We start from the raw sequence: 55,908 nt of genomic DNA, 5'->3' as shown, positions 1-55,908 counted from the left end.
TCAATAGTAAGGATGCTTGTAGATGAGTCGCGTCCTTTCGCTATGCTTTTTATTGCTAGCTGGAATCATTGGATTTCTGCATCTGGATGGTCGTCCTGCTTGGGCGCCATTTGCAGAGTTAGCGCCGATTGTGATTGAAGAGTCGATAGAGCAAGAAAAATCTTCTAAAACTCAACAGCCCAGCAAACCTAACATTGCTGCGCCAATGGCGACGTGGTTACCGGACACTGGTGCTGCTTCTGTGCACGCAGCATCTCTTATTGCCATGAAGGATGGAGCGATCAGGGCATTTTGGTTTGCTGGTAGTCGTGAGGGCGCTTCCGATGTTGTCATTAATAGTGCCGTCTACGATCCGCAAGCGGCAAATTGGAGTGCACCCACGATTGTGATTGATCGGCTTGGTGCGCAAAGTGGTCTCTCACGCTATATCGCTAAGCTGGGTAATCCAGTTCCCAGCAGAATGGCAGATGGCCGGATGCAATTATTCTTTGTGACGGTATCGATCGGAGGATGGGCTGGTAGCTCAATCTCCACCATGATTTCTGATGACGAGGGACTTACTTGGGGTCGTCCCCACCGCTTGATTAGTTCTCCCCTTTTCAATTTGAGTACTTTAGTGAAGTCTCCAGCATTGCCGTTCGCCGATGGACGTCTGGGTTTACCTGCATACCATGAATGGATTGGACGCTTTGGTGAGTTTTTAAGAATAGAAGCCACGCAAGTCATTGATAAACGCCGCATGAGTTCTGGGCGCGGTGCAATTCAGCCGGTGGTATTTGTGAAGGATCCACAAACGGCTACCGCACTGTTTCGTCAAACCCGAAGTTCTGAGTTAGCTAAGCAAATACCGGTGAGTCAAACATTGGATGCTGGACAAACATGGCAGGGCTCTGACGATTTATTGATTGCAAATCCAAACTCTGCAGTGGCTGGTCTGACATTGAATAATGGAATACGTTTATTAGCACTGAATAATATTGAGGCTGGGCGTTATCGCTTGGTTTTATTGATGAAGTACGCACAATCAGATCAATGGCAAGTAGTGCGAGTGCTAGAAGATGAGGAGGCTTTACCAAATGAACAGCGTAAAGAATTTTCTTACCCCTATTTAATTAGTGCTAATGGTAATGACGCTCATTTAGCCTACACCTGGGACCGCAAAAAAATCCGGCATCTCTACTTTTCTTCCGCATGGCTAATGCAAGCCTACGAGCAGCTGTTACAGACATCATCGGATGCTCAACCTAAACAGGGGAAACCATGATTGATTGGATGCAAAACCTTGCTCTGATTGAAATGGCCATCACTTGTGGAGTCATCGTGACTTGGCTTGTGCAGTCTTACTCCGATAAAACATTTTCATTTTTAGTTAAATGGTTCATGGTTGCGCTAGTAGCGAATATCTTTTTCTGGCCATTGGGCTTAGGAATGCAATTACCACTCGCAGCCTATGTGCGTGCTGTCACAGGTGACTTGAGTATTGTGCTGACTTTATTACTCTGGAGCTCAGTATTATTGCCGAGTCGCCCAGCACCGATAAGTTTTAAATTGGCAATCGTATTTATCTCATTCATGTTCTATCCGCTAGCCTTGGGCCTCGGTATGATTGACCCCTATGCATGGGGTTATAGTTCTCTTAGATTATTGATAGGAGTTTTAGTGTTAGCCTTAATCTGCGGACTTGCAGGCTGGACCAAAGGAGTGTGGATCATCGCCCTTGCAGTTCTTGCATGGGCAGGGCATTGGCACGAATCCACTAATCTATGGGATTATGTTTTAGATCCATTGTTAGCGATCTGGGCAGTAATTGCTTTAGTCAATACTATGCAGCGCAAACGTCGCGATAAGGCTAGGTCTGGTTACTTGTTTAGAGCAGGTTAAGGTTTGATTGAAGGCTGAGAGTTATTCTTGCTTGATAGGGGAGTTAGTATGAATTTGGTAGCACAATCAAAATTGAGTTTGCGGCAATCCTTGGGATGGAGCCTAGTAATACTGCTTGGCATCAGTGGCTGCGCTAATCACTACAACCCATATCAGCAGTACGCGTATCCACAGTCTTACATGCAAATCGATTCCTATACAGGGACGCCGCTCATCCTATCGAATGCACAAATCGAATCCTTAGTATCTCCCATTGCACTCTATCCTGATTCACTGCTCTCGCTGATGTTGCTCGCTTCAACTTATCCCTTAGAAGTGGCTGAAGCCTATAACTGGAAAAACAGCAATGCCAGTCTTTCAGGAGTTGCTTTACAAAATGCCTTAAGGACTCAGTCATGGAACGATAGTGTGAAATCATTGATGTCCTTTCCGCAGGCTTTTAATATGATGGGTAGTCAGTTGCAGTGGACGCAAAATTTAGGCAATGCCTACAAGCTACAAGCAACTGACACGATGAAGGCAATTCAGTCACTCAGAAAGCGTGCCATACAGGCAGGCACTTTAAAAAGTTCTCCACAGATGACGGTAACTACGGATGCCAGTAATAATATTCTGATTGGACCAAGTAGCCCCCAGATAGTTTATGTTCCTACCTATAGTCCTAATACAGTTTATGGCGCTTGGCCTTATCCTGACTACCCACCATATCCAGCATATAACCCTGCTTGGGGGCCGATGGCTTTTGGTTTAGGTTTAGCTGTAGGAGATGCATTCTGGGCGACACCAGCTTGGTCTAATGGAACAATCAACTCTACTAATGTGAATACCAATCCATCACGCGGATTGATTGGTCCAAGCAATGTACAAAATCAACAAAGATTGCTCAATGATTGGAGGAGTAACGCCACTCCTCAAGATCGGCAAGATGTTCGCAATGCCGCACAGCGTGCGGATAGTACTTTTCAACGGGATGCTACTCCACAAGAACGTGCGCAGGCCGATCGTATGAATCAAGAAGCACGCAATGCTTATCAGCAAGATCGGGCAAATCCAAATGCTTATCGCGAAGCTGCTCAAGAAAATGCATTCCGAGAGCAGGCCCGTTTTGATGGCGGTCAAGATCGATTGAATACGGGCCGCATGGGTGGTGGAGGCGGATTTGGCGGCGGCCACATGGGCGGGTTTAGACGTTAATTTATTGAAAGCATTCCTATGAATATATTGAAGAAGGCTTTACTGTTTGCAGCTTGTTTTTGTTGTTGCCAACAGTTAGTGCTAGCACAGGCTAATATGCCTGCGAATGACGCCTCGACTGCTGCGTTGGTGGAGCTATGTAAAAACCAAAATGATCAAGATGCTCAAAATTTTTGTTTTGGCTTTGGTGAAGGTGTGTTTCAAGCCTACTTAGTCAGTCGACCTAGCAATGCCAAGCCAAGTATTTGCTTTCCGCAACAAGGCGGCTCTCGTGAGGCCATCTTGCAAGAATTTTTAAAGTGGAATCGAGCCAATCCTCAATACAATTCTGAGAAAGCAGCTAAAACACTCGTGCGGTTTTTTGCGCAGAGCTATCCATGTAAGCAGTAAGTTGTTAAAGGTGCTAAATTAGTCCTCATATTTTAGGAGTTAGACATGACATTGAATACCAAGACATTACTGCTTGCAATATTTTCCTTATCAATCTCAGCTGCGGCCAATGCTCAGTCTGGTGAAAATACTTATAAGCAGGCATGCGTGAGCTGTCATGGCGCCGGTGTGCTTAATGCCCCTAAGTTTGGTGATAAAGCCAAGTGGGCCCCTTTGATTGCAGAAGGACAAGTGACCCTGACGGCACATGCTTATGTTGGGGTGAGGTCAATGCCACCCAAAGGTGGCAATCCTAATTTGACAGTTGAGGCCTTCTCAGATGCCTTGGTTTATATGGTGAATAACTCCGGCGGTAAATGGACCTCACCCGATGCCAAGACGGTTGCGGCTATTAATAAAGAAATTGAAACACGCAAAGCCGGCTTAAACAAAAAGCAATAGTTTTAATCTGCTTTGATGTTGGCGTCTTTAATAACTTTCTCCCACATCGTTAATTCTCGATGGATACGCTTGGCAGAATCTGCTGGAGTTAAGTAGTTCACATAGACGCCAGCAGCAAGCATACGCTCTTGAACATCTGGGCGCTGCAAGATCACTTTGAGATCGGCATTGAGTTTATCAATGATGGGTTTTGGAGTGCCAGCTGGCGCCAGAATTCCAAACATGCTGACAACATCAAAGTTAGGCATACCAGTAGCTTCAGTCACTGTGGGAACGTCTGGTAGTTGGCTAATCCGTTTTGAAGTGGTGACTGCCAATGCCCGTAACTTACCCGCTTGAATGAATTGCAAGGCTGCTGGAACAGTCTCTGACATACTCAGCACTTGTCCGCCAACCAAATCCGTCATTGCTGGGCCGCTACCTTTATAAGGGACGTGGAGTAGATCAAGGCCTAATTGAGCGCGGAACATTTCCATCGCCAGGCGTTGTGGTGCGCCTGCACCTGATGAAGCAAAGGTCAGCTTACCAGGATTGGCTTTGGCATACGTAATGAACTCCTTCATATTGTTCACAGGCACTGAAGGGTTCACAACAAAGACGAGTGGCACTACGCCCACAACACCGACTGGGGTGAAGTCTTTTTCTAAGTTGTATTTAATACCATCTTTGTTTAAGCCCGTATTAATTGCATGAGAAGTTAGAGCAGCCAAGAGGAGGGTATAGCCATCTGCTGGAGACTTGGCCACCATATCAGCACCAATGTTGCCGCTATCGCCTGAGCGATTATCAGGAACTACTTGCTGATTAAGTGATTTAGATAGCTCTTGAGCCGTGATGCGGCCAATCACATCAGTTGCTCCTCCGGGTGGGAAGGGAATGACCATGCGAACCTGCTTGTCCGGGTAATTCTTGATGGCTGCATTGCTTTGGGCATAGGTATTGCCCAATAGAGTCGATAGGCAAAGGGCTAAAAAGAGTATTTTTTTCATAACTTGTCTCAAATTCCGTTTTATATGAATGGTGATGCCTTTTGCCTATTATCTACAGATATCCAATTCCTGCCGTAGATCGATCTATTTGCTATGAAGCTAATTACAATGAAGCCATGAACTTTCAAGCCCATGAAATTGAGACCATTGGTTACTGCGCAGCATTCTTGACCACCTTCGCTTTTTTACCCCAGGCGATTCACTCTTGGCGAACGCGCAACCTCTCGGGGGTCTCATTGGGGATGTACTCATTATTTACTGCTGGGGTAGGTCTATGGCTTATCTATGGCCTGATCATCGAAAAGTGGCCTTTGATATTGGCTAACGCCATTACCTTTGCCTTAGCTCTTGGCATCCTATTATTGAAATTGCGTCATACTTCCAAAGATCCAAAATAAATTACCCAAGCATTGCCTGTCAAAGAAAGCTTAGTCATGAGTTCCAATTACGTTATCGAACCACCAGTAGTGACATCCTTGCCAGTCACTGGCGATACCCGTCGCTTTGCTGTCAATCGTATTTATTGTGTAGGTCGTAACTATGCTGATCATGCGCGCGAGATGGGTCATGATCCAGATCGTGAGCCGCCATTCTTTTTCATGAAGCCAGCCAATTCTATTGTGACCGATGGTAAAGATATGGCCTATCCGCATTTATCAAACGATGTCCATCATGAAATTGAAATGGTAGTTGCCATTGGTAAGGGTGGCGCCAATATTGCTGCAGATAAAGCACTCGATCACGTCTATGGTTATGGTGTCGGATTGGATATGACGCGACGCGATCTTCAAGGTGAGGCTAAAAAGATGGGGCGCCCCTGGGATACTGGTAAGGCATTTGATCAATCTGCCCCTTGCGGTGAAATTACCCCAGTTGCGAAATGTGGCCATCCTAGCGCTGGTGCAGTGAAGTTATTAGTCAATGGTGAAGTGCGCCAAGAGGGCGATCTCAATCAGTTGATTTGGAATGTGCCAGATACGATTGCTTATCTATCTACTTTATTTACTTTGGAACCTGGTGATCTTATTTACTCAGGAACGCCTGCTGGAGTAGGTCCCGTAAAGCAGGGCGATGTTCTTGAAGGTAGCGTGCAGGGTTTGATTAATTTAAAGACAAAGATCGTTTAATGAAGATGAGACCTTTACTAAAAGCGGTATTAATAATTGCATTGCCCGTCCTTGTGGTTGCCTGCGCTAGTCCTGAAAAAACCAGCTCAGAAAAACCCATTACGCCAGCTCCAGTTGTGAGCTTATATAGCAATGCCTCGCCCCTTGATTTGCGCTTGAGTACTTGGCCTTATCCATACCCCCTGAAAGAATTTAAAACCAGCTTGCAAGGTCAGCCTGCAAGCATGATGTACATGGATGTGCCTGCAGTAGGCAAGCAGAAGGGGGCAGTTTTGCTCTTTCATGGCAAGAACTTTTCGAGTGATTACTGGGCGCCGACCATTGCTGGCTTAACGCAAGCAGGTTATCGTGTGATTGCGCCAGACCAGATCGGTTTTGGTAAGTCATCCAAACCCGATGTGGCTTATCACTTTGATGACTTAGCTGCCAATACGCAGGCATTACTCAAGTCGCTGAAAGTGAATCAAGTCTCGGTCATTGCGAACTCTATGGGCGGTATGGTTGGCGTTCGATTCGCGCGCCTTTATCCAAAGACAGTACAAAAGCTTGTTCTTGAAAATCCATTAGGTCTTGAGGACTACAGTAAGGATGTGCCTCCCCAGCAAAATGAGACCTTATTAAAGCTCGAGATGGCACAAACAGAAACGAGTTATCGTAATTTTCTGAAGAGCTATTTTCCTAATTGGCAGCCAGCATACGAGCAGTTTGTCGAGATCTATGTGCGCATCCAAAAAGGGCCAGACTATCCTGCCTATGCTAGAACCTCTGTTCTCACTTATCAAATGATTGCTGAAAAGCCAGTGGTCAATGACTTGCCGCAATTAAAGATGCCTGTCTTATTGGTGATTGGTCAACAAGACCGTACGGTATTTGGTCGCCGTTTTGCACCACCAGAGGCTGTGAAGTCTCTAGGGAACTTTCCGGAGTTAGGTCGTAAAGCACAGGCTGCTATTCCGAATGCTAAGTTAGTGCCAATCGACAATGTGGGACATGTTCCTCATTTGGAAGTGCCAGATCTCTTTGTGAAAACCGTTGTTGAGTTTTTAAACGCTAAAAGCTAACTACTTGCCTGTCCATTTAGGCGGGCGACCCTCGAGGAAGGCATTTACGCCTTCCCGAAAATCGTGACTGTTATAAGTCTCGCGCATGAGATCAGTGCAATTAGGAAGATTATTGCGCAGTAGGCGAGCAATACTCAATTTGCTGGCCTTTTGTGTAATGGGTGCTAGCACTGCCATTTTCTTCGCTAGAGCATCAGCAGCTTCAGTAATCTCTGAGGCATTCACGATTTGATAGAGAAAGCCAGACTCTAGCAAAGTGGGTGCCTTGATGAGCTCTGCAGTGAGTAACATTTTCTTAACCATCGGAATACCCAGATGAGCGCTGATCCATGCAAGGTTGCTTGGTGAAAGACAATTGCCCAAAGTCCTTGCAACCGGAATACCAAAGCGTGCATCCGGTGTAGAGATACGAAAATCACAAGCAGTAGCCATCAGTAAACCGCTGCCAACTGCTAAGCCTTCAATAAGCGCAATCGTTGGCATGGGCAGTTCTTGCAAAGAAGCAAAGATGCGATCTACATCCACCTCATACGCCTCATCTTTTTGCAGGCCTACAAATTGCTCAATATCACTACCAGAGACAAATGCTTTATCACCTGCGCCTCGAAAAATCACTACTCGAATATCCGGATTTTTTGCCAAACTATCACAAATCGTTTTGAGTTCCTCATACATCGGCCATGTCATGGCGTTACGCGCTGCAGGATTATTAAAAGTGATCCGTGCGATGTAGTCATCGATTGATAGATCTAAGCAGGGGGGTGTAGATAGAGTACTCATGTGAACATTCTAAACAAAGACCCTCCATAAACCCTGTAATTACCGAGTTTACTTATGAGAATTGCTGCCTGCGCTAGAATTCTTCTATGTACATGTTCCTCGCATTTCTGACAGCCTTTATCGGACTCATCCTAGTCTGGTTTGAGAAACGTCTTGCGGGCCTCGCAATGTTAGCTATTACCCTAGCTATTTTGATGGCGTGGTTCCATTTCCACGCTAATAGTCATTTGAATATTAGCCTGTGAGCAAGTATTCATTTCCCTCTCTAGCCGCCCTTGGCAACCAGTTAGCCTTATTGGCGATTGTTGGCATGCTTTCTTATGCTTTTGTTGATCAAATCTATTTAGGCGAGCTCCCCTGTCCATTGTGTTTAATGCAAAGAATTGGCTTTGTCATTATTGGCTGTGCGCTTGTACTGAATATTCGCTGTGGCGCACACTCTTCACATTATGGTTGGGGCATTATTGGCGGCCTAGTAGGAATGATGGTTTCTTTGCGTCAAGTCTTTTTGCATATTGCACCCGGTGATACGGGATATGGCACTACCTTTTTAGAGTTGCATTTTTATACTTGGGCCTTTGTAGCTTTCCTTGCTTTATTAGCGGGACAGGCCATTTTATTAATGCTGCCTAACCGAGATGTTCGTTCACGTTCTGGGTTTGCAAATGTGATCGTCATACTTTTTATATTATTAGTCTTTGCCAATTTGGTTTCCACTTTGCTGGAGTGCGGTCTTGGCCCATGTCCAGATGATCCTGTTGCCTATACAGGTTGGATTTGGTTGCGTAACTATATTGGTTTTTAGTACTCCTACTGACTTAGATCTCATTAATACATGATGCATGTTTGTAGAGTGGCTAAAGGCCTCATCATTAGTCTTGCCTTGTTAGGTGCATTGAGTCTCCAAGCGCAAGCGAATGATCCATGGCCTAATCATCCCATTCGCATTGTCGTTAGCTTTACTCCTGGTGGCGCTCCCGATATTTTGGCTCGCGTTCTTGCAGAACATTGGCAACAAAACTTAGGGGTTCCTGTGCTGGTTGAAAATCGCCCGGGTAGTGGCGGTAATATTGGCGCCGATATTGTTGCTAAGAGCGAACCTGATGGTTATACGCTACTGATTGGTACCGTTGGCATACACACTATCAATGGTGCTTTGTATGACAAGATGTCTTTTGATCCAGTGAGGGATTTCACACCCATTAGTTTTTTGGCAAGCACCCCAAATGTATTGGTGGTGAATAAGCAATTGGGCGTCACCAATTTGCACGACCTGATAGAACTGGCTAAAGCTAATCCAAATGAATTAACTTTTGGTTCCTCTGGGATCGGGACCTCATTACATATGTCTGGCGAACTCTTTAAGGACATGGCGGGTGTGCAGATAAGGCATATTCCTTACAAAGGGCGCGCACAATCTCTGCCTGATTTATTAAGCGGACGCATTTCGATGCTCTTTGACAATCTCTCCTCATCACTACCCCTGATCAAGGCAGGAGAGGTGCAGGCTCTTGGAGTCACTACGCTAAAGCGCTCACCTGCAGCGCCAGAGATTCCGACCTTAGCCGAACAGGGATTGAAAGGATTTGAGGCAACTTCTTGGTTTTCATTGATGGCCCCAGCCAATTTGCCGCCCAGTATTCAGATGCGTCTCAATCGTCTGTGCAAACAGGCCTTAAATAATCCAGAGGTCAAAGCCCACTTGATGGCAAGCGGCCTAGAACCAGCTCCTGGAAGCCCACAAAACCTTTCCCGATTGATTGCTGCAGAAGCAAATAAATGGGGTAGAGTAATTGTGAAATCGGGTGCAAAATTAGAGTAAGAAATACCTCATTTTTATGTCAGCTTGAAGCTGCCTGGGGCGTTATAGGAAGTAGAAGGTAATAAAAGTATTCACTTGGGACAAATAGACCAATTAGAGGGGTCGATCATGAAACAAAATACAAAACAGATCGCTTTATGGATTGCTCTAGCAGGCTTACTCAGCTTGAGTCCGGTAGCAGCCAATGCCGGTAATGTGGGTTGGAATGTCAGTGTAGGCGGTGGTGGATACGGCGGCGGCTATGGTGGCGGATACCGATACGGTGGTGGATGGCGTCCAGCAGCCTATGGCCCAGGTTGGGGTAATGGCTATGGCTATGGTGGTGGTGCTTGGCGCGGTAATTGGGCCGGCGCCGGCTACTATGGTGGCTATCCTGCTGCTTACTATGCTCCTCCAGTAGCTTATGCCCCGCCAGTAGTTGCCTATATTGCACCTCCTCAACCCTTGGTCTTAGCTGCTCAGCCTCAACCAGCAGTTTGGTACTTCTGCGAAGCGACGAATAATTATTTTCCTTATGTTCAAGAGTGCCCAAGCGGATGGCAAACCCAGGCTGCTACCCCTCCAACCAGCGGTGTAGCGCCAAAGAGGCCTCAGTATTGAAGGCATTTAAAATGCCTTCTTGGACTTTGAGAGTAAAAAGAATTTTTTAAAGGTTTGAAATGAAACGATTGACTGTATTAGTCGTAATGGGTTTTTCAGCAGTGGCCTCATTAACTGCGTGTGTATCTGCTCCAACAGGGCCAACAGTTGCGGTGATGCCGCGTGAAGGCAAACCGTTTGATTTATTTCAACAAGAAGATTTGTATTGCCGTAACTTTGCCGCAAATTCTACAAAAGACACTAGTGATGCTGCATTAAAAGAGGGTGCGACTAGTGCTGCGATAGGCGCTGCTTTAGGCGCTGTTGCTGGCGCTGTTATTCAAGGCGGCAATCATGCTAACGTGGGTACTGGCGCTGGAGTCGGTTTATTAGGCGGCGCTGCAATGGGGGCTATGAATTCTTCTGGCAAGCAAAATCAAGCGCAGGCTCAATACAATATCGCTTATCAGCAGTGTATGTATTCCAAAGGGAACCAAGTACCGAGTATTCGTTAAGCGATCAGCTAATCTATTTAGCTTAACTACACCTCAATGGGCGGATGCGTTTTTTCAAAGCGCGCCGCCGTTTTTCTAAAGAGATAGAGTAGCAAGCAAGCAGCTAAACCTAGGCTGATGCTATTGCCAGCCCAAAATCCATTGGCACCTTGTAAGAATGTGGGCGTATTACCCAGCACATTAAATCCTAGTAAATAACCACCACCTAAACCAACGCCCCACAAAGAGCCTGCATAAATAACCATGGGCCAAAAGGCAACGCGGTATGCTCGCAAAATAAATGCTGCCGTTACTTGTAGGGCATCAAAGATTTGGTACAAAGCAATAAATAAAAATAGCGGAATAGAGAAGACCTTCACGGCCTCTGGTGGATCGTAGAGGTCTAATAGGTGTAGACGTAATACCCAAACGCCAATACCAATCCCAATACAAAGAACGGTAGTAAAAAATACCGATGACCAGCCAATTTCTTCAGCGCGCTCTGGTTTATTAGCACCAATAGATTGCGATACCAAAGTCATCGTGGCAATGGAGAGTGAGAGTGGGACCATATAAATCACAGTACCCATATTGGCAACAATTTGATGACCAGCCAATGCGGTAGTGCCAAGACGTGCGATAAATAAAGACATGAAGGTAAAAGAAGTGACTTCAATCAGGTAGCTAAAACCGATTGGAGTACCAAGTTTAAGTAAAGTCCAAATGCGATGCCAGTCCGGCGCACTAAAACGAGTAAAGATTTTAAAAGGGCGATAGAAGCGATCGATTAATACGAAACCAAGTGTAATGATTAACCAAAACCAGCTGATGATGACGGTAGCTACTGCACATCCTGGCCCACCCATGCCTTCGATACCAAAGCCGCCATAAATGAATAGTAAGTTGAGCGGAAACTTTAATCCCAATCCAATCAATTGCACGACCGTGATCACTGCCGGGCGCGAGACGGCGTTATGCAGTGCCATCAGGACCCGCATGCCCATACTCGCAGGTAAGCCAATGGCCAAAATATTCAGATATAAACGCGCTTTACCTTCAATGTCGGTAGTGACGCGTGAGATAGCTAGTAGATAGTCAGCGTTTAAGAGTACAAGACAACCCAATACTGTCAGGCCTAAAGCAAGCCAAGTAGCTTGACGAACTTCCTCACCAATCTCATCAAGACGCTTCGCACCAAAGAGTTGGCCAGCAATCGGGGCTAGCGCCGAGACGACACCGGTTAAACCAACATAAATACTGATGAAGATCGCAGAGGCCATCGCTAGTGCTGCAAGATCTTCTTCCGAGTAGCGGGCTGTCATGGCTGTATCGAGAACACCAAAGGCAATCACTGCTAATTGACCAATCAGTAATGGTCCAGCTAATTTGAGCAGGGCAGGAATATCCTCGCGCAGGCGCGATAACTTAAAGTGCAGCACGCCTTATTCCGGAATAACTTCGTATAGACGGAGCCTTTCATCTCGATCAGATGGGCGACGATCTTCCCATAGGAGCGTGAGCTTTTTGTTGTTTAGGCGTGCATAGGCTGATGCTTCAGATTGGCTGTGTGTGAGCAACCAAGGGCAGGTAGGATCATCTCGCAAATTCAGTTTCGTGAAATAGCTAAAAGAAGCAAGCTGTGCATAACCTAGGTTACTGGTATCGATACAGCCCTCACTTGGAATCACTTGTGCTAAACGTGCTGATACATAGCGATAGGTTTTAGCGTAATTGATCGATGGTAGCCAGAGTGTCATTAACAATACCCACATCAAGGTGGTGCCTGATGCGGAAATGATGAGACAGCGCCAAATTTCTTTTGGAGCACGTGAGGTTCTCCAGCGAACAATGGCTAACCACAGACCAGTAATAACCACGGCGACGATAAATCCGAGCGGGTCAAATTGACCTTCAAAGCCTGGTAAATACCGCGCTACGTTATCTGCAATTTGTTCTGGATAGCCACTGACTTTAGCTAACCAGATAACCCAGATTGCTAAGGCAATCACGGTAAAGCTAAACATCGCAAACCAGTCAATAAAGCTAATGACACTACGCTTTAAAATCGGCAAGCTAAAGGCCGCAATAATAGATAAGCTCGGAATCAAAATCATTAAGTCATGCTCATTTGCTTGACTGCGGAACAAGACGTAAATAAAGCAGCCAATAAATAAGCTTAGTGGAATACAAAGATGCGGTGCGCGCCAGGCTCCAGATTCTTTAATGCGCCCCCAGTGGATTAAGGCGATCATTGCTAATGGCCATACTGGCCAAGCGTATGCCCAAAAGTTCACACTTAAAAATTCGAGGGATTCAAGAGAAGGAAATAAACGCATCTCAGGTGTATTACGCCAACCTTCTTGAGCAACATGACGCCACTCTGGGCTAATGTCGGCGAGATACCAAAGTGCTGGCCAACTGAGAACACCTACGATGCCAAAGAAGGTGCTGGTAATGGTCCAGCGATAACGCAACCTAGCATTGCTAGCGATTACAGCAATGATGGTAGAAGCAATCACCAGCAAACTTAAGGTGAGATTGCTTGAGAGAGAAACAATTGTTACCCCTAAGCCAGTCCAAAGGCCCCCTTGCCATGGTTTATCTAGACCACGCACCGTACCGTACAGCACAATACTGATCCCCATCAATTGGGCCATCATCGGTGTTGTTTCATGGGCGCGCTGCGCAAGACCAACACAAGCTAAGAAGATTAAGAGCGCACCATCAGCCAAAGTCATACCATAGCTCTTGAGATCAGGTTGGCCACCGACAGCTAGAGCAATGGGTTGCACTTCACGACGACGACCTAAAAGATAGGTGGCATACCAAATCGCAATGGCAGCAGTAAAAAAACAAATTGCTGAATACAAGCGCGCAGCATTAGCAGCGCCAATCCAAGGACCGAAGACTTCAATCAGGCTAGCACCCATCCAATAGGGTAGTGGTGCTCCTAAGGAGATATCGCGGCCCGCTAAATGGGGAACAACCCAATCTAATGAGTCACCACGAAAGAGGGTCCACATTCCACCAAAGCCAATCGCGTCTTCATTTTTCCAGGGATCACGAAAGAAGAGACCTGAAAAACCATACACCAATGTCAACGCAAAAATAATGATGCGTGGAATGGATTTGGTGGCGGCGGCGGTAAGTTTAACCATGCGTAACTATTTGCAAAATCAATAAAAAAGGCAGCAAACGCTGCCTTGATTATCTCGCAGAGAACCCTGCAAAAGAGAAAGGAATTTAAGCCTTCTTCTTAGCAGGCTTTTCAGCAGCTTTAGCTTCTGCAGCAGCAGCTTTTTTCTCAGCTGTTTTAGCAGCGCCATCACCAGTAGCTTTAGCAACTGCTTTGCTACCGAATTTCTGACGGAATTTCTCAACACGACCAGCTGTATCCATGATTTTCTGGGTGCCGGTGTAGAAAGGGTGTGATTCAGATGAAGTCTCGATCTTGGCCAATGGATATTCATTGCCATCTTCCCACTTGATTTTCTCTTTAGTGGACATCGTGGAGCGAGTCTTGAAGCTGAAGTTATTAGAAACGTCTACAAAGACGATTTCACGATATTCGGGGTGAATGCCAGGTTTCATTTTGAGTCCTATTAGCGGGTAGCCGTTTGGGTTAAATCTAAATTCTTAACCTAAATACTTTCCCAAGTTAAAAGCAGTAAAGGCGAAATTATGCCATGAAATCAACAACAAAGCGCTGTTTTGCTAAGCAAAAAGGGCCTAAAACAGCCGTCTTTGCCCCAATTCTTACTTTAAAGCACCCGCAAGGGCGCCTTCATTAGCCTCCGCGACGCATTAGGTCGAAGAATTCACCGTTGTTTTTGGTCGATTTGAGCTTATCCACAATGAAGTTCATCGCCTCGATATCGTCCATATCGGCCAGCAATTTGCGCAAGACCCAGATCTTTTGGAGGTTTTCAGCTTTCACCAGCAACTCCTCGCGGCGGGTGCCAGACTTATTGAGGTTGATAGATGGGTAAACACGACGCTCAGCCAAGCGACGCTCAAGGTGTACTTCCATATTGCCAGTACCTTTGAACTCCTCATAAATGAGATCGTCCATGCGGCTACCCGTTTCAATCAGGGCAGTAGCGATGATGGTTAAAGAACCACCTTCTTCAATATTACGTGCTGCACCGAAAAAGCGTTTTGGACGCTGTAAGGCATTTGCATCCACACCGCCAGAAAGTACTTTTCCTGATGAAGGAATCACAGTGTTGTAGGCACGTGCAAGACGGGTAATGGAGTCAAGCAAGATGATCACATCTTTACCCATCTCTACTAAGCGTTTTGCTTTTTCAATCACCATCTCGGCAACTTGAACGTGGCGCACTGCAGGCTCATCAAAAGTAGAGGCAACGACTTCACCGCGAACGGAGCGCTGCATTTCAGTAACTTCTTCAGGACGTTCATCTACTAAAAGAACAATCAAGATTGCATCAGGGTTATTGGCGGAGATTGCATGCGCAATGTGCTGCATCATTACCGTCTTACCAGATTTTGGTGAGGACACAATCAAGCCCCGTTGGCCAAAGCCGATTGGGGAGATCATGTCGATAATACGACCGGTGAGGTTCTCTTCAGCCTTGATATCACGCTCAAGCGAGATCACGCGGTTCGGGTGTAATGGCGTTAGGTTCTCGAACATGATGCGGTTCTTGAGCGCCTCGGGAGGCAGACCATTGATCTTGTCAACTTTGACTAAAGCAAAATAACGCTCACCATCTTTCGGTGTGCGCACTTCACCTTCAACGCTATCACCAGTATGGAGGTTAAAGCGGCGGATCTGTGCAGGGGAGATATAGATATCATCTGGAGAAGCCATGTAAGAGGCTTCAGGAGAGCGTAAGAAGCCAAAGCCATCAGGCAATACCTCTAAGGTGCCATCACCAAAAACCATTTCACCGGCTTTAGCGCGTTTCTTCAAAATGGCAAACATTAATTCTTGTTTGCGCATCCGTTGGGTATTTTCAATCTCCAGGCTAGCTGCCATTTCAAGCAGAGCGGAAACGTGGAGGACTTTGAGTTCAGTTAATTGCATGTGGTTCTCGGGTGTTAATAAAGGGGGAAAAGATTTATGTGTTTTGAGGTATGACTGTCCTGATGAAAATCAGACAGATTTGGACAAACAGAATTGTGGAGTTTTGCTAAAAGAAAGGGGAGGTAAATTGCTAGAAATCGGAGCACTGATTAGTGCGTTTGGGTAATACTACACTAAAAATGGGGTGTGACAAGCATTTGAAGCGGGAAAAACCACAGGCTCACCTAGTGAACCCGTGGTGAACGACTATTTACAGATGACTATCAATAAAAGCAGTCAACTGAGATTTAGCCAAAGCGCCTACTTTTTGAGCGGCAACAGTGCCGTTCTTAAAGAGGATTAGCGTAGGAATGCCACGAATATTGAACTGGGCAGGAACACCTTGGTTCTCATCCACATTCATTTTGGCAATCTGTATTTTGTCGCCATATTCACCGGAAAGCTCTTCCAGGATTGGGCCAATCATTTTGCAAGGGCCGCACCATTCAGCCCAGAAGTCGAGCAAAACAGGTTTATCGGATTTGAGGACGTCTTGTTCGAAAGAGGCGTCAGTTACATATTTAATGCCGGCACTCATGAAAATTCCTTATTTAGACTTATTTAGCGAGTTATTTAATTATGGTCTTACAACGCTTATATTAGCAATAAGCCAAAGATTGTGCCGAAAATTCAAAATAAGCCCTAAAACGAGAGTCGATCAAAGTTAGTAATGTCAGAAGCATTTCCCACTATTTCTAAGCAAGAGCAGCTCTATACATGGGCTGTTGCGCCTAATGCCGACGCGCTGAAAGTGTTGGCAGAGGGAATTTGGAATTGTGCGTTGCAAACAAATCAACGCCCCTTAGTGGTGCTGAGTACGGCAGGCCCACTAATTGGTCTGAGAGCGGCACTCGAAAAAGCGCGTCCAAATGACCTAACCAATCCAATAGCTTTCTTACCGCAAGTCATTAGTTTTACAGATTGGCTAGAGGCAGCACCAAACGCTTGGAAGTTTCCAAAAAAGCAATCAGACTTAGAGCGTTGGTTGGGTGTGTATGCAACCTTGCGTGAACATCCTGAATTGCAAGCGCGTTTTAAAGCAGAAAATGAGGCAGGTGCCTGGGGTTTAGCTCAAGCCATCATCGAGGCGTGTGACACTTTATCTAAAGCCGTGCTACCTCAATTGCAAAAGCAAATTTATGCGCAGCTTGAGGCAGTAAATGACAAACCAATTCAGATTGGTCAAACATGGATTGATCAAGTCACCATCTTTTTAGATAAGCTCATTAACGAAGTCTATGCACCACTATCTCGAAAGGTAGTTGACCAAGAAGCGAGTGTACTGCTGACATTTTGGCGGTTCATTACTAGCGCAAGTGACCCAGTATTTCGTGAACAACTGGCGATGGCATCGCATCTAGAGGCTATTGAGCAAGCTAAAAAGTATCATCAAGAGCGACCACTGATCTGGGTTGAAACTGCAGATCCTAAGCCTATTGATAAAGAAATCATCAATACTTTCCTTAGTCAGTGCGCCCGTCATACCTCAGTCATTGAGATCAGTATGGATTGGCGACAGGTCGGTCTTTGGGCTGAAGCGGTAGGCGGCGATGAGGCAGAGAATCAAGCATTAGAAAATATTCACAATAGCCATCCTGAAAACTGGCAATTGATCGGCGTTAAGCGATTTGAAGAGCTGGCATGGTTAACTGCAAAAACCATTGAGCAATATTTGATGGCCGATAAAAAGCAAATTGCGTTAGTGGCGCAAGATCGTTTAGTAGCGAGAAGGGTGCGAGCATTGCTAACTCGCTTAGGACCATCTTTAAAGATTCAAGACGATACTGGTTGGAAGCTCTCGACCACGCGTGCAGCGGCTGCATTTCATAGTTGGCTAGAGCTGATTCGATCTCCGAAGGATGGGCCTAGTGCAAAAACGCTTTTAGAGTTTTTGCAAAATCCATTTATTGTCATCAACAATCCCCAGTGGCTTAATTGTGATCCTGAGTTATGCGCGGGCCTGATTGCTGAGCTTGAAGATATTTTGATTGCGAGTAAAGCAGAGTCTGGTTGGAAAACCTTTCATTTGGCTATTGAAGGGGCTACTGCAAACGCTCAGAAAAGATCATCAGCACTACCAAGCCCAAGTTTATTTAAGCTCTTACAATTTTTAAGAGAGCGGCACTATGAATGGCAAAACTTAAAAGTAGATTGCCACCAAGCCTATACCTTATTGCAGAAGAATCTTGAGGCTACAGGAATGGCGAAGATGCTCGCTCAAGACTCGGCTGGTAAGCAGTTATTAGAGGTCATTAAATCGTTCGATCTACATGCTTCTCCGCATCAACAGGTGAGGATGCGTTTGAGTGAGTGGCTCAGTCTTCTCAAGACGGTGATTGAGGGCGCAAGCTATCAGGAAGAGGGTAAAGAGGCGCTGGCGACATTAAGCATTCTGCCATTAAGCTCAACTCGCCTGAGAAAATTTGATGCGGTGGTCATGGTCGGTTGTGATGAGCAGCAATTGCCTGCTTATGCTGAGCCCCCTTTATTTTTCTCAGATGCTCTGAATCAGCTTTTAAAAACGTCGACGATTGCATTGCAATTTCAACAGCAGGCGCGTGATTTATCACAATTGCTTGCTTCAACTGATACCGTAGATTTTCTCTGGCAAAGCAATAGCAAAAGCGGTGAGCCTTTGCGGCCATCAGCCTGGATTCAGCGTTTACAAACCGTACTCAAGTGGAAACCACTTCAAGTGAAGCCTTCCCAGCAAGAAATTCAAACCCATCCCATATCAAGATCAGTTGCTCATCTTGAAGATGATCTGCCAATGCCCTTATCGATGAGCCCGAGTGCTTATAAGGCATTGAGAGATTGCCCATATCGCTATTACGTTCGCAGTTTATTGGGTTTGCGAAAAATCAAAGGATTTGATGAAGGTTTTGATGCGTCTTTAGCGGGCCAAACGCTACACGCCATTCTCAAAATCTTTTATCACGCATTAAAAACAGAAGCGCATAACCATCCCGAACTCAATATGAATCAGCAGTTACGACGCGATTGGATGGAAAAGCGTCTATCAATGATCTCGGAGCAAGAGTTTAAAGATTTAATAGAAGGTGACGCTAGAGTGATGGGCACCTTACGGGATTGGCAAAAGCAAATTCCTAGTTTTATCAGTTGGCAATTACAACGTGAGCAGCAGGGATGGGAATATTTTGATGGTGAAGCGAAAGTTGGATTTGATTTGCCCATCATGAGCCCTGATGGCGAGCTTCGCCAAATTCGTATTGAAGGTTATGCAGATCGCTTTGATGTGCACACTGCAAATCCTCAATTGGCCTCTGTTATTGATTACAAACATCAAAACTATAAAAAGGTGCAAGACCGAGCAGAACATATTTTGGATGATCCGCAATTACTCATTTATGCGCGAGCCGCGAATGAAGGACCAGAAAATCACAAAATAGTAGGGCATCAAGTGCAAGAAGCGGAATGGGTTTCTCTCAAAGCGGATGTTGGTAAAGATGCGCAAAATGCGCCGCGTGCTCAAGAGGTCAGTCCATTTCCTGAGTTAATGCTGAAATTTACTGAGCAGATTACGCAAGATCTGGAAGGTTTATGGTCCAAAAAGCCGATGGAGGCGTTTGCTCCAGATGGCGTTTGTCGGTATTGCGAGGCACGTGGTCTTTGTCGCAAGGGGGTATGGTGAGTAAGACTACAGATCTCAACCCTGTAAAAATGTCCGATGGCGTCCCAGTCGCTGAGTTTTCAAAAAAACTGGCTTGCGATCCACAGCACTCGGTTGTGGTTTCTGCTTGTGCGGGCAGTGGGAAGACTTGGTTATTGGTGGCGCGCATGGTGCGTTTATTACTTGATGATGTAAAGCCTCAGCAAATCCTCGCCTTAACATTTACCCGCAAAGCTGCTCAAGAGATGCGCGATCGCTTATATGCTTTGTTGCAAGAATTTTCTACTGCTGATGATGCGGTAGTGACGAATGCCTTAATTGAGAGAGGTTTAGACGCATCTCAAATGGGTGTTTATTTACCTAAAGCGAAAGCGCTCTACATACAAGTGTTAGCAAATCCACAGCCCATCGTGATTGACACATTTCATGGGTGGTTTGGAAAGTTATTAGGGGCAGCGCCAGTATCTTTGGGAATCCAGCCAGGATTTACCTTGCGAGAGGACGCCAAGCGCTTACAAGAAGAGTGCCTACAAGATTGGTGGGGCGGAATGAGTGCCGATCTTAAGGCTCAATATGATGTTTTATTAAAACATTTAGGCTCCTACAATGCTCTGCACTTGCTGATGGGCAAAGGCAGTCTTCTAAAGCAAAGAGGAGCTTGGACGTTTTTTGCCAAAGCATGCAGGGAAAAGAATATTAGCCCTGTACATCTTCTTCAGAATGCACTTCCTAAATTCAAAGATCCCAACCCACTGCTCGCTTTATGGAATGCGCCAGAGGCGCTAAAGAACTTGGAGTTTGTGGCATATTGCTTTGAGCATAGTGGTACTCAAGATCAGGGACTACTAGAGTATTTATTGCCTGCTATTGCTTGTAAAAAGCGTGGTGGCGATGTCATGGATGTAGTACAAATATTTCAGAGTACCTTTTTAACAAAAGATTCTCCGCCCACCTATCGCACGTGGAATGATCGGTTGGTTGGCGCCTTAAAAACCTTTTTAAAGCAAGAGGGCCTGGCTGCACGTTGTGATGAATACCTCAATATCAAAAAAGAGTGGGGTCAGGCATATGAACAATATATTGCCTGGCAAGCAGAGCAAGATATCTATGCCATTAATCAAGCCTGGTTTACATTAAATGAGTCCATGATGGCGCATGCTGAAGATCGAAAAGACAGTATGCGGGTCCGCGATTTTGATGATTTAGAAATTGGTGTCAGTCTTTTGATGACTGACTCTACCCATGCTGCTTATCTACAGTCGCGCCTAGATGCACGGTACACACAAATTTTGGTAGATGAATTTCAAGATACCAATCCTTTGCAATGGCAGATATTGCGTTCCTGGTTAGACGGCTATGGAAATAGTCTTGAGAGGCCCAAGGTTTTTATTGTTGGCGATCCTAAGCAATCTATTTATCGTTTTCGCCGTGCCGACCCCCGTTTATTTGTGAGTGCTAAACAGTTTTTGCATTCAATGTGGAAAGCGATCTACATGGAGCAAGGTGTCACACGCCGCAATGCACCCCAAATTAATGACACCGTCAATAAAATTTTTATGAGCCCCCAGATTCCTGCTGACTATCCCTATTCAGAGCAAGATACCTGCTGGAAAGCCTCCGATGTAAATAGGCCTACTCAAGAATATGCACAGCAAGGTGAGGCGCATCTGTTGGCATTAGTGCCTTATGAGGCTAAGAGTAATGAGTTGCGTTCGGGTAGTGCATTTGATAGTGCCATTATTGATCCCTATGAAACGGTCAATGTGGCGCAGCGTCACGCCGAGGGTTTAGAGGTAGGTAAGTTGATTACCCATTTAATTGCTACCCGCAAAGTAGCTGATAAGGATGGCGATCAAGACATCTGGCGCGATGCTAGAGCAAGCGATTTTTTACTGTTAGTAAAGCGCCGTCAATATTTACCGCAGTATGAGAGAGCGTTACGAGATATGGGTCTGGTTTATGACAGCTCCCGCTTGGGCGGACTCTTAAATACCTTAGAGGTGGATGACCTTATTGCGCTATTAAGTGTGCTGGTGACACCACGCCATGATTTGCTATTGGCGCAAGTGCTCAGAAGCCCGATTTTTGGCTTTACTGAAGCACAGATGCAAAAACTGGCTATCGCCAAAACACCAGATGCATACCGGTCTTGGTGGGATGCTTTGCAAGATAGCGCAGATACCAATCTACAAAGGGCGGCTCGATATTTAAAGCACTGGCATGTATTGAGTGAGCGCCTACCGGTACATGATTTGCTTGATCGAATGTATCAAGAGGGCAATATACGCATGCGTTATGCCGCGGTTTGCCAAGATAGAGATCGCGCACAAGTCCTAGCAAATTTGGATGCATTTTTAATGCTTTCCTTAGATCAGGATGGCGGTCAATATCCCAGCTTGAGTCGTTTTATTCAAGAGATTAATGCCAAGCGTCGCGGTGACGATGATGAAACGCCAGATGAGGGTGACGTTGATGCTGCGAGCGATGACAATTTAGACGAGTTAGACCCAGAGAGTGATATGTCTGATGAAGATCTACATCTTCGGGTGCGTTTAATGACCATTCATGGTGCTAAAGGCTTAGAGTCTCCCTTTGTGATCGTATTAGACGCTAATAATACGAAGGCCAATCCCGATAAGATTGGTGTTCTGATGGATTGGCCGCCTCAGGAGATGGGACCATTGCATTTATCCGCGTTTAATACTAAAACCTTGACGAGTCCACGCACTGAAATCAATGAGGCTGAAAAAGCGATTGGTATCAATGAAAACTGGAATCTGTTTTATGTTGCAATGACTCGCGCCAGACAAGGTTTGTGGATTAGTGGCGACGCTCAAAAGCCTACTACTAATAATCCTACGGGTTTGAATGAAGAATCTTGGTACGGTAAGGCGAGCGCAGCAGGTTTGTCGGTTTATCCGGTGCCAGACATCACCTTGGTAAAAATGCAAAACACTCCGAGAGCGCCTCAAGCTGAGAGCAAGAGCAAATCTATTGATGACTTTGTACTCCAATGGCCGCATGCGATCAATCATCACACGCAGTTAGTCAGTGATATTAAGACTGGCATCACAGTGGAGGTATTTGCTGGGGAAGATGAAACGATTACCGAGCCCGATCCTGAACTCTTGCAAGAGGGCACGAACTTTCATAAGCTGCTCGAGTTCTTAACGCCAGATTCTGGCAATCAAAATAAACCCCCAATGCCAAGCGAGCAAGAGCTCATGAATTGGCTTGGCATCAATCAAGAGAGCGCCAAGAAGTTGCTGGATCAAGTCAAAGCTGTATTAGTAAAACCAGAGCTGAAACGCTACCTGACTTCTGGAGAGTGGCTTGCCGCATGGAATGAATTAGATCTCGTGAGCGAAGGAGGTAAGAGCTCTCGCATGGATCGTTTGGTGGAGTTAGATGACCACTTTGCCGTGATTGATTACAAGCTCACTATTCCAAGCGTAGGTAGCGAAAAGTATGAAAAATACCGTAAGCAATTGCAAGGCTATCAAGCTGGCTTAGAGTCCATTCGGAAGGATAAAAAGATCAAAATCTTCTTAATTTCTGCCCTAGGTGAGCTCCACGAGGTAGTTTAGGCAAGCCCCCTTGAATTCCCCTACTTAGACCGCATATATTGTCTAGGTAACAAAAATCCCTAAAGTAGGGATAATGCATTTGATCGTTTATCCGTAAATGAAGAAGCCATCAAGGAGTCCTTATGAAAATGCGTAATGTATTGAATTTCTTCCTCAGTCTATTTGCAGCAATGACATTGCTGACAAGTAATGCTGTTTTTGCTGAGCCGACTTTGCCTGAGGTGTATCAGGCAGTCCAAGCTGGGCAGTTGGCTAAAGCAGATGCCATGATGAAGGAGGTTCTGCAACTCCATCCGAATAGCGCTAAAGCACACTATGTTGCAGCTGAGCTTTACCTGAAAGAAGGAAAGGTAGAAGCAGCGCGTAGCCATTTTCTGCAAGCAGAAAACTTAGCGCCAGGCTTACCTTTTGCACAAGCAGAATCCGTGCAGAAATTACAAACGCAATTAGCGAGTTCTGCAGGCGCTCCTGTAGCAGGCGCATCCTCTATTTTTAGTAATCCCTTGTTTTGGGGTTTGATTGCCATTTTGGTCATTGGCACCATCATTGTTTTAAAGCGTCGCAAGCGCGATGCGGTTCAGGTCTACAACGCACCAGCTGCTGGTTATCCTGGCACTCCTGGTGGACCCGCTCCTTATCCTGGTGCTCCCGGTGGTCCTGGCGGCCCTGGTTATCCAGGCGCGCCTGGTGGTGCTGGCAGTGGTTTGATGGGCAGCCTGGCAACGGGCGCTGCTTTAGGTGCTGGTATGTATGCCGGTCAAGCCTTAGCTAGTCACCTCATGGGTGGTCATGAAGGCAATCCTAATAATCCTGGTAACTTTGGTAACAACCCCAATATGAATCAAGTGGGCGGTCCCGCAATGGATGATCCTAATTTTGGCGTGCGTGATGCCAGCTCTTGGGATGATGGCGGTAGCGCAAGCAGCTGGGATGATAGCGGCGGCGGTGATTTTATGGATGATGTGTAAAACATTGTTCTCATTGTTTTTAAGTAGCGCTCTTTAAGAAAGTATTTATGGCAATTTCAATGCATCAAGCATCTGTTCCGCAATTTAAAAAGATGTTGAACAATCTCTCTAGCATTCTGAAAAAGGGTGCAGAGTTTGCTGCGGATAAGAAGATTGATGAAAAGGTGTTGGTGGAATCTCGCCTAGCCCCGGATATGTTCCCTTTGGCCAAGCAAGTGCAAATCGCTTGTGACCAAGTCAAGATGGGCATGTCTAGATTATCTGGAGTAGAGGCGCCTAAGCATGCTGATACTGAAACTACCTTTGCCCAGTTACAAGAGCGCATTGCTCAGACCATTGCCTTTATCGATAGTATTAAGCCAGAGCAGGTAGACGGGACTGAAGCTAAAGAAATCAAATTCTCGATTAAAGAGTGGAGTTTTGAGTTCGTCGGTGAACAGTATCTCTTTACCTGGATCGTGCCTAACTTCTATTTCCATGTCACCACTGCTTACAACATCCTGCGTCACAATGGTTTGCAGATTGGCAAGACGGATTACTTGGGTGGCTAAATAAGGTAGCCAACTAAGGCGGTTACACTAGCACTATGAATTACCTTACTGAGATATTTGAGACAGCAACCCCTTGGCTTTATCGAGCCAGCATGTATTTGTCCAATGCCTTTGTAGACGATCCGGCCATTCTGGCTTTTGCTTTTTGTTAGAGTTCATTGCAGTCCTTTTAGGCCACCTTCGGGTGGTTTTTTCTTGCCTAAAAATTGAGCAGAGAGCTCAAAAGCAACAAAAATCACCTCATTTTTGCGGTTTTTACGTATACTGTATAAACATACAGTATATTAGTCACTATGACGCAGCAAATGAACCCCACAAAAGTAACCCTTAGCCAGGCCCCACAAGCCTTGATGGCCCATTTGGCCGCCTATGAGACAAGACTCTTAAGCCATCGGATTTCAGCTGGATTCCCCAGTCCAGCGGCAGATTACGCTGAAGAGGGCCTAGATCTTAATCATTACCTAGTGCAGAACAAGCCAGCCACTTTCATGTTTACCGTCAAAGGTGATTCGATGATGGGTGCGGGCATTTGTGATGGCGATAAGGTAGTGGTTGATAAAGCCTTAAAGCCAAAACATAAAGATATCGTGGTCGCAGTAGTTGATAGCGAATACACCATCAAGCGCCTGTATCAATTACGCGGCCGTATTGAACTTCAACCAGAAAACCCAGGCTATCAACCGATCACCTTTAACGAAGGCAGTGAGTTACAAATTTGGGGTGTTGTAGTGGGAGTAGTACGCAAGTACAGCCATTACAGCGGCAGAGGTAGTAAATAAGATGAGTACTGAGATGAAGACTCCAGCCCACTTGGCCAATCCCCTGTTTGCACTGGTCGATGTAAACAACTTCTATGTTTCCTGCGAGCGTGTCTTTGCACCCAAGCTAGAAGAGGTGCCGATGGTCGTGCTCTCGAATAACGATGGTTGTGCTGTAGCGCGTAGCGCTGAAGTGAAAGCATTGGGCGTGAAGATGGGAACGCCTTGGTTTCAGATGCAAGATCTTGCCAAGAAGCATGGTATTCAAGCGTATTCATCTAATTACACGCTTTATGGCGATATGAGTAATCGCGTAGTACAAGTACTCAGAAAATTTACGCCAAATTTAGAGGTGTACAGCATCGACGAAAGTTTTCTGCAAATTGAAACTGTCTTAAAGCAGCATCCTGACACGATTGCATTTGGAAAAACGATTAAGCAGCAGGTAAAAGATACAACGGGTTTGCCAGTTTGCGTTGGTATTGGTGCTAGCAAAACCTTGGCGAAGTTCGCCAATCACTTGGCTAAAAAGCACCAGCAGTTTGCTGGTGTGTGTGATGTGGAGGCAATGCCTAAAGCTGAGCTATATCAATGGATGAGCGAGACTGCAGCCGCCGAAGTCTGGGGCATCGGGCGCCAACTAGCCAAGAAACTCAAGGTTTTAGGGATCCATACTGTTTTTGATCTCTTACAAGCTTCACCGCAAGCAATGCGTCAGCAATTTGGCGTCGTTATGGAAAGGCTCTGCTATGAATTGCGTGGTACATCTTGCTTAAAGTTAGAGGAAGTATCGCCAGCTAAGCAGCAAATTATTGCCTCACGCAGTTTTGGTAAGTTGGTCACTAAGCACGAAGAGCTTGCACAGTCCGTTGCCACTCATACAGCACGCGCCGCAGAAAAGCTGCGTGGCCAACATTCTGTCACGGGCGCACTGACCGTATTTATTCAGACCAATCCTTTTAAGCAAAACGAGCCGCAGCATCATCAAAGCATCACCATTGCGCTAGCAGACCCGAGCGATAACACAGTGATGCTCACAAATGCAGCACTGAGGGGCCTTAAACAAATTTATCAAAGCGGCTTTCGATACAAGAAGGCTGGCGTCATTCTCAATCTCATCGCAGATAAACCGACGGTTCAGCAATCCTTATTTGAAGATATGGAAAGTAAAGGGAAGTCGGCCGATCTGATGCAAGCCATGGATGCGATTAATTCACGGTTTGGTAATGCAGTCATTCGCTTGGCAGCATCTGGCACTAAACAAGCATGGCAAATGAGATCAGGTAATAAGTCCCCCAACTACACCACACGGTGGGATGAGTTGCCGGTAGCGCGCTAAAGAACGAAATAAAGAGATGAAAAAGACATTAATTCCAACAGATTTTTTACTAGCTCATTTCATGAGCTTTTAATTGCCTATTCTTAAAACATAGCAGTACCTTTACGACAACATCTAGGAGAAACACATGGACTTACTCAATAACTTCAACGGCATTTCACTGGCAGTCATCATGGTGCTGTCTTATTGCGCGGTACTCAAAAATACTCAGCGCGACCAGAGCTTTAAAGGGGCGATTAAGTTACTTTTTAGCTTCTAAGTAGGGTGGTCTAGTTTGGTGGAATAATGTCTAAAAATGAGGCATTAACATCAGACCCCCTGTTTAAAAGGGTCAAATTTGCAGGTTTTTGAAAAAACTCAAAAAATGCATGCAAATTTTATAAATACTCTATAAAATGGTGCGATGCAGTAATTGCAGTGCACCATAAATTATTAAGTAAACACCCTATCAGGAGAATGACCATGTTTCAAAACACTTTAAATATGAACGCTACTCAAGCTAAAACTATTGAGTCTGCACAAGCTATCGCTCAACTGGCTGTACAAAGCGCTGAGCAAATTGCTGAGATCAACTATGACGCAGCTAAAGAAGTAGTTACTGCTGCTCAAGCTAAGTCTGCAAAATTGACACAGTTAAAAGATCCAAAAGCTGCTTTAGAAATGTTTGATGCTGAATCAGCTAAAGAAGTTGCTGCTCAAGTTATTGTTTATCAAAATAAAGTAACTAAAGTTTTGCGTAAAAGCAGCAAAGAAGTTACCGTCATGATCGACTCAGCAATTGATGATTCACAAGCTGATTTGATTAAATTTGTTAAAGAAGCTACTGCACAAGCTCCTGCTGGTTCAGAGGCTTTTGTATCTGCATTTAACACTGCATTTGATGCTACTTTGAAGAGCTTTGAACAAGTTCGCGCTACTTCAAATGACGCTTATGTAAACTTTGAGAAGAGTGTAGATGCTGCAATGAGCTCTTTCCAAGGTCAAGTAGCTCCAGCTACTAAGTCACGTAAGCAAATCGCTGCTTAATGAATTAGTAATACGCCTTACTGAAAAAGCCCCATTGATTGGGGCTTTTTTATTGGCCAAAGTATTAGCAACTATAGCCAGCCAGCGTTACGAACTTCAGTCTCAATGAGGGCGAGTGCTTCTGCTGCAGTGTGACTGCTTGGCCCCACACCATTCTTTCCTACAATGAATCCTCCATCCTTGGGAATATAAGTATGTGAATAGAATTCATTTTTATTACTGCCTAAAACAATCTGCAGGATTGGCTCTTTGCTAGCCCGGTCATAAGATTCTGTAAAGCTGGAGTAGGAGATATTTTCTCCATGCATTTGGGCTAATCGAAAAATCAGATTACTAATGCCTTCAACCAGCAGGCAATACTCCTGATGAAAGGCTGGGTTACTGATGCGAAGTTCATCGATTGCAATTGCATGAAGTGCGCTATTAGCCATGGGTATCAGAAATATTCATTATTTTTTCTGATATCAATATACGCCTGGGAGCCGATGTTAGGGAGTCTTTTTAATAGTGCAGTGCCGCATAAGATCTGAGGGCGAAACTACGAATCTAGAAGCAGTAAAGGGGGGTAAGATTCATGACAAGTACGTCATAAAGCAGCATTAAACTAATTTATAAGACCAAACATGAAAGCCTCAGAATGAATACCTATCCAATCGCTATTGAACTCACTGCCTGGGTTGAGCTTGGGCTAAATCAGTATGAGGTGACCATTGATGAGGTCTCTAAAGTTGCCGTCAAAAGAACGGATGATGTATTGCACTCAAGGGAGCTCACTGCCGCAGAAATCGAATCATTATTGAAGGCTATTCAGAGTGTGACAGTCCCGGTAACGCAAGAGCTGCCAGAAAACCCAAACTATAAGCCAGTATCTAGTTATGAACTCATTATTGAATCAGCCCATTTTTCCCTAGAGTACAACTGGGAAGATATCGATGCGCAATCATCCAATGCCTTTGACTCGATGGTGCAGCTAGCAAAGCTCATTGAGAAAATAGGGCATTTTGAGTAAGACTGAAAGATCAATAGTTAAACATCAGAAACGACTCTAACCCACTCTTAAGTGGGTTTTTTCTTGGGCGGAAAAAGCAACAGAAAAAAGCAACAGAAGCAAACCAAATCATCACAAGCTCATTATTTGAACCACCCAATCTTGATAATTGAAAAAAAGAAGCAAATAAATCATCTTTGGGAGGTCTTATGCGGGATTACACATACATAGGCGGAGCTCGGTTTTCCATCAATAACTTATTTCGCAGTCTGCGTTTTGATGTAGATCGGCTCGATATGAGTTGGGTAGATGGAGAGAAACCAGAATTTAGCCGTGGGCTCAGAATCATGGACAACGATACTGGGAACAGTGCGACGGTAGATGGCGAAGAAGCCGATAAGCTGATTTACAGCCTGACCTATATCTTTGGCAAGGAAGATGGCCAAGAGGCCTTTCGGAATGCTATAGATGCCTATCTCACAGTAGCTTTAGACACTAAAGAATATTTAGTATCGGCCCAAAAAAAAGATCCCGACGGAAAGCCAGAAGTTGATGAGGCGGTCATTCATTAAAGATGTCTGATGACAATGACTCTGGTGGAATTATTGGCAGCCTGATCTCAATCTTTATTCTGATAGCTATCTGGCCATACCTATTAGCATTGCTCGGTATCTATATTGCATATCTAGCAGTCCTAGCTGCGTTAGAGTGGATTAGCCAAAATCCACTAACAGTTGTTCTGATTCTATTGGGGGTTCTCTGCGTATACGCAATCTTTCATTACCGGTTGCTAACTAAGGTTTGGAGGTGGTTGATCATCCAACTAAAGCCCAAGACAGCTGACGCGCATCTATATCAAGAGGTAATAGATGCAAAGACATCAGCTTTAGCTAATAGAACATTTATACCTTCAACCAATTTGTATTGCTACTGGTGCACCAAGAAGTTAGGCATGAAAGCCTGGGAGAAAGATGGCAAGTATTTCTGCAATAATTGCAAAGAAAAGCAGATGCTAGCAGTAGGGTCTAAATAAACCTCAAACTAAATAGGCATTTAGGGCTCATTAAAATAGGGTTTGACCTATTACTGATATGCCTTTATGACCCATACCTATCAAAATGATATATCATTAAAACCTATCAAATTGATAGGTGGCGCTCTTGACTAAGATTTCTAGGGCGCAGCTTCAAAGACACATACGAAAAGCAGCGGCGCAAACGATTAATGTGACCATTACATTTCATGCAAGCTTAAGAATGCGTGAGCGACATATTACGAATGCAATGCTGTTTGATGTACTAAAGGGTGGAGTGATCAAAAAAGAACCAGAGCCAGATATGAGACATAGTGGTATTAAATGTCAGATGGAGCGCTATAGCGCTGGAATCAATATTGCAGTAATAGTCAATGTTGATATTCCATCGGATGGATTAATTGTGATTACCGTTTATGAGATTACATGAATAAGAAAATGCATCACTACACCGATGGGGGTCTAAAAAATGTATGGCTACAGAATGGTTTTGAGCTGCGCTCAACGCCTTATGGAAAAGGGGTAGCTATTCATGATGTCGAGGGCCTGACTAAGGCAATATGTTTAGCACTTGCTGAGAAATCTAGCCCCTTGAGCGGTATTGAATTCAGGTATATCCGAAGTGGTGGAATGCTCTTATCCCAGGCTGGGCTAGGAGCGATGTTAGGGGTTGATGTTCAGTCGGTTGCCCGCTGGGAAAAACATGGCCGTTTACCAAAATGGGCGGATAAGATGATTCGGGTCTTATTTCTAGCCCATGCGGACGGCGATCAGACAGTGAGTTCAGTGGTCAACAGAATTAGTACCGTAGAGCGCCTTATCAATCAAAAGATCGTTGTAAGAGAAGTGCGCAATAAAGGATGGCGTTCAGATCTTGTTACCGCATAATAGTTCTTTCAATGGATAGTAATATATAAGAAATCAATATATTGATTTATTTTTTTACTCCATCACATCTAAGGAGTTTTTTGTGAAATCATTTTTAGCAATTATCTTGGCATCTATTTTTTCGATAGCATTTGCCCAACAAAAAACAACGATCATCCAAACAGATCAAATGCAACAGGCAATTACTCGCGGTGCGATTATTTGGGATGTACGTGATGAAAAGAGTTACCTAGAAGGCCATATCCCTGGAGCAATTAATATAGGTGAAGTCGGTAGCGTGCTGCGTGACCCTAATAAAGAAGACTATATTTCTACAGAGCAAATTCAGAAGCTGTTTGATAACGCTGGTTTAGATGTTAATCGGGATGTTGTAGTTTATGGCGCGCGCGGGAATCCATACACATACTTTGGTCTGTACACCATTAATTATTTTGGTGGAAAAAATGCTCAGGTTTACCATGACGGCATTGATGGCTGGAAACAAGCAGGCCTACTAGTTCAAAAAGAGCGCCAAACTCTAGCACCAGTATCAGTAGTGCTTGTGGCTCAGCCTCAATTAGTGGTTAGCAATGAACAGATGCTGAAAATGGCCCAATCCAAATCCGTGCAAATTATTGATGCCAGAACTCCTGATGAATTTTCAGGTAAGGATGTACGTGCCATTCGGGGTGGTCATATCCCAAACTCCGTTAATATTCCCTTTGAAGATAACTGGCAAGATCCAGCTACCGCTATTAAGTTAAGCAAAAAGCAAGTTGCCGATAACTCTGGCATGGCACTTAAAAATCAAACGGATCTCAAAAGGTTATATGCCAATTTGGATCCTGATAAAGAAACCGTAGTCTATTGCCAAAGCGGTGTTCGTGCAGCTGAAACAGCAGTCGTTTTAAAGACTTTAGGGTTTAAGAAGGTCAAAGTCTATGACTCAGCATGGCTAGGTTGGGGCAATAACCTCAAAGCACCAGTGGCAGACGAAACATTCTTAAATGTCGGCGCACTCAACGCCAAGATGGCTGCTATGCAAAATAAAATCAATCAGCTAGAAGATGCTCTGAAGGCCAAAAATAATTAATGCCAAGCGAGCATCAAGCTTTTTAAGTGTATGAGCGTCATTTGATTGGATGCAATTGCAGTTAAGATAAGGCTTGCTGCTATTAATAGAATGCAAAACCATAAGGCTAAAAAATATGACTGAAAAGCTTGTTGCAAACCATTCAAGCCTTACCTTGGCTGATGCTGACAAAATCATAGACGAGGCTCTTAGCTTACGTTCAAAACATCATATTTTGCCGCTTGCAGTGGTGGTATTAGATTCTGGTGGACATGTGGTCTCCTTTAAGAGACAAGACGGCTGCGGTATCTTGCGTCACGATATTGCTATAGGTAAAGCTTGGGCTTCACTAGGAATGGGGATGCCAACCAGACATATCAGAGATAGGTTGTCCGATCGACCAAGCTTTCAGGCTGCTTTATCAGTTGCGTCTGATGGAAGATTTATTCCTACCCCTGGGGGAGTGTTGATTGTGAATGAAGAGGGAATAGCAATAGGCGCTGTTGGAATTAGTGGTGATGCATCAGATAAAGATGAATACTGCGCAATTGAAGCCATAAAATCTGCTGGCTTTATTGCGGAGCCACCGATGCCTGCAAGCAACTGGAATGAGGGCAAGCTATAAAAGACCATGATGAAGGCCATTCAATTATTGCCCTGGGTGTTAGCATCGTTTTTGTTTGCCACGACAAGTATTTCTCAGACTGTGGCCTCATCTCCTACATACCCCGTTAAACCGATTCGACTAGTAGTCCCTTTTCCTGCTGGCGGTCCAACTGACCAATTTGCACGCCAGTATGCTCAAGCTTTATCAACTCAATTGGGAAAGCCTGTTGTTGTTGACAATAAAAGCGGCGCTAGTGGCGCAATTGGAAGTCTTGAGGTAAAAAATAGTGCGCCAGATGGATATACCTTGCTGTTTGGTACCGCTTCTACCCATGTTTTATATAGCCTTATTAGCGCTAAACCTCAGTATGATTCCATCAAGGACTTTACCGAAATTGCAGTGGTTGGCGATGCGCCCATCGTATTTGCAGTAAGCCCAGCAACCAAGGGTGGCTTTAAGGATTTCATTGAATATGCTCGTATTAACCCAGGGAAATTGCAGTATGGGTCAGCAGGAGAAGGAACTTATTTACATATTGTGGGCGAGCGATTGAAATATGAATTAGGTGGGCTAGATATTCAGCACATACCCTTTAGAGGAAGTGCTCAAGCAATCCCGGCATTAATTGGTAACCAAGTCAATATGACGGTCGATACATTGGGCTCTTTAATCAATCAACATCGATCTGGTAATTTAAAGATTGTGGCAATCGCAGCCTCTAAAAGATCTCCTTTAATTCCTGATGTACCAACCGTCAATGAGGCGACTGGTTTAAAAGATTTTCAAGCTGCGTTGTGGAATATTGTCTCGGCTCCAGAAGGGCTGTCACCGCAAATTACCAATATATTGATACTCGCAAGCACCAAGGCTCTCAAAAATCCTGAGTTGATAGAAAAATTAAACTCAATATCGATTCAGCCAATCACTAACCTTACAGGTGTAGCGGCAACAGGATTTATTGCCAAAGAACTTGTCAGTTTGCGACCAGTAGTGCAATCGGCCGGACTTAAAAAAGAGTAATTTCGACTGCAGATTATTTTTCTAGAGTAATTCCACCTTTTTTAATAATGGCAGTCCACTTCTTAATATCAGATGCCATCAAATTATTGAGATCTTCAGGTGGTCCAATCATCGGTTCTGCCCCAAGCTCTGAAAACTTGGCACGAACTGTAGGGTCAGCTAAGGCTTGATTCACATCCTTATTAAGTTTGTCCACAATATATTTTGGAGTATTTTTGGGTGCGATAAGGGCAAACCAAGCGGCAGATTCATAGCCTTTGAGTCCCACTTCAGCAGCAGTAGGTACATCAGGTATAGCAGCTAAGCGTTTATTAGAGGCTACAGCCAGTGCTTTGACGCCTCCACCATTTATTTGTCCAACAACATTGGGAAACAACTGAAAACTAGTTGGCACGCGGCCAGCTACAAGATCAGTCACCATATTGGCAGTAACGCGATAGGGCACATGTAACATCTTGGCTCCAACGAGTTGTTCATAGTAGGCCCCAGCTAAGTGCTGAGAGCTGCCGTTGCCAACAGAACCATAGCCAACATCAGGATTTTTTCGTACATAGTCATTCAACTGGGCAAGACTATTGATATTAAGAGTTGAGCTCACCACAATCACATTAGGCAAGGCTGCAAACACTGCGATCCCTTGGATATCTTTTTCAGGGTCATAACCAAGATCAGGATTTAAGATTTTATTAATTGCTAGCGGCCCTGAAGTGCTAATTCCAATCGTATAGCCATCGGGCTCTGCTCGGACTAGCGCCGCTGTTCCGACATTGCCTCCTGCTGCGGGACGATTATCAAATAAAAAACGAGCACCCGTATTGTTACTCACCTTATCTAGTAGAACGCGAGTCACAACATCACTTGCACTACCTGCTGAAAATGGCACGATGACTGTAATGGGCTTGTTTGGATAGCTCTGGGCATGGCTATTGATGCTAAAGAGGCCGATAATGAAGCTAAAGAATATAGCTGCGATTGCATTAATGTTGGACATCCTGAACCTTTCCCGTTGTTGAGTTAAAGCGCTCTTGCATCACTTCTTCTAAGGACAGACTAGCTTTCGTATGCGCCCCACCACCGCGCAGACAATATTCTTGTGATTGATGAGGGGATTCTGGCCTCTTGCCATTGGCATAAGCCTTAGCATCATCTAATAATATTTTTCTAAAGCGAATGATGCCAACATCAGTAGGGGATAAATTTTCTTTGGTGCGATCAACAATATAACCCTGACTCTCTTGAGCCATCTGATCTTGCTCAGCAATTCCTTGAATACCAGTAAAGGAAACAGTTTTTTGCTCCTCACGACTCATGAGGTATTGGTTACTACGATTACGTTTCCTGCGCATTCTTTAATTATTTGTTATTACAAATAATTACTTGATTATTGATTAATTTGTTACTACAATTAAACTTAGTTATAGAGTTTGATGAGCAAAAGCGTATTCAAACTCTATTAAACCGTGACTTAGATTTTGCTCGGGCTGGAGAGGTCTTTAGTAGCACCATTCATATCTTAGAGGATCAGCGAAAGAGTTACGGCGAGAAACGATTTATTACTCTTGGATTTTTAGATGGTCGCTTGATTGTGGTGGTTTGGACTGTCCGTGGCGTGAAGAGAAGAGTGATCTCGATGAGGAAAGCGAATGAACGTGAAATTAAAGAATACGCACAAGGAATGGCTTGATCCTGATGATGCCCCTGAAATAACGGCAGAAGATTTAAAGCGTGGCATATGGGCTATCGATGGAGAGGTAGTTTCTGAGAATGAAGGCCGCAATGCATTTGCAAAGAAATTACGGGGTAGGCCTGTTGGTAGCGTGAGCAAATCGCCTAAAAAGTTAACGACCATTCGCTTATCTGCTGAGGTCATTGAGCAGTTCAAGTCTGCAGGCGCTGGCTGGCAGACAAAAATCGACTTAGCTCTGAAAGATTGGCTTTTAACTCACAGACCCTAATCTTCTAGATCATTGGGAGACTGAGGTATAGCGAGTTTTTCTAATAAGGAGGGCGGTAAAACTTCTTTCGCTGACTTAAATCGCTTGATGTCCTCAGAGGTCAACTCACGAACTTCACCGCTCTCATCAATTAAGGTCATTTTTGCTTGCATCACTTTTTAAAGGATAGATCTTTAAGGGTTATGGAATGAAGCAGGGGTGGACGAGCCTGACCCCCGGCACTGGCAGAAATTGGGTTTGGCTGCTCCGTTCCCGACCTGACCAGGTTGTCCAACCCACCATGCGGGGAGGCCCGTCCAATTCCATTTTAGCTTGTTAGAATGTAAGACATGACAGCACTGGCATTGGCCCGCTCTTGGCGCCCTAAAACTTTCTCCCAATTAGTTGGTCAAGACCATGTGGTGAAAGCCTTAACGCATGCTTTGGATCAAGGACGTTTGCACCATGCGTGGCTCTTTACTGGCACGCGTGGAGTGGGTAAGACCACGATTGCCCGCATTATGGCCAAAGCCCTCAATTGCACTGGCGAAGATGGCCAAGGCAAGATGACTTCAGAGCCCTGTGGAAAATGCCCAGCCTGTTTGGAGATTGATGCAGGCCGATTTGTTGACTATATCGAGATGGATGCTGCTAGTAACCGTGGTGTTGATGACATTGCAGCTTTGCTAGAAAAAGCAGCTTACGCCCCTAGTAATGCTCGTTATAAGGTTTACATGATTGATGAGGTGCATATGCTCACTAATCACGCCTTTAACGCAATGCTCAAAACTTTAGAAGAGCCGCCAGAGCACGTTAAATTTATTCTGGCAACAACAGATCCACAAAAGATTCCAGTCACGATTCTGTCGCGTTGTTTGCAGTTCAACCTTAAGCAAATGCCAGTACCGCTGATTGTGGAGCATCTCGAAAAGGTGCTTGCTGCAGAAAAAGTGGAATACGAAGTGAACGCCCTACGAGTATTGGCCAAAGCAGCGCAAGGATCAATGCGTGATGCCTTATCTCTCACCGATCAAGCAATCGCTTATGCCGCTGGCAAAGTTACTGAAGAATCAGTGCGTGGCATGCTCGGCACATTAGATGATGCTTACCTCATCCGTATTCTAGATTGCTTAATCGCTAAAGATGGCGCCAGTCTTTTGGCGATTGCTAATGAGATGGGAGAGCGTAGTATGTCTTTCTCATTAGCCTTGCAAGATCTATCAAGTCTTTTGCAAAAGATTGCATCAGCTCAAGTAGTGCCTGAGTCAGTATTAGACGATTGGCCAGAAGCGGGTGAGATACGTCGCTTAGCAACCCAATTTACCAAAGAAGAAGCACAACTCTTCTACCAAATTACCATTACGAGCCGTCCTGATTTATCCCTTGCTCCAGATGAGCAAACCGGTTTCTCCATGACGCTCTTGAGAATGTTGGCCTTTCGTCCAGGTGGTGGAGGAGGTGCAGCAACACCATCAGCGCCACCAGTAGCCAGTGTTCGCCCAGCTTCAGCAGTGCCTTCAACATCAGCACCGGCTGCAAAAGTATCCGCGCCAGCAGCTAAGGCTGCAGTTGCACCAGCAGCGCCAGCAATGAAAGTTGCCACTGCTCCTGCTGCTGCAAGTTCAGTAGATCATCCAGATTGGCATTCGCTGATGCGCCAGTTGCCGGTTAAAGGTATGGTGCAGCAGTTGGCATTTCAAACAGAGTTACAAGATTGGGTAGATTCAGCTGCAGGCGTAAAAGCCACCATTGTTACGCCGATGCCGCAATTAGCTTCGGATGCATCCATTGGTCGCCTAGCCGATGCTCTTACTGCTCACTTTGGTAAGCCAGTAAAGATCGTGATTGAAAAGGGTGAAGTCGAAGGCACGACCGTTGCCAAAGTCGATGCCCAGATTCATCAAGAAAAAAGAATGAATGCCGAGCAAATGATTGCTGCAGATCCTTTTATTCAACAGCTACAAAAAGAGTTTGGTGCCACGGTAGTGGGTGGTTCCGTCAAACCACTCTAAGTTGCATTTAAATTGATTACAACATTTTAATAGACTCATAGTCATTAAGGAAAAAATACGATGATGAAAGGTGGACTTGCTGGCCTCATGAAACAGGCGCAGCAGATGCAAGAGAAAATGAAAGTAGCGCAAGAGCAATTGGCTGCGCTCGAAGTCACTGGGCAAGCTGCTGGCGGCTTAGTGAAGGTTACGATCTCTGGCAAATACGAACTCAAGCGTGTGCAAATTGATCCGGGCGCCATGGATGATCGTGAGATGTTGGAAGACCTCATCGTGACTGCCCATACAGATGCATTTAAGCAAGTAGAAGCGGCTAGCGCGCAAATGATGTCGGGCGCTACTGCAGGCATGCCAATGCCTCCTGGCTTTAAGCTTCCCTTTTAAGGATCTGAACAATTAATGGCGCGTCATGAAGCACCTCAAGATGCCCTTGGTCGTTTGATCGAGGCATTGCGTGTATTGCCAGGAGTAGGTCCTAAGTCTGCACAACGCATGGCTTTTTATTTACTCCAGCATGACCGCAATGGCGCCGCAGTGCTTGCCCAATCCTTGGGTGAAGCAGTGGAGAATGTAGGCCACTGCGCACGATGCAATACTTTTTCAGAAACGCAGATCTGCATTACCTGTTCAGATGAGCGTCGTGATCCTGCATTGCTGTGTATTGTGGAAACACCCGCTGATCAAGTGATGGTTGAGCAGACGCTCAGCTTTAAAGGCAACTACTTTGTTCTGATGGGTCGCATCTCACCCTTAGACGGTATGGGCCCCAACGAAATTCATTTTGATCGTCTGCTTACTCGTATAGAAAGTCCCGATACGGGAATTGCTATTCGGGAAGTAGTGCTTGCCACGAACTTCACGAGTGAAGGTGAAGCTACTGCCCATTACATCGGCGAAGTGCTCAAAGTAAAAGGTATCAAAGTGACCAGAATAGCTAGAGGCATTCCCGTCGGTGGTGAACTCGAGTATGTTGATGCCGGCACTTTGGCCAGGGCGCTAATGGATCGGCGCTAACCTAAGCTTGGACTACTGCTGGTTGAGAAAAAAAGGGGCTATTAAGCCCCTTTTTTATTGGTCAAATTGTGTTAAACTGTAGTCTCAATGTGACTACAGATTCATTTTTAGGATTCAGTGGAGAATAGTGATGACTATTTCAGATACCTATGTGCGCGCCAGGATTGATATGGCGACCAAAAATAGAGCATCGGATGCCCTTGAGGCGATGGGTTTATCTATTTCGGATGCGATACGAATGCTGATGTTGCGAATTGCAGATGAGAAGCAACTGCCCTTTACAGTAAAGGTGCCTAATTCCACTACTAAAAAAGCAATTGCTGAGCTCGAATCTGGAAGGGGTAAGCGTTTTAAAACAAGTAAAGCATTAATGGTGGATTTGAATGCGGATGATTGAAAGATCATCCATATTTAAAAGGGACTTTAAACGTATTCATGCAAACTCAAGACATAAAAAGGATATAGAGAGGCTTCTGCTAAATGTAATAGATCTCTTAATAATGGATATGGTGTTGCCCAACAAGCTGAGAGATCATGATTTGATTGGAAATTGGTCTGGGCATCGCGAATGTCATATCAAGCCCGATGTCCTCCTGATCTACAAGAAACCTAATCCAGAAATTGTGCGTCTTGCTAGACTTGGTAGTCATAGTGATTTATTTGGTTAAGTTGTTTTGAGGCAATCTTCCGCTCAATTCGTCACCAATTCGACATAAAGACTGGATAAGTTGCTTCTGTGTGGAGATAGTTTAAAAAGTTGCAAATTGCAACCTTTTGTGTTAAATTGATCCCATAATGAAGGGGGCATCATGTCTACAGCGATTAAGTTATCCGACCTTTTGGTCGAGGATGCAAAGCCTTATGCGATGGCAATGCATCGATCCATTCCTAAGCAAATTGAGTACTGGGCTCGTTTGGGCAAGGTAGCGGAGGAGAACCCTGATTTGCCAGTTCAAATGCTTCAGGATATGTTGGTAAGCATTGAAGAGGTAAAAGCCGGAAACCTTAATCCTTATAAATTCGGATGATCGTTTCAACAACCCCTAGATTCGATAGGGCAATTAGGAAAATATCCCCCGCCGAGAAAAAGACTCTGGATAGAGCAGTTAAGTCCATCATTGCCGAACCATTTAAAGGGGAAATGAAAAAAGGTGACTTGTCGGGCATTCAGGTTATTAAATTTAGACATCTTCAGCAGCAGATGTTGTTGGCTTATTCCGTAAGCCTTGATGGTAATCAGCTCGTGCTGATGGGATATGGAGTTCATGAAAATTTTTATCGTGATTTGAAGCGCTAACAGCCCTCAAGCACTCCTCTACAAAGTGGTATATCCGCACATGCCATCCCCCATTCGTCACCAATTCGACATAAAGACTAGGTAAATTGCTTCTTTTTGGTGATAATTTGGTCTGCACCACCCTTGGGCTTCAATCTCAAGCTGTGAGCTGCCCGTTTTTACTATCGGCATGTTGTCATTGCGTTATGCATCGTCAACTCAACCAGAAATCGTGAATGACCCGCAAGTTATATCTAACTCTCCTGTTGAGCATTTTCTGCACTCTTTTAAGTGCAGTTGCATTTGCGCAAAAAGCAGGATCAGGGGCTGATCAAATTGCTAGCTTTGCTGATGATATTCATTGGTTGCCAACAGAGGGTGAGCTTTTTGGGTTGCCAGTAAATTTTCACGGTCAAACCACTTATATTAATCAGCGCTACAACAATTTCAATGCCTCCTATTCTGGTGAAAATAGTATGGATCCTTTGAAATCCATGAGCTACACCTGGTCGGGGACTTTATTTTTCGGCGCACGCTTAGCACCCAATACGGATGTGTACTTTAATCCTGAAGTAGTCTCGGGCGTGCCATTTTCTGGTTTATTGGGTCTTGGTGGATTTACAAACGGTGAAGCCACTAAAGCTAGTGGCGCACAGGCAAAATTTTATTCTGCACGCGCCTTTGTGCGCCAAACGATTAATCAAGAGGGAAGCAAAGTACTCTTAGAGGATGATGCTAATCAAATCGCGCAGACCGTAAGTAGTAACCGGGTAGTCATCACTGCAGGTCAGTTTTCTACTTTAGATATTTTTGATGACAGTCGTTATGCAAAAGATCCCCGTGTTCAGTTTATGAACTGGGGCAATATGACATATCTTGCATATGACTACGCTGCCGATGCCCGCGGCTACAGCTGGGGCTTAGCAGGCGAGTGGTATTTGGATCATTGGGTATTGCGTGCTTCTCGCATGTTGGCGCCTAAGAGTCCTAATGGTCGAGATCTCAATTGGCAAATTTTTAATTCTTATGGTGATCAAGTTGAAATTGAGCGTCAGCACAATATTGCCGATCTGCCAGGTAAGGTTAGTGTGCTTGCCTATCGCAACAAAATGATCATGTCGCGTTTTCAGGATGCTACCAATTACATTAATGCCAATAATGCACAAGGTACACAAGCCATTAATAATGTTCGTACGAATTACCAATACAAAACGGGTGTGGGTCTTCATGGTGAACAAGCATTAACCAAAGACATGGGTGTCTATGGTCGCGCATTCACATCCGATGGCCATACTGAAACCATGTCTTTCACAGAAGCGGACAACTCTATTTCTGTTGGTATGGGTATGAATGGTACAAGTTGGGATCGTCCTAGTGACAGTATCGGTATTTCGATGATGCAAAATGGCCTCTCTAGCAATCGTAAAAATTACTTACAAGCTGGCGGCGTTTCCTATTTCATTGGTGACTATGCTGGTCCAGGCAAGACGATTAGCTATCGCCCCGAGCGCATTGCCGAAATTTATTACAACACCTTGATCGTGAAGAATGTTTTAGGTGGATTGAACTTCCAACACATTAGTAATCCAGCATATAACTCCGCTCGTGGACCAGTAAATATCCTATCTTTTAGGATTCATGCTGAGTTTTAAGTCTCAGATTGCTTCAGTTTTTCATTATTATCTTTGGAATCAATAAGATAGCGATTGTCAATAATTCGACTTTTGCCTTTTGTACCCTATAATCCTTAAAACCCTCTGATGCAGGCGTTCAAGAGATTCAAATCTGCCTCAGAGGCTGTAAAAACTGCATTTTTATTGATTTAGAGGCGGCCGCATTTGTTGATTCTCGGCACATACAAAACTCGTGCAGTAAACCCATACAAAAGGATTGTCAAACTGACACTCACTACTTTTGCAATTGGCATCCCCTCTTTTCCAGTATTTGCGCAAATAGGTGAAATTGCTGCCGCGCCTGTGACCGGTAGCGTCTTAGTGCAAATAGATCAGAGTAATACATTAGGTGCACCCCCTTTGATTGGTGCACAAGCTCCAGCACTAGATAAGAATGGTAAGCCAACAGAATCATTGCTGCCACCCACTCCTGCTAGCACTACCAAAATTTATACCATGCCAGCAGCAACAGGTCCATCAGAGATGGATTTGCGTCAGCTCTGGACCGAGCTCAAGCTTAATAATCCACAGTTAGCTTCTTTGCGTGAGTCCTATTTATCCGCTAAAGCAACGGTTCCGCAAATTGCTGCTCCGGCAAATCCTCAGATTGGTTTGGTGTGGTCTGGTATGCCATCGAATTCTCCTTTTGCCTTAGGAGGTGCCAATGCACCAACGGCTCAAAACCCGTCTGGCATTAGCAACAACAACTCTATTTCTTTTGCACAACCATTCCAGTTTCCTGGCAAGAAGAGTTTGGCTTCTGATATTGCCAACACTAACGCTGAAGCCCTATTGGCTCAGAGTGAAGCAAGCTATTTGCAACTGGGCGCACAACTATCCTCCTTATTTTATAGTGCGCTAGCTTCTCAAAAGCAGTTACAAGTCTTACGAGACTCAGTTGTGCGCTTGGAAATGATTAAGAACGTAGCTAAAGCGCGATATTCTAATAATGCTGCCGCTTATGTTGAATACCTGAATGCACAAGTAGCGCAAAGTGCAGCGCAGGCTGATCAATTTAATGCTGAGCGTCAGTTAGACGTGGCAATTAAAACTATTAATACTCTAGTAGGTCGTCACGCGAGAGAAAAATTGGTTTTACGTGCCGACGTACGTCGTGCTCTGAACAATGTCCCCACTTTAGTTGAGTTGGAAGATTATGCAGAGACAAGTCACCCATCACTGAAGAGCTCTTCGCTACAACTGGAGGCAGCTCGTAAAGGTGTTGACTTGGCGAAGAAAGCGTACTTGCCTGACTTTCAAGTCATCGGTTCCTCTTATACTCCTCGTGGGCCATTTGCTCCCAATAACGGTGCGATGTTTTATCAATTGGAATTTGATTTAATTATTCCGCTCTATTTCTTTACTAAGGAGAAGTACGGGGTAGAGCAGGCTCAACGTAGCCAAGCAGCAGCTGAGGCAGGCAATATTTCGAATCGTCAACAAATTGTCTTGGGCGTCAATACCGCCTACGCTGTTTATGAGCAAGCCAGAAACCAAACTCAGTTTTTGAGAGATCGCCAAGTCCCCCAGGCAGATGCAGCCTATAAGGTGGGTCTGACTCAATACTCTAATAATGGCCAAGGATTTAATGATTTGTTGACTGCGCAGACTCAACTGCGTAATTTAGAGATTGGATTGGCGCAAGCTGAGAGTAATCTCATGCAAGCGCAAGCTATTTTGTATGTTTCCGCTGGTAAAGAACCTTTTTAAGGAGCAGTTTTGATCACTAAGTTTCTTTCGCAATTGAAAAGTCTTTATGAGAAGGTCAAGCCTCACTTTCATAAAGCTGGGTCGCACTTATCTCATCGTTCGCAACTCGCATTTGCCAGTTTAGCTGGGCTCTATTGGAATCTGGGTCCGACTAATCGTTATCGTGTTCGCTTGGCTGCCTTTGCCTTTGCCATTCTTTCGCTTGGAATTGTGCTGGGGCGTGTGACCAACGTAAATCGCACTGTCAAAATTGAAACCTCAGATAAAGCGCTCAAGGTTGAAAAAAGCGGCGTGCTCGAATTAAAACTTCCTGGAGTTAAGCTCAACCCAGAGATCTATGTTTTTCAATCTGCTGAAAAAGTTCAGGTACCGGTTGATATTAAAGTTCCAGGGCGCTTGGCATTTAATGCAGAACGTTCCAAAGTGTTATCCGCGCGTGCACCAGGTAGGGTAGAGCGCATTTATGCTTTTGATGGTGCGCAAGTGAATGTGGGATCTCCCATAGTAGAGCTCTACAGCCCTGATTTTATTTCAGCTCAACAAGAGTATTTGCTCTCATCCAAAATCGCTAAGGTCTTGGTGGCAAATAAGTCGATGACTGATTTATTAGAGGATGCACGTTTCACACAAGATGCTGCCGCTAACCGAATGCGAAATCTTGGTGCCAGCGATGGTGATGTGAAGGCGATTGAAAATTCCGGCAAGACTCAGGCCAATCTAGTGATGCGTTCACCACTCAAAGGCGTTGTCGTAAAACGTAATGTAGAGCCTGGTGCTGCGGTAAGCTCAGGTGATGTATTGGCTACTTTGGCGGACCCTAAACATCTGTGGTTCCTAGGGAATGTCTTTGAACAAGATTTTCGGATGATTAAACAAGGCCAAAAGTTAATCTTGCAACTCGAGGCTTATCCCGATAAAGAATTTGTGGCTTACGCAAATTACATTGCGCCAACAATTGATCCGCAAACCCGCGCCTTATTAATTCGTGCTGATGTTGAAAATACTGATGATTTATTACGTCCCGATATGTTTGCTTCTGCTCGACTGACTACTGGTACGGCTGATGCGATTGTGGTGCCGCAAACGGCAATTGTGCGTATTCGTGAAGCACGCTATGCCATCATCAAAGTCGGTGATGAGACATTCCGCCGTGTACCTGTAAAAGGTTATGACTTAAATAGTAAGAGCTTTGCTATTACTGAGGGTGTTGAGCAAGGTTGGAAAGTACTCGCTGAAGGCGCCGTGTTATTGAATGACCGCTTTGCTAAACAGGAGGACTAAGTGAGCATTTTCACCTCCTTTATTCGAGGGGTTGTTGAGAAGCGCGTGCTTGTCATCTTTGCTTCGATCGCATTGCTTGGGCTGGGAATGTTCAGCTTAAGCAAGCTGCCAATTCAGCCTTATCCCGGAGTAGCGCCACTCACGATTCAGGCGATTTCGCAATGGCCTGGTAGAAGTACTACCGAGGTAGAGCAGCAGGTCACTATTCCTGTTGAAAATGCCTTAGCGGGTATTCCGGGGCTACAGGCATTCCGCTCCGTTTCATTATTTGGACTTTCTGTTGTTACTCTCAAATTTAACGATACAACTGATCCGTTTAAGGCTCGCCAGATTTTTATTAGCAACTTGGCAAATGTCGATTTTCCGCCAGGAGTGACCTCTAGCATTAGTCCTGATTCAGATGCTACTGGCGAGATCATGCGCTATGAAGTGCGCTCGGATTACGCCTCATCTACGCAGCTTAAGACATTGCAAAACTATGAGATCTATAAGGAGCTCAAGCAGACGCCGGGCGTAGCTGATGTCTCATCATTTGGCGGTAAAGTTCGTCAATACCAAGTGATTGTGAGTCCTGAGAGTTTGCAGTCCAAAGGCATTTCTGTAACACAGATGATTGCAGCCTTGACCAATGCCAATAGCAATACTGGTGGTGGCCTATTGCCTGCAGGAGAGCAGCAGTTTGTAGTTCGCGGAGTTGGCCTACTAAAAAATATTGAAGACATCAAGCAAGTTGTGATTACCATCAATAATGGTGTGCCGATTCGGGTAGGGGATGTCGCAAGAGTAGAGATTGGTAATGCACCTCGTCTTGGCATGTTCCAATTTAATGAAAATCCTGATTCAGTAGAAGGTATTGTGTATTTGCGACGTGGCGAGAATGCCACCGAAGTTTTGGCCCGCGTTCACAATACTGTGAACAATATTAATAGACATGTGCTGCCGCCCGGCATTGAAGTAAAACCATTCTATGACCGTCAGGTCTTACTCGATATCACTATCGGTACGGTTAAGCACACCCTTTTCTTTGGCATCTCTTTGGTCTTAGCGGTGCTGTTTTTCTTTTTGGGTAATTTACGTGCAGCAGCAGTGGTAGCAGCAGTTATCCCCTTGGCGCTGTGTGTGTCATTTATTCAGATGCATATCTGGAGTGTTCCAGCCAATCTCATTTCCCTAGGTGCGATTGACTTTGGTGTGATCGTCGATTCGGCGGTGATTTTGACTGAGAATGTGATGCGACACCTAGAGGAAGGCGGTAAGCGCTTAAATCAAAGCATCGTATTGGCTACCAGTGAAGTTCAGCGCGCAATGATTTATTCAACCGGCATCATCATTGTTGCTTACTCACCATTATTCTTTATGGGTGGTGTCGAAGGTATTATTTTTAAGCCGATGGCCTTTACGATGGGCTTTGCCTTAATTGCAGCAATGGTCTTAAGTCTGACCTTTTTACCGGCCATGGTCTCTTTGGTATTTGGTGAAAACCTTGCCCATAAACCACCAGCATTTATTACCAAGATCTTGGGTAGCTATAAGCCGCTCCTAAGAAAATGGATGGATCGTCCATTAACAGTCTTTGCTGTAGCAGTATTTGTATTGGGTCTGACTCTCTTGAGCATGACACGGCTTGGCACGGCATTTTTGCCAACTCTGGAAGAAAACAATATTTGGTTGCGCGTGACCTTGCCTAATACCGTGGATTTGGATTACTCCGTAAAAGTGGCCGATCAACTCCGCGGAACTTTCTTAAAGCAGCCAGAAATCGATAAGGTGGCAGCTCAGATTGGGCGACCAGATGATGGCACAGATTCGACCGGTGTATTTAACCAGGAATATGGCTTGTACTTAAAGAGCCCCGAGACTATGCCGCCAGGCTCAACTAAGAAGGACTTAATCACCAATTTAGAAACAGAGCTAAACAAGATCCCTGGCATTACTTATAGCTTCTCGCAATACATTCAAGATAACGTGAATGAAGCCTTATCTGGTGTTAAGGGCGAAAACTCCGTCAAGATTTATGGTACCGATCTTGAAGTTTTAGATCAAAAAGCACATGAGGTGATTGATCAGCTCAAGAAGGTGCCTGGCATTGCAGACGAGGGTATCTTAAAAGAGTTGGGTCAACCTACCTTGAATATCCAGATTGACCGTGACCGTGCTGCTCGCTATGGCATTAATGTGACTGATATCCAAACTGTAGTAGCCAATGCGATTGGTGGCGCTGCAGTGACAAACTTACTAGAAGATGAAAAGACCTTTGGTATTGCGATTCGTTTAAATGAAGGTAGCCGCAATGATGTGGCTGATATAAGGCGCTTATTGGTAGATTCGGCTGATGGAAAATCTATCCCCTTAGCCATGGTTGCCAGTGTTCAGTTAACTGATGGCCCATTCTTTATCTATCGCGAAGCAGGCAAGCGCTATATTGCAATTAAATTTAGCGTACGCAATCGTGACTTGGGTAGTGCTGTAGAAGATGCACAATTCTTAGTAGAGAAAAATATTACTTTGCCGCCAAATTATTCGATTAGCTGGGATGGTCAGTTTAATCAAATGAAACAAGCACAGAAAAAGTTGATGTTGATTGTTCCCTTGGCTTTACTGGGAATCTTCCTCTTATTAGTGAGCGCCTTTGGTAACTTCCGAGATGCCTTTATTGTGATGATTAATGTGCCATTCGCTGCTATTGGTGGAGTCATTGCTTTGCATCTAGCAGGAGAGACCTTAAGTATTTCGGCATTCTTTGGTTTCTTGTCGCTCTTTGGTATTGCCATTCAAGATGGAGTCATTTTGATTTCATTTATTAATAAGACAGCAGCCACGGAACATAGCTCGATGAAAGACGTCATGGTAGAAGGTGCTGCATTACGCGTAAGACCGGTATTAATGACAGCTATGTTGTCTGGTTTAGGTCTTTTGCCAGCAGCCTTATCGCATTCCATCGGTTCAGAAGCGCAGCGTCCTCTGGCCCTCGTGATTGTTGGCGGTATGGTGACTACGACGATCCTCACGCTCTTGGTATTACCGGTTATCTATGGTTGGTTTAGAGGCCGCGCTTTAACCCAAGCAAACAATATTTAAGAAGATCGAAAGTGCAATGATTCTATGAGCAATCATCAGCCCCATATTTTGGTTTCTAATGATGATGGCTATCTAGCCCCAGGTCTTTTGGCTTTGGTTGAGGCTGTTCGTCCTTTGGGCCGCATTACTGTGATTGCACCAGAGCAAAATCATAGCGGTGCTTCAAACTCACTAACTCTCTCTCGCCCGCTGTCGATTCACCGTGTTGCAGGAGGAGAGCGTGATGGATTCTTTTTTATTAACGGCACTCCTACCGATTGTGTCCACGTTGCGATGACTGGTTTTTTAGATCAGAAACCTGACTTGGTGATCTCTGGAATTAATCAAGGCGAGAACATGGGTGAGGATGTTTTGTACTCAGGGACGGTGGCAGCAGCTGTAGAGGGTGTGATGTTTGGAGTACCCGGCATTGCTTTTTCACAAATTGATCGCGGCTGGAATCGTATTGAAGATGCTGCCAAAGCGGCACATGATATCGTTGCGCAAATGCTGGTATCTAAGCTCGCTAGCCCCCAATTGGCTCGCGAAGATGGCGCTGCAACACTACTCAATGTGAACATTCCCAATCGTCCTTATGCTGACCTTTACCGTTGGCGAGTCACTCGCTTGGGCAATCGTCACCATTCTCAACCGGTAGTCGTGCAAGATAGTCCAAGGGGTGAAAAGATTTACTGGATTGGTGCTGCAGGGAATGTCAAAGATAACTCTGAAGGTACCGACTTTCATGCGATCGATGAAGGCTGCATTTCGATTACACCAATGCAGTTGGATCTAACGCATCATGCCCGTTTAGCAGCGATGCGTGATAACGGCTGGGATCGCGGTTGAAGGCTCCTACAGAACGTTTTGCTGCTTATCGACAAGCATTAGCAGCAAAGGTCCATGCTGGTGGTATCAAGCATGGCAAAACGCTAGAAGCAATTGCAACCGTGCCACGCCATGCTTTTATGGATGCGGGTTTGCATGCACAGGCCTATGAAGATTCAGCTCTGCCGATTGGACATCAGCAAACGATTTCTAAACCCTCTGTTGTGGCGCGCATGATTGAGTTACTCCATAAGCCTAGACATAAATTAGGCAAAGTACTGGAGATTGGTACTGGTTGCGGCTATCAAGCCGCAGTTTTGAGTTTGCTAGCGGAGGAGGTCTATTCCATTGAACGCATTCGCCCCTTGCATGACATGGCTAGAGCTAAGTTGCGACCATTTCGGATTAACAATCTACGTTTAATTTATGGTGATGGCATCTTGGGCTTACCTCAAGCCGCGCCATTTGATGGGATTATTTTGGCCGCTGCTGGACTGGGTATTCCAGATGCTCTGTTAGATCAGTTGGCTATTGGTGGGCGCTTGGTTGCCCCAGTAGCTAGAAATGAAAAAGAGCAGCAGTTGGTTCTAGTCGAAAGAATGAGTTCCCAGCGCTATCAAAGAACCGTTCTAGACGAGGTCTTTTTTGTCCCCTTACAATCAGGGGTAGTATGAAACCCTTATTTCCATCAATGCCTAAATCTTTTACTAAATCTACCATCCTAATGGTGATCAGTGCCTCTATGGTGCTGATGGTAGGATGTTCTTCAACTCGCACTAAACCAGCAACTGTGACAGATCGTAGTGCAGGTTCATCTCCGTCTTATGAGCCAGCGCCTCCTGGCTATTATCGGGTAAAGAAAGGCGATACTGTAGCGAGAATCGCTCTAGATAATGGTCAAGCACCACGTGATGTGGCCCAGTGGAATATTGCAGCTAACCCAAGTTTCAATCCAAACGTGATTGAAGTAGGTGACTTAATTTTGGTCAAGCCGCCAGCAAGTGCAAAATCGAGCAAACCTATTGAAGCAAAGACGATTGATCCTGATAAGACAGATTCTCCCAAAGCAGATACAAGTAAGACACCTGCGAGCAAACCTGAAATGGTTGCTGAGCCTGGAATTCGTTTGTCTTGGCCTGCAAAAGGCAAAGTAACGGATGAGTTTAGTGATAAAAATAAAGGAATTGATATCGCCGGTAAGGTTGGTGAATCTATTCAGGCAGCATCCGATGGCAATGTCGTTTATGCGGGTAACAGTTTGCGTGGTTACGGCAATCTCATCATCATCAAGCACGACAACACTTACCTTACGGCTTACGCGCATAACAGCAAACTCTTGGTAAAAGAGGGTGACAATGTACGCAAAGGGCAGAAGATTGCTGAGATGGGTGACACCGATACCAATTCTCCAAAACTGCATTTTGAATTGCGCGTTAACGGTAAGCCAGTGAATCCTACTCCTTACTTACAGTAAGCGGCCATGGCCACAGTTCTTGTTTTTGACATTGAAACCATTCCAGATGTGGTGGGACTACGCCGTCTAGAAGATTATCCCGATACGATGAGCGATACCGAGGTTGCTTCAAAGGCGATGGCTGAGCGTGCCGCCAAAACCGGTAGTGAATTTCTGCCACTCTTTTTACAAAAGATTGTGGCAATCTCCTGCGTGATTCGTAGAACCACTAAAGAGGGCACCCCCCAAATTAAAGTGGGTACCTTAGGTACTCCACAAGATGATGAAAAAGTGTTGGTGCAATCATTCTTTGATCTGATTGAAAAGTACACTCCGCAGCTAGTGTCCTGGAATGGCAGTGGCTTTGACTTGCCAGTACTTCACTATCGCGCCTTGGCAAACCATATTCAAGCGCCACGCTACTGGGAAATGGGTGATAGCCAGGAAGCGGATAGCCGTGACTTTAAATGGAATAACTACATCAGTCGCTATCACATGCGTCATCTCGACATGATGGATCTCTTGGCTAAATTTAATGGCAGAGCTAATGCGCCCTTAGATGGCTTAGCAAAACTCTGCGGCTTTCCTGGAAAGATGGGAATGGATGGCAGCCAAGTCTGGCCTGCTTATCAAGACGGCAAAATTGATGACATCCGTCGTTATTGCGAAACTGATGTGGTCAATACTTATCTGATGTATTGCCGCTTTCAATTGCTACGTGGTGGCTTCTCATTGGAAGAGTACCAAGAAGAAATTGCTTTTGTAAAAACCTATTTAGAAAAAGAAGCTAAAGAGCCTAATGGTGCTCAATGGCAAGCATATCTCCAAGGTTTTTCTGCGGATGCGTAGAGGGGATAAGCCAGTCAATATTGAAGTGACTGAGCCAGTAAGAGTTGAAGCACTCGATTTAGATGCCCAAGGTATTGCCCGCTTAGCGCCCAATACTGAAGAGGCTGAGCAAGGACAGAGCGGTAAAGTCATTTTCATCAAGGGTGCACTACCAACAGAGCTCGTTACGTACACCATCACCAGTGACAAAGCGCGTTTTAGTAAAGCCAAAATACGCCAAATTCTCAAGCCCGCAGTGTTTAGAGCGATACCCAAATGCAAAGCCTTTGGTATTTGTGGTGGCTGCACTATGCAGCATCTTGATATTCGCGCGCAAGTAGCGATGAAGCAACGTGTGCTTGAGGATGACTTGCAACATATCGCCAAAATCAAGCCACTTGAAATTTTGCGACCAATGGGTGGCCCTGAATGGGAATATCGCCATCGCGCTCGCTTAAGTGCTGTGAATAGATCAATTAAAAAAGGCACAGTCCTCATTGGATTTCATGAGGGCAAGAGTGGCTACGTGGCCGACATGACTGCTTGTGAGATTTTGCCAAAGCATGTTTCTGATTTACTTCCAGAGATGCGCAAGTTGGTTATGGGTTTATCGATCGTCGATCGCATGCCACAAATTGAAGTAGCAGTAGGGGAGCCAGAAGATCCTAGCTCTAATGACCCTCAAAAACAAAAGCCGGTTACGGCATTGGTCTTTCGAAACCTACAGCCCTTAACTGGAGCTGACGAGCAGCTCTTAAGGGATTTTGCTGATCAGCACAGGGTTTGGATTTGGCTACAACCTAAAGGCATTGAAAGCGTCGTACCGTTTTATCCAAAGACTGGCAAGCTGTGTTATCGCTTACCAGAGTTTGACATCGAAATGCCGTTTAAGCCGACTGACTTTACCCAAGTCAATCATATGATGAATCGTGCGCTAGTCAGTAGAGCAATTCGATTATTGGAAGTAAAAGAAACTGATCATGTGCTTGATCTATTTTGTGGAATCGGTAACTTCACATTACCCCTTGCTAGAAAAGTCTCGCATGTTTTGGGTATAGAAGGATTAGAAACTTTAACTACTCGCGCAAAAGCGAATGCAAAACATAATGGCTTAGAAAGCAAAGTCAGTTTTATACAAAGTGATTTGTTTTTAAGTACTCCTGAAACGATTGTTTCCTGGGGAAAAGCAGAGCGTTGGTTAATGGACCCACCACGAGAGGGTGCGATGGAGATTTGTAGAGCGCTTACACAGCTTCATGCACAGTCAAGCAATCTTCTCCCACAACGGATTGTCTATATCTCCTGTAACCCAAAAACCCTCGCAAGAGATGTCGATATTTTGTGTCATCACGCTGGCTATACGCTCAGTAGTGCTGGTATCGTCAATATGTTCCCCCACACTTCCCACGTGGAGTCGATAGCCGTTTTTGATAGGCTCATTTCCTAAAAAACTTTAATAAAGCACTAAGGCCTTGTTTTTATGCACTTAATATGTGCCAAAAACTCCTTTTTTGGCTATAAGCGGTGCATAAGCGTCTAAATCTACTCTTATATAAGAGTAGATTGAACTTGTGCGGTGATGCCTAACCGTTAGCGTTTCAGCCCACCAACAGGAGTGTGTGATGAAAGCCTCAGATAGTTTTGCGATCATTTTGATTTTGATTGCACTGTCTTATGCGATAAACATGTTTGTTGCGAACTAGCTAGATAAGGCAGTAGCGCGATATCGTTGTGTGATAAAACATCGTTGTAATCTTTACCAATCTCACATAAAGGTATCTTATGAAATCAATTATTAGCCTCACGCTTGGCCTCGGGATCAGCTTCCTTGTAAATGCTCAGAGCATCCCCACTTTAGCAAAGGTCTACAGCGGTAGTACTACCGAAACCTCTGTTAATGCCTCTAAAAAGAATCCCAAGACTCAAATGCAAAAAGTAACGGCAACTTTAACCGTCCTCAAGCAAGATGGCCCGCACGTTGAGTTTACTTATGAGAACCCATCATACAAAGCCTTTGAGATCGGTACGATTTCTCCAGACGGTAAAAGACTGCAGATTGCTTATAAGGGTGGCTTAGGATTTTATGACATTAGCGAAAATAAATTAGTCGGTTGCGGATCTGGTCGCGTGAATGAAGGACCATTTGCACAATGGATTAATACTTATTACGCTTGGTGTGATGATTTAACTGCGAAGTAAAAACATGCGTGACTGATGCAATTTAGGTAGAAAAGAAAAAAGGCGCCTAGGCGCCTTTTATTCATTGAGTCTGAATGCTTAGTCTTTATTGCCGCCAAAGATGCCCAAGAGTGCGAGCAAGTTGGTGAAGACGTTATACACATCTAAGTAGATAGCTAGTGTGGCCATGATGTAGTTTGTTTCACCGCCATGCACCACACGTTGTACGTCAACCAGGATGAAGGCAGAAAAGATCGCAATAGCCAACACCATTACGGTCAGCATCAAGGCAGGCAGTTGCAACCAGATATTGGCTAAAGAAGCCACGATCAAGATTAATACACCAACCATCAGCCATTTACCCATTCCGGAAAAGTCGCTCTTGCTCACTGTTGCAATCGTTGCCATGGTTGCAAAGATCGCAGCAGTACCGCCGAAAGCTAGCATCACCAGAGTGGCGCCATTGCTATAGCTATTTAAAGTGAAGCCGACTAAGCGGGACAGCATGAGACCCATAAAGAAGGTAAAGCCTAGAAGAAGGAGCACCCCTAAACCGGTATCTTTATTTTTCTCAATTGCCCAGAAGAAGCCGAATGCCACTGCCATAAAGACAACAAAACCTAAGAAAGGACTTTCTGCCATGAAGTTAAAGCCCATTGCAATGCCAAGCCAAGCTCCAATAACAGTTGGAACCATGGACAGCGCCAATAAGGCGTAGGTATTGCGCAGTACGCGGTTGCGTACTTGGGTAGTGCTTATCGAGCCTGTTTGCCCAAAGCCGTAAGAGTTCAGATCACTCATATTGACTCCTTCTTTATCGTAAATTCAAGAGCCCATGAAGGGCTGTTGTTGATAAGTATAGACAAAATAGGTAAATTTCAAGTCCCCACCCCAAAAGACTACAAATCATGGGGTTATGCCCTGTAAATTCAAAGGCTTAGCCCTACTCATATAGGGGTAAATACGGTCAGGCATTGTATAATTCGGGGGTCGTTGGAGTAGGGCATGCGCTAAGGCTGAATTTAGCCCTATCCCACAAATATCTATGAAATCACTATTGGAGTCTTGAATGGCAATTGAACGCACCCTATCTATTATCAAACCTGATGCTGTCGCTAAAAACGTCATCGGCAAAATTTATGACCGTTTTGAATCCGCTGGTTTGAAGATTATCGCGTCCAAAATGGCGCAGCTCTCACAATCTGAAGCAGAGCAATTCTATGCTGTTCACGCTGCCCGTCCTTTTTTCAAGGATTTAGTGAGCTTTATGATTTCTGGTCCCGTCATGATTCAAGTATTGCAAGGTGAAGGCGCTATTGCTAAGAATCGCGATTTGATGGGTGCTACTGATCCGAAGAAGGCAGACAAAGGCACTATTCGTGCTGATTTTGCTGACAGCATTGATGCAAACGCGGTTCATGGTTCTGATGCTCCTGAAACAGCTGCCGTGGAAGTTGCATTCTTCTTCCCAGGTATGAATGTTTTTAATCGTTAATCCATAACCTATTTATAAGTAGGCGCATTGACCTCCCCGCGCGTAAATCTCTTAGATTTTGACGCTGACCAAATGGCGGCGTATGTCGCGGGGTTAAATGAAAGGCCCTTTAGGGCGAAGCAGCTCATGCAATGGATACATCAACGCGGTGTATCTGATATCAATGATATGAGTGATCTAGCAAAAAGCTTCAGAGCAAACTTGCTAGATAAAGCAGAAGTACTTTCTCTTCCCGTAATGAAGGATGAGCATGCCACAGACGGAACTCGTAAGTGGTTACTCGATGTGGGCGCTGGCAATGCCGTGGAATCCGTTTTTATTCCGGAAGATGGGCGCGGTACTTTATGCATCTCTTCCCAGGCTGGTTGCGCTGTCAATTGCCGTTTTTGCTCGACAGGGCGTCAAGGTTTCTCGCGTAACCTCACCTCCGGTGAAATCATTGGGCAGTTGTGGTTTGCAGAGCATCTTTTACGTAATGATCCAGAAGCCGTGCGCAGAATCGAAAAATATCCAACCCCGGGTTGGGAGCACACTGGCCGTGTGATCTCAAATGTGGTAATGATGGGTATGGGCGAGCCCTTACTCAACTACGATAACGTGGTAACTGCATTGCGTTTAATGTTAGATGACAGAGCCTATGGCTTATCGCGTCGACGTGTCACTGTGTCTACCTCCGGTGTAGTGCCGATGATTGATCGTTTAGCGCAAGATTGCCCGGTTGCTTTGGCAGTGTCATTACATGCACCCAATGATGCTTTGCGTGATCAGCTAGTACCGCTCAATCAGAAATATCCTTTACGAGAATTACTCGCTGCTTGTGAACGCTATTTACCATTTGCACCGAGAGATTTCTTGACCTTTGAATATTGCATGCTCGATGGTGTGAATGATTCGGACATCCAAGCAAAAGAATTGGTTCGATTGCTCAAAAATATTAAGTGCAAAATCAACCTCATCCCATTTAATCCATTCCCCGAATCAGGCCTCAAGCGTTCACCTGCTCAGCGGGTTCATGCCTTTGCTAACATCTTGCTAGAAGCAGGTATGGTCGCTACAGTACGTAAGACGCGCGGTGATGATATTGCCGCTGCTTGTGGCCAGTTGGCTGGCGATGTGGTTGACCGTACCCGAGTCCGTGAACGAGCTATACATGATTTAGAAATTATTCAAGCAGAAGTTCAAGAGCAGCCGATAGAATGGCTCAAGAGGTTAGATTAATCATATGAGTAACTTGTCACCACTTCCTTTAGGGCCATCCCCTAAGCGCGCAACCCGTCAAGCAACCGTTGCTTGGAAAACTAACATCATTACTGTTGGTGGCGATGCGCCTGTCCGCGTTCAGTCAATGACCAATACCGATACTGCCGATGCAGTAGGCACTGCTATTCAAGTAAAAGAGTTGGCGCGTGCTGGCTCAGAGTTGGTACGTATTACCGTTAATACCCCAGAAGCAGCGGCTGCAGTACCTTACATTCGTGAGCAGTTAGACAAGATGGATATCTTGGTGCCATTGATTGGGGATTTTCATTACAACGGCCATACTTTATTAAACGATTTTCCTGAATGCGCTAAAGCGCTCTCAAAGTACCGTATCAACCCTGGCAATGTCGGCAAGGGTGCGAAGCGGGATCCACAGTTTGCACAAATGATTGAAGCTGCATGCAAATACGATAAGCCTATTCGCATTGGGGTGAACTGGGGAAGCTTAGATCAAGAGCTCTTAGCGTCCATCATGGATAGCAATGCAGCACTCCCTGATCCTAAAACTGCGCAAGAGGTCATGATCGAGGCTTTAATTCAGTCTGCCTTGCAATCTGCAGAAAAAGCAGTGGAGTTCGGTATGAATCCCAACCAAATTTTGCTCTCATGCAAGGT

63 protein-coding genes, 1 other RNA gene and 1 pseudogene (2 of these 65 only partly in view) are annotated in these 55,908 nt (G+C 45.0%); 52 read left to right on the top strand and 13 right to left on the bottom strand.

Annotation, left to right across the window (positions count from 1 at the left end; all coding sequences use genetic code 11):
* The 6 genes in view from ICN38_RS05695 to ICN38_RS05670 are tightly spaced (at most 48 nt apart) and all read left to right on the top strand, a layout consistent with a single transcriptional unit that may run on beyond the window.
* A protein-coding gene (locus ICN38_RS05695) for a glycosyltransferase family 39 protein (RefSeq protein WP_216256025.1) crosses the window boundary here: on the top strand, window positions 1-26 show its 3' end. Its footprint begins 1,699 nt before the window's first position; only the last 26 of its 1,725 coding nucleotides appear in the window; its start codon lies beyond the left edge, outside the window; the stop codon is at window positions 24-26.
* A complete protein-coding gene (locus ICN38_RS05690) occupies window positions 23-1,264 on the top strand; it encodes an exo-alpha-sialidase (protein ID WP_216256023.1) in 1,242 nt (413 codons plus the stop codon). The genes ICN38_RS05695 and ICN38_RS05690 overlap by 4 nt, the downstream gene beginning before the upstream one ends.
* Window positions 1,261-1,881, top strand: a complete 621-nt coding sequence (locus ICN38_RS05685; protein WP_216256021.1) for a hypothetical protein — start codon at window positions 1,261-1,263, stop codon at window positions 1,879-1,881. Before ICN38_RS05690 ends, ICN38_RS05685 begins: the two co-directional genes overlap by 4 nt.
* A 48-nt stretch (window positions 1,882-1,929) precedes the next feature.
* A complete protein-coding gene (locus ICN38_RS05680) occupies window positions 1,930-3,075 on the top strand; it encodes a DUF3300 domain-containing protein (RefSeq protein ID WP_216256019.1) in 1,146 nt (381 codons plus the stop codon).
* Between the two features lie 18 nt (window positions 3,076-3,093).
* Window positions 3,094-3,465: a Rap1a/Tai family immunity protein gene (locus ICN38_RS05675; RefSeq protein ID WP_216256018.1), complete on the top strand. Its 372-nt coding sequence runs from the start codon at window positions 3,094-3,096 to the stop codon at window positions 3,463-3,465.
* 45 nt (window positions 3,466-3,510) lie between these two features.
* Window positions 3,511-3,906 carry a cytochrome c5 family protein gene (locus ICN38_RS05670; RefSeq protein WP_216256016.1) on the top strand — a complete coding sequence of 132 codons (396 nt, stop codon included), beginning with the start codon at window positions 3,511-3,513 and terminating at the stop codon, window positions 3,904-3,906.
* A 2-nt stretch (window positions 3,907-3,908) separates the two neighbouring features.
* Here the strand turns inward: ICN38_RS05670 and ICN38_RS05665 are convergent, their stop codons facing one another.
* On the bottom strand, window positions 3,909-4,895 hold the full coding sequence (locus ICN38_RS05665; RefSeq protein ID WP_216256014.1) for a tripartite tricarboxylate transporter substrate binding protein: 987 nt from the start codon (window positions 4,893-4,895) through the stop codon (window positions 3,909-3,911).
* A gap of 116 nt (window positions 4,896-5,011) precedes the next feature.
* Here ICN38_RS05665 and ICN38_RS05660 point away from each other — a divergent pair, with 116 nt between their 5' ends.
* The 3 genes from ICN38_RS05660 to ICN38_RS05650 are packed head-to-tail and all read left to right on the top strand — an operon-like array spanning window position 5,012 to window position 7,083.
* Window positions 5,012-5,293, top strand: coding sequence for a SemiSWEET transporter (locus ICN38_RS05660; RefSeq protein ID WP_216256012.1), 282 nt, complete (start codon window positions 5,012-5,014; stop codon window positions 5,291-5,293).
* Between the two features lie 36 nt (window positions 5,294-5,329).
* Window positions 5,330-6,022 (top strand): fumarylacetoacetate hydrolase family protein, encoded by a 693-nt coding sequence (locus ICN38_RS05655; protein WP_216256010.1) that lies wholly within the window; start codon window positions 5,330-5,332, stop codon window positions 6,020-6,022.
* Complete coding sequence (locus ICN38_RS05650) at window positions 6,022-7,083, top strand: alpha/beta fold hydrolase (RefSeq protein WP_255562727.1); 1,062 nt, start codon at window positions 6,022-6,024, stop codon at window positions 7,081-7,083. Before ICN38_RS05655 ends, ICN38_RS05650 begins: the two co-directional genes overlap by 1 nt.
* On the opposite strand, the gene ICN38_RS05645 is transcribed toward ICN38_RS05650, so the two are convergent.
* Window positions 7,084-7,863, bottom strand: a complete 780-nt coding sequence (locus tag ICN38_RS05645) for an enoyl-CoA hydratase/isomerase family protein (protein ID WP_216256009.1) — start codon at window positions 7,861-7,863, stop codon at window positions 7,084-7,086.
* A gap of 92 nt (window positions 7,864-7,955) precedes the next feature.
* On the opposite strand from ICN38_RS05645, the gene ICN38_RS05640 reads away from it, so the two are divergent.
* From ICN38_RS05640 to ICN38_RS05620, 5 genes are all read left to right on the top strand, one after another.
* On the top strand, window positions 7,956-8,108 hold the full coding sequence (locus ICN38_RS05640; protein WP_216256007.1) for a DUF5993 family protein: 153 nt from the start codon (window positions 7,956-7,958) through the stop codon (window positions 8,106-8,108).
* Entirely contained in the window at window positions 8,105-8,668 is a 564-nt protein-coding gene (locus tag ICN38_RS05635) for a disulfide bond formation protein B (protein WP_216256006.1), read from the top strand. Before ICN38_RS05640 ends, ICN38_RS05635 begins: the two co-directional genes overlap by 4 nt.
* 30 nt (window positions 8,669-8,698) lie before the next feature.
* Window positions 8,699-9,685 (top strand): Bug family tripartite tricarboxylate transporter substrate binding protein, encoded by a 987-nt coding sequence (locus ICN38_RS05630; RefSeq protein WP_370624368.1) that lies wholly within the window; start codon window positions 8,699-8,701, stop codon window positions 9,683-9,685.
* A gap of 108 nt (window positions 9,686-9,793) precedes the next feature.
* Window positions 9,794-10,285, top strand: coding sequence for a hypothetical protein (locus ICN38_RS05625; protein ID WP_216256002.1), 492 nt, complete (start codon window positions 9,794-9,796; stop codon window positions 10,283-10,285).
* A 59-nt stretch (window positions 10,286-10,344) separates the two neighbouring features.
* The gene (locus ICN38_RS05620; RefSeq protein ID WP_255562726.1) at window positions 10,345-10,779 is read left to right on the top strand and encodes a glycine zipper family protein; all 435 of its coding nucleotides are present in this window, start codon (window positions 10,345-10,347) and stop codon (window positions 10,777-10,779) included.
* Window positions 10,780-10,805: 26 nt separating this feature from the next.
* Here the strand turns inward: ICN38_RS05620 and ICN38_RS05615 are convergent, their stop codons facing one another.
* From ICN38_RS05615 to trxA, 5 genes are all read right to left on the bottom strand, one after another.
* On the bottom strand, window positions 10,806-12,197 hold the full coding sequence (locus ICN38_RS05615; protein WP_216256001.1) for an MATE family efflux transporter: 1,392 nt from the start codon (window positions 12,195-12,197) through the stop codon (window positions 10,806-10,808).
* A 3-nt stretch (window positions 12,198-12,200) separates the two neighbouring features.
* Window positions 12,201-13,916: a glycosyltransferase family 39 protein gene (locus ICN38_RS05610; protein WP_216256000.1), complete on the bottom strand. Its 1,716-nt coding sequence runs from the start codon at window positions 13,914-13,916 to the stop codon at window positions 12,201-12,203.
* 85 nt (window positions 13,917-14,001) lie between these two features.
* Entirely contained in the window at window positions 14,002-14,349 is a 348-nt protein-coding gene (locus ICN38_RS05605) for a type B 50S ribosomal protein L31 (RefSeq protein ID WP_216255999.1), read from the bottom strand.
* A 196-nt stretch (window positions 14,350-14,545) separates the two neighbouring features.
* Window positions 14,546-15,808: a transcription termination factor Rho gene (rho, locus tag ICN38_RS05600; protein WP_216255998.1), complete on the bottom strand. Its 1,263-nt coding sequence runs from the start codon at window positions 15,806-15,808 to the stop codon at window positions 14,546-14,548.
* A 250-nt stretch (window positions 15,809-16,058) separates the two neighbouring features.
* Window positions 16,059-16,385: a thioredoxin TrxA gene (gene trxA / locus ICN38_RS05595; RefSeq protein WP_114691518.1), complete on the bottom strand. Its 327-nt coding sequence runs from the start codon at window positions 16,383-16,385 to the stop codon at window positions 16,059-16,061.
* Between the two features lie 132 nt (window positions 16,386-16,517).
* Here trxA and ICN38_RS05590 point away from each other — a divergent pair, with 132 nt between their 5' ends.
* The 8 genes from ICN38_RS05590 (at window position 16,518) to ICN38_RS05560 (ending at window position 27,707) form a co-directional block, all read left to right on the top strand.
* Window positions 16,518-19,499, top strand: coding sequence for a PD-(D/E)XK nuclease family protein (locus tag ICN38_RS05590; protein ID WP_216255997.1), 2,982 nt, complete (start codon window positions 16,518-16,520; stop codon window positions 19,497-19,499).
* A complete protein-coding gene (locus ICN38_RS05585) occupies window positions 19,496-23,065 on the top strand; it encodes a UvrD-helicase domain-containing protein (protein WP_370624367.1) in 3,570 nt (1,189 codons plus the stop codon). Before ICN38_RS05590 ends, ICN38_RS05585 begins: the two co-directional genes overlap by 4 nt.
* Window positions 23,066-23,187: 122 nt before the next feature.
* On the top strand, window positions 23,188-24,033 hold the full coding sequence (locus ICN38_RS05580; protein WP_216255995.1) for a tetratricopeptide repeat protein: 846 nt from the start codon (window positions 23,188-23,190) through the stop codon (window positions 24,031-24,033).
* Between the two features lie 47 nt (window positions 24,034-24,080).
* Window positions 24,081-24,584: a DUF1993 family protein gene (locus ICN38_RS05575; RefSeq protein ID WP_216255993.1), complete on the top strand. Its 504-nt coding sequence runs from the start codon at window positions 24,081-24,083 to the stop codon at window positions 24,582-24,584.
* A 293-nt stretch (window positions 24,585-24,877) separates the two neighbouring features.
* Window positions 24,878-25,363, top strand: coding sequence for a LexA family transcriptional regulator (locus tag ICN38_RS05570; protein ID WP_255562725.1), 486 nt, complete (start codon window positions 24,878-24,880; stop codon window positions 25,361-25,363).
* 1 nt (window position 25,364) lies between these two features.
* Complete coding sequence (locus ICN38_RS05565) at window positions 25,365-26,681, top strand: Y-family DNA polymerase (protein WP_216255991.1); 1,317 nt, start codon at window positions 25,365-25,367, stop codon at window positions 26,679-26,681.
* Between the two features lie 127 nt (window positions 26,682-26,808).
* The gene (locus ICN38_RS11550) at window positions 26,809-26,940 is read left to right on the top strand and encodes a hypothetical protein (RefSeq protein ID WP_255562724.1); all 132 of its coding nucleotides are present in this window, start codon (window positions 26,809-26,811) and stop codon (window positions 26,938-26,940) included.
* A gap of 203 nt (window positions 26,941-27,143) precedes the next feature.
* The gene (locus ICN38_RS05560) at window positions 27,144-27,707 is read left to right on the top strand and encodes a phasin family protein (RefSeq protein ID WP_216255989.1); all 564 of its coding nucleotides are present in this window, start codon (window positions 27,144-27,146) and stop codon (window positions 27,705-27,707) included.
* 71 nt (window positions 27,708-27,778) lie between these two features.
* On the opposite strand, the gene ICN38_RS05555 is transcribed toward ICN38_RS05560, so the two are convergent.
* Complete coding sequence (locus ICN38_RS05555; RefSeq protein WP_216255988.1) at window positions 27,779-28,138, bottom strand: hypothetical protein; 360 nt, start codon at window positions 28,136-28,138, stop codon at window positions 27,779-27,781.
* 206 nt (window positions 28,139-28,344) lie between these two features.
* Here ICN38_RS05555 and ICN38_RS05550 point away from each other — a divergent pair, with 206 nt between their 5' ends.
* The 8 genes from ICN38_RS05550 to ICN38_RS05515 all read left to right on the top strand — a co-directional run bounded on the left by ICN38_RS05550 (window position 28,345) and on the right by ICN38_RS05515 (window position 33,294).
* Complete coding sequence (locus ICN38_RS05550) at window positions 28,345-28,716, top strand: hypothetical protein (protein ID WP_216255987.1); 372 nt, start codon at window positions 28,345-28,347, stop codon at window positions 28,714-28,716.
* Between the two features lie 188 nt (window positions 28,717-28,904).
* Window positions 28,905-29,267, top strand: coding sequence for a hypothetical protein (locus ICN38_RS05545; protein ID WP_216255985.1), 363 nt, complete (start codon window positions 28,905-28,907; stop codon window positions 29,265-29,267).
* A 2-nt stretch (window positions 29,268-29,269) separates the two neighbouring features.
* The gene (locus tag ICN38_RS05540) at window positions 29,270-29,728 is read left to right on the top strand and encodes a hypothetical protein (RefSeq protein WP_216255983.1); all 459 of its coding nucleotides are present in this window, start codon (window positions 29,270-29,272) and stop codon (window positions 29,726-29,728) included.
* Window positions 29,729-29,855: 127 nt separating this feature from the next.
* A complete protein-coding gene (locus ICN38_RS05535; protein ID WP_216255980.1) occupies window positions 29,856-30,158 on the top strand; it encodes a DUF4258 domain-containing protein in 303 nt (100 codons plus the stop codon).
* Window positions 30,155-30,616, top strand: a complete 462-nt coding sequence (locus ICN38_RS05530) for a DNA-binding transcriptional regulator (protein WP_255562723.1) — start codon at window positions 30,155-30,157, stop codon at window positions 30,614-30,616. Before ICN38_RS05535 ends, ICN38_RS05530 begins: the two co-directional genes overlap by 4 nt.
* Window positions 30,617-30,698: 82 nt before the next feature.
* Window positions 30,699-31,688 carry a sulfurtransferase gene (locus tag ICN38_RS05525; protein ID WP_216255979.1) on the top strand — a complete coding sequence of 330 codons (990 nt, stop codon included), beginning with the start codon at window positions 30,699-30,701 and terminating at the stop codon, window positions 31,686-31,688.
* A 115-nt stretch (window positions 31,689-31,803) separates the two neighbouring features.
* A complete protein-coding gene (locus ICN38_RS05520; RefSeq protein WP_216255977.1) occupies window positions 31,804-32,292 on the top strand; it encodes a heme-binding protein in 489 nt (162 codons plus the stop codon).
* A gap of 9 nt (window positions 32,293-32,301) precedes the next feature.
* Window positions 32,302-33,294, top strand: a complete 993-nt coding sequence (locus ICN38_RS05515) for a tripartite tricarboxylate transporter substrate binding protein (RefSeq protein ID WP_216255975.1) — start codon at window positions 32,302-32,304, stop codon at window positions 33,292-33,294.
* A gap of 13 nt (window positions 33,295-33,307) precedes the next feature.
* On the opposite strand, the gene ICN38_RS05510 is transcribed toward ICN38_RS05515, so the two are convergent.
* On the bottom strand, window positions 33,308-34,285 hold the full coding sequence (locus tag ICN38_RS05510) for a tripartite tricarboxylate transporter substrate binding protein (RefSeq protein WP_216255972.1): 978 nt from the start codon (window positions 34,283-34,285) through the stop codon (window positions 33,308-33,310).
* Window positions 34,272-34,640 carry a hypothetical protein gene (locus ICN38_RS05505; RefSeq protein WP_216255970.1) on the bottom strand — a complete coding sequence of 123 codons (369 nt, stop codon included), beginning with the start codon at window positions 34,638-34,640 and terminating at the stop codon, window positions 34,272-34,274. Before ICN38_RS05505 ends, ICN38_RS05510 begins: the two co-directional genes overlap by 14 nt.
* 47 nt (window positions 34,641-34,687) lie before the next feature.
* On the opposite strand from ICN38_RS05505, the gene ICN38_RS05500 reads away from it, so the two are divergent.
* Complete coding sequence (locus ICN38_RS05500) at window positions 34,688-34,978, top strand: BrnT family toxin (RefSeq protein ID WP_216255968.1); 291 nt, start codon at window positions 34,688-34,690, stop codon at window positions 34,976-34,978.
* Window positions 34,938-35,249 (top strand): BrnA antitoxin family protein, encoded by a 312-nt coding sequence (locus ICN38_RS05495; protein WP_216255966.1) that lies wholly within the window; start codon window positions 34,938-34,940, stop codon window positions 35,247-35,249. The genes ICN38_RS05500 and ICN38_RS05495 overlap by 41 nt, the downstream gene beginning before the upstream one ends.
* On the opposite strand, the gene ICN38_RS05490 is transcribed toward ICN38_RS05495, so the two are convergent.
* Both ICN38_RS05490 and ffs read right to left on the bottom strand, forming a co-directional pair.
* A complete protein-coding gene (locus ICN38_RS05490; RefSeq protein ID WP_216255964.1) occupies window positions 35,246-35,404 on the bottom strand; it encodes a hypothetical protein in 159 nt (52 codons plus the stop codon). The genes ICN38_RS05495 and ICN38_RS05490 overlap by 4 nt on opposite strands.
* A 43-nt stretch (window positions 35,405-35,447) precedes the next feature.
* Window positions 35,448-35,546: signal recognition particle sRNA small type (ffs, locus tag ICN38_RS05485), an RNA gene on the bottom strand.
* A 32-nt stretch (window positions 35,547-35,578) separates the two neighbouring features.
* On the opposite strand from ffs, the gene dnaX reads away from it, so the two are divergent.
* The 17 genes and pseudogenes from dnaX (at window position 35,579) to ICN38_RS05400 (ending at window position 52,559) form a co-directional block, all read left to right on the top strand.
* A complete protein-coding gene (gene dnaX / locus ICN38_RS05480; RefSeq protein ID WP_216255961.1) occupies window positions 35,579-37,240 on the top strand; it encodes a DNA polymerase III subunit gamma/tau in 1,662 nt (553 codons plus the stop codon).
* Between the two features lie 60 nt (window positions 37,241-37,300).
* Window positions 37,301-37,624 (top strand): YbaB/EbfC family nucleoid-associated protein, encoded by a 324-nt coding sequence (locus ICN38_RS05475; RefSeq protein ID WP_216255958.1) that lies wholly within the window; start codon window positions 37,301-37,303, stop codon window positions 37,622-37,624.
* A 15-nt stretch (window positions 37,625-37,639) separates the two neighbouring features.
* The gene (recR, locus tag ICN38_RS05470; protein WP_216255956.1) at window positions 37,640-38,254 is read left to right on the top strand and encodes a recombination mediator RecR; all 615 of its coding nucleotides are present in this window, start codon (window positions 37,640-37,642) and stop codon (window positions 38,252-38,254) included.
* A 127-nt stretch (window positions 38,255-38,381) separates the two neighbouring features.
* Window positions 38,382-38,651 (top strand): type II toxin-antitoxin system RelB/DinJ family antitoxin, encoded by a 270-nt coding sequence (locus ICN38_RS05465; protein ID WP_216255955.1) that lies wholly within the window; start codon window positions 38,382-38,384, stop codon window positions 38,649-38,651.
* On the top strand, window positions 38,638-38,922 hold the full coding sequence (locus ICN38_RS05460) for a type II toxin-antitoxin system YafQ family toxin (protein WP_216255952.1): 285 nt from the start codon (window positions 38,638-38,640) through the stop codon (window positions 38,920-38,922). Before ICN38_RS05465 ends, ICN38_RS05460 begins: the two co-directional genes overlap by 14 nt.
* A gap of 141 nt (window positions 38,923-39,063) precedes the next feature.
* Complete coding sequence (locus ICN38_RS05455) at window positions 39,064-39,282, top strand: ParD-like family protein (protein ID WP_216255950.1); 219 nt, start codon at window positions 39,064-39,066, stop codon at window positions 39,280-39,282.
* Window positions 39,279-39,551 carry a type II toxin-antitoxin system RelE/ParE family toxin gene (locus ICN38_RS05450; protein ID WP_216255948.1) on the top strand — a complete coding sequence of 91 codons (273 nt, stop codon included), beginning with the start codon at window positions 39,279-39,281 and terminating at the stop codon, window positions 39,549-39,551. Before ICN38_RS05455 ends, ICN38_RS05450 begins: the two co-directional genes overlap by 4 nt.
* Before the next feature lie 215 nt (window positions 39,552-39,766).
* A complete protein-coding gene (locus tag ICN38_RS05445) occupies window positions 39,767-41,182 on the top strand; it encodes a carbohydrate porin (protein WP_216255947.1) in 1,416 nt (471 codons plus the stop codon).
* A gap of 186 nt (window positions 41,183-41,368) precedes the next feature.
* Window positions 41,369-42,913 (top strand): TolC family protein, encoded by a 1,545-nt coding sequence (locus ICN38_RS05440; protein WP_216255945.1) that lies wholly within the window; start codon window positions 41,369-41,371, stop codon window positions 42,911-42,913.
* Window positions 42,914-42,922: 9 nt separating this feature from the next.
* Window positions 42,923-44,194 carry an efflux RND transporter periplasmic adaptor subunit gene (locus ICN38_RS05435; protein ID WP_216255943.1) on the top strand — a complete coding sequence of 424 codons (1,272 nt, stop codon included), beginning with the start codon at window positions 42,923-42,925 and terminating at the stop codon, window positions 44,192-44,194.
* A complete protein-coding gene (locus ICN38_RS05430; RefSeq protein WP_370624366.1) occupies window positions 44,195-47,272 on the top strand; it encodes an efflux RND transporter permease subunit in 3,078 nt (1,025 codons plus the stop codon).
* Window positions 47,273-47,296: 24 nt separating this feature from the next.
* The gene (gene surE, locus ICN38_RS05425) at window positions 47,297-48,100 is read left to right on the top strand and encodes a 5'/3'-nucleotidase SurE (protein WP_216255941.1); all 804 of its coding nucleotides are present in this window, start codon (window positions 47,297-47,299) and stop codon (window positions 48,098-48,100) included.
* A 29-nt stretch (window positions 48,101-48,129) separates the two neighbouring features.
* A pseudogene (locus ICN38_RS05420) lies at window positions 48,130-48,753 on the top strand (protein-L-isoaspartate(D-aspartate) O-methyltransferase); the annotation flags it as partial.
* Window positions 48,750-49,553 (top strand): peptidoglycan DD-metalloendopeptidase family protein, encoded by an 804-nt coding sequence (locus ICN38_RS05415; RefSeq protein WP_255562721.1) that lies wholly within the window; start codon window positions 48,750-48,752, stop codon window positions 49,551-49,553. The pseudogene ICN38_RS05420 and the gene ICN38_RS05415, both read left to right, overlap by 4 nt.
* 6 nt (window positions 49,554-49,559) lie before the next feature.
* Complete coding sequence (locus ICN38_RS05410) at window positions 49,560-50,381, top strand: 3'-5' exonuclease (protein ID WP_216255936.1); 822 nt, start codon at window positions 49,560-49,562, stop codon at window positions 50,379-50,381.
* Window positions 50,374-51,807, top strand: a complete 1,434-nt coding sequence (gene rlmD, locus ICN38_RS05405) for a 23S rRNA (uracil(1939)-C(5))-methyltransferase RlmD (RefSeq protein ID WP_216256263.1) — start codon at window positions 50,374-50,376, stop codon at window positions 51,805-51,807. Before ICN38_RS05410 ends, rlmD begins: the two co-directional genes overlap by 8 nt.
* A 335-nt stretch (window positions 51,808-52,142) precedes the next feature.
* The gene (locus tag ICN38_RS05400) at window positions 52,143-52,559 is read left to right on the top strand and encodes a hypothetical protein (protein WP_216255934.1); all 417 of its coding nucleotides are present in this window, start codon (window positions 52,143-52,145) and stop codon (window positions 52,557-52,559) included.
* Window positions 52,560-52,637: 78 nt separating this feature from the next.
* On the opposite strand, the gene ICN38_RS05395 is transcribed toward ICN38_RS05400, so the two are convergent.
* Entirely contained in the window at window positions 52,638-53,339 is a 702-nt protein-coding gene (locus tag ICN38_RS05395) for a Bax inhibitor-1 family protein (protein ID WP_216255933.1), read from the bottom strand.
* A gap of 268 nt (window positions 53,340-53,607) precedes the next feature.
* Between ICN38_RS05395 and ndk the strand changes: the two genes are divergently transcribed.
* The 3 genes from ndk to ispG form a co-directional block, all read left to right on the top strand.
* Window positions 53,608-54,033 carry a nucleoside-diphosphate kinase gene (gene ndk / locus ICN38_RS05390; protein ID WP_216255931.1) on the top strand — a complete coding sequence of 142 codons (426 nt, stop codon included), beginning with the start codon at window positions 53,608-53,610 and terminating at the stop codon, window positions 54,031-54,033.
* A gap of 72 nt (window positions 54,034-54,105) precedes the next feature.
* Window positions 54,106-55,251 carry a 23S rRNA (adenine(2503)-C(2))-methyltransferase RlmN gene (gene rlmN / locus ICN38_RS05385; protein WP_370624372.1) on the top strand — a complete coding sequence of 382 codons (1,146 nt, stop codon included), beginning with the start codon at window positions 54,106-54,108 and terminating at the stop codon, window positions 55,249-55,251.
* 4 nt (window positions 55,252-55,255) lie between these two features.
* Window positions 55,256-55,908, top strand: partial view of a flavodoxin-dependent (E)-4-hydroxy-3-methylbut-2-enyl-diphosphate synthase gene (gene ispG / locus ICN38_RS05380; RefSeq protein ID WP_216255927.1) — the 5' portion only. It continues 607 nt past the right edge of the window; 653 of the gene's 1,260 nt are visible here — the first part of the coding sequence; its start codon is at window positions 55,256-55,258; the stop codon falls past the right edge of the window.

Source organism: Polynucleobacter sp. AP-Melu-500A-A1, assembly GCF_018882125.1.
Taxonomy (GTDB): Bacteria; Pseudomonadota; Gammaproteobacteria; order Burkholderiales; family Burkholderiaceae; genus Polynucleobacter.
The sequence above is the reverse complement of the archived record's forward strand: the minus strand, read 5'-3'. Positions and strand labels throughout refer to the sequence as shown.

What these genes read in the sequence shown, in the direction of transcription:
- ICN38_RS05550 (WP_216255987.1), top strand. Translation starts at nt 28,345, where the DNA reads ATGAATACCTATCCAATCGCTATTGAACTCACTGCCTGGGTTGAGCTT.
- ICN38_RS05665 (WP_216256014.1), bottom strand. Translation starts at nt 4,895, where the DNA reads ATGAAAAAAATACTCTTTTTAGCCCTTTGCCTATCGACTCTATTGGGC.
- ICN38_RS05415 (WP_255562721.1), top strand. Translation starts at nt 48,750, where the DNA reads ATGAAACCCTTATTTCCATCAATGCCTAAATCTTTTACTAAATCTACC.
- ICN38_RS05675 (WP_216256018.1), top strand. Translation starts at nt 3,094, where the DNA reads ATGAATATATTGAAGAAGGCTTTACTGTTTGCAGCTTGTTTTTGTTGT.
- ICN38_RS05555 (WP_216255988.1), bottom strand. Translation starts at nt 28,138, where the DNA reads ATGGCTAATAGCGCACTTCATGCAATTGCAATCGATGAACTTCGCATC.
- ICN38_RS05445 (WP_216255947.1), top strand. Translation starts at nt 39,767, where the DNA reads ATGACCCGCAAGTTATATCTAACTCTCCTGTTGAGCATTTTCTGCACT.
- ICN38_RS05455 (WP_216255950.1), top strand. Translation starts at nt 39,064, where the DNA reads ATGTCTACAGCGATTAAGTTATCCGACCTTTTGGTCGAGGATGCAAAG.
- surE (WP_216255941.1), top strand. Translation starts at nt 47,297, where the DNA reads ATGAGCAATCATCAGCCCCATATTTTGGTTTCTAATGATGATGGCTAT.
- ICN38_RS05610 (WP_216256000.1), bottom strand. Translation starts at nt 13,916, where the DNA reads ATGGTTAAACTTACCGCCGCCGCCACCAAATCCATTCCACGCATCATT.
- ICN38_RS05650 (WP_255562727.1), top strand. Translation starts at nt 6,022, where the DNA reads ATGAAGATGAGACCTTTACTAAAAGCGGTATTAATAATTGCATTGCCC.
- ICN38_RS05460 (WP_216255952.1), top strand. Translation starts at nt 38,638, where the DNA reads ATGCGGATGATTGAAAGATCATCCATATTTAAAAGGGACTTTAAACGT.
- ICN38_RS05395 (WP_216255933.1), bottom strand. Translation starts at nt 53,339, where the DNA reads ATGAGTGATCTGAACTCTTACGGCTTTGGGCAAACAGGCTCGATAAGC.
- ICN38_RS05645 (WP_216256009.1), bottom strand. Translation starts at nt 7,863, where the DNA reads ATGAGTACTCTATCTACACCCCCCTGCTTAGATCTATCAATCGATGAC.
- ICN38_RS05590 (WP_216255997.1), top strand. Translation starts at nt 16,518, where the DNA reads ATGTCAGAAGCATTTCCCACTATTTCTAAGCAAGAGCAGCTCTATACA.
- ICN38_RS05580 (WP_216255995.1), top strand. Translation starts at nt 23,188, where the DNA reads ATGAAAATGCGTAATGTATTGAATTTCTTCCTCAGTCTATTTGCAGCA.
- ICN38_RS05605 (WP_216255999.1), bottom strand. Translation starts at nt 14,349, where the DNA reads ATGAAACCTGGCATTCACCCCGAATATCGTGAAATCGTCTTTGTAGAC.
- dnaX (WP_216255961.1), top strand. Translation starts at nt 35,579, where the DNA reads ATGACAGCACTGGCATTGGCCCGCTCTTGGCGCCCTAAAACTTTCTCC.
- ICN38_RS05655 (WP_216256010.1), top strand. Translation starts at nt 5,330, where the DNA reads ATGAGTTCCAATTACGTTATCGAACCACCAGTAGTGACATCCTTGCCA.
- ICN38_RS05625 (WP_216256002.1), top strand. Translation starts at nt 9,794, where the DNA reads ATGAAACAAAATACAAAACAGATCGCTTTATGGATTGCTCTAGCAGGC.
- ICN38_RS05475 (WP_216255958.1), top strand. Translation starts at nt 37,301, where the DNA reads ATGATGAAAGGTGGACTTGCTGGCCTCATGAAACAGGCGCAGCAGATG.
- ICN38_RS05660 (WP_216256012.1), top strand. Translation starts at nt 5,012, where the DNA reads ATGAACTTTCAAGCCCATGAAATTGAGACCATTGGTTACTGCGCAGCA.
- ICN38_RS05670 (WP_216256016.1), top strand. Translation starts at nt 3,511, where the DNA reads ATGACATTGAATACCAAGACATTACTGCTTGCAATATTTTCCTTATCA.
- rlmN (WP_370624372.1), top strand. Translation starts at nt 54,106, where the DNA reads ATGGCGGCGTATGTCGCGGGGTTAAATGAAAGGCCCTTTAGGGCGAAG.
- recR (WP_216255956.1), top strand. Translation starts at nt 37,640, where the DNA reads ATGGCGCGTCATGAAGCACCTCAAGATGCCCTTGGTCGTTTGATCGAG.
- ICN38_RS05545 (WP_216255985.1), top strand. Translation starts at nt 28,905, where the DNA reads ATGCGGGATTACACATACATAGGCGGAGCTCGGTTTTCCATCAATAAC.
- ICN38_RS05630 (WP_370624368.1), top strand. Translation starts at nt 8,699, where the DNA reads ATGATGCATGTTTGTAGAGTGGCTAAAGGCCTCATCATTAGTCTTGCC.
- trxA (WP_114691518.1), bottom strand. Translation starts at nt 16,385, where the DNA reads ATGAGTGCCGGCATTAAATATGTAACTGACGCCTCTTTCGAACAAGAC.
- rho (WP_216255998.1), bottom strand. Translation starts at nt 15,808, where the DNA reads ATGCAATTAACTGAACTCAAAGTCCTCCACGTTTCCGCTCTGCTTGAA.
- ICN38_RS11550 (WP_255562724.1), top strand. Translation starts at nt 26,809, where the DNA reads ATGGACTTACTCAATAACTTCAACGGCATTTCACTGGCAGTCATCATG.
- ICN38_RS05400 (WP_216255934.1), top strand. Translation starts at nt 52,143, where the DNA reads ATGAAATCAATTATTAGCCTCACGCTTGGCCTCGGGATCAGCTTCCTT.
- ICN38_RS05510 (WP_216255972.1), bottom strand. Translation starts at nt 34,285, where the DNA reads ATGTCCAACATTAATGCAATCGCAGCTATATTCTTTAGCTTCATTATC.
- ICN38_RS05685 (WP_216256021.1), top strand. Translation starts at nt 1,261, where the DNA reads ATGATTGATTGGATGCAAAACCTTGCTCTGATTGAAATGGCCATCACT.
- ICN38_RS05410 (WP_216255936.1), top strand. Translation starts at nt 49,560, where the DNA reads ATGGCCACAGTTCTTGTTTTTGACATTGAAACCATTCCAGATGTGGTG.
- ICN38_RS05530 (WP_255562723.1), top strand. Translation starts at nt 30,155, where the DNA reads ATGAATAAGAAAATGCATCACTACACCGATGGGGGTCTAAAAAATGTA.
- ICN38_RS05570 (WP_255562725.1), top strand. Translation starts at nt 24,878, where the DNA reads ATGACGCAGCAAATGAACCCCACAAAAGTAACCCTTAGCCAGGCCCCA.
- ICN38_RS05565 (WP_216255991.1), top strand. Translation starts at nt 25,365, where the DNA reads ATGAGTACTGAGATGAAGACTCCAGCCCACTTGGCCAATCCCCTGTTT.
- ICN38_RS05680 (WP_216256019.1), top strand. Translation starts at nt 1,930, where the DNA reads ATGAATTTGGTAGCACAATCAAAATTGAGTTTGCGGCAATCCTTGGGA.
- ICN38_RS05515 (WP_216255975.1), top strand. Translation starts at nt 32,302, where the DNA reads ATGAAGGCCATTCAATTATTGCCCTGGGTGTTAGCATCGTTTTTGTTT.
- ICN38_RS05560 (WP_216255989.1), top strand. Translation starts at nt 27,144, where the DNA reads ATGTTTCAAAACACTTTAAATATGAACGCTACTCAAGCTAAAACTATT.
- ICN38_RS05540 (WP_216255983.1), top strand. Translation starts at nt 29,270, where the DNA reads ATGTCTGATGACAATGACTCTGGTGGAATTATTGGCAGCCTGATCTCA.
- ICN38_RS05575 (WP_216255993.1), top strand. Translation starts at nt 24,081, where the DNA reads ATGGCAATTTCAATGCATCAAGCATCTGTTCCGCAATTTAAAAAGATG.
- ICN38_RS05505 (WP_216255970.1), bottom strand. Translation starts at nt 34,640, where the DNA reads ATGCGCAGGAAACGTAATCGTAGTAACCAATACCTCATGAGTCGTGAG.
- ICN38_RS05495 (WP_216255966.1), top strand. Translation starts at nt 34,938, where the DNA reads ATGAACGTGAAATTAAAGAATACGCACAAGGAATGGCTTGATCCTGAT.
- ICN38_RS05450 (WP_216255948.1), top strand. Translation starts at nt 39,279, where the DNA reads ATGATCGTTTCAACAACCCCTAGATTCGATAGGGCAATTAGGAAAATA.
- ndk (WP_216255931.1), top strand. Translation starts at nt 53,608, where the DNA reads ATGGCAATTGAACGCACCCTATCTATTATCAAACCTGATGCTGTCGCT.
- ICN38_RS05640 (WP_216256007.1), top strand. Translation starts at nt 7,956, where the DNA reads ATGTTCCTCGCATTTCTGACAGCCTTTATCGGACTCATCCTAGTCTGG.
- ICN38_RS05620 (WP_255562726.1), top strand. Translation starts at nt 10,345, where the DNA reads ATGAAACGATTGACTGTATTAGTCGTAATGGGTTTTTCAGCAGTGGCC.
- ICN38_RS05690 (WP_216256023.1), top strand. Translation starts at nt 23, where the DNA reads ATGAGTCGCGTCCTTTCGCTATGCTTTTTATTGCTAGCTGGAATCATT.
- ICN38_RS05520 (WP_216255977.1), top strand. Translation starts at nt 31,804, where the DNA reads ATGACTGAAAAGCTTGTTGCAAACCATTCAAGCCTTACCTTGGCTGAT.
- rlmD (WP_216256263.1), top strand. Translation starts at nt 50,374, where the DNA reads ATGCGTAGAGGGGATAAGCCAGTCAATATTGAAGTGACTGAGCCAGTA.